The following is a 57,671-nucleotide window of genomic DNA, read 5'->3' as shown; positions in this document are numbered from 1 at the left end:
ATCTCGGCGACAAAGGTGCCCACGCCCTGCATACGCACCAGAAAACCTTCGCTGGTCAGTTCGCGCAACGCCCGGTTGATGGTCATACGGCTGACGCCCAGCTCGTTCACCAACTCGCTTTCCGACGGTACACGTTGATTGGCCTTCCAGTGACCTTCACGGATCTGGCTGATGATCGCCTGTTTAACGCGCTGGTAAATCGGCGCAGGCTCATCACCCATGGCCGCGGCCAATTGTGCTATTGCCGTTTGCTCAACCATATCCTGTTCCTTTTCCTGATAGTGCCCAGAGTTTACTGTCTCAGGCGGTAAATGTATATACATCCCGCAGTGCAACCAGCCCACTGCTTGTGCAGCATTTGCCTTATTACAGTGCAAAGCGCCACGCGACCTGGATATCAATCCGCATCACTACGCTGTTCACAGAATGTGATCAATCTGGCACAGCGCTTGCTACTTGTATAGACAAGAATAGACACTTATGCTTCACTCGCATTATTCATGGCATCGCCGACAAAACTTCCACAAGCCAATGTTGTCCGTGATTGCCGCTTTACTTGTATAGACAGGAGTAGACTATGTCAGGTTCGGTTCAGAATATTCGCCTCGTTCCCGGTGAAGTGGACCTCGCCACACTGCGCGCGATTTACCAGGGTGGCGTCGCATTAACGCTGGCTGATGAAGCGCGGGCCGCGATCGGTAGCGCCAGTGCCACGGTAGATGCCATCGTCGCCTCGGGCAACGTGGTGTACGGCATCAACACCGGCTTTGGCAAACTGGCACAGACGCAAATCCCGGCGGATCGTCTTGCCGAACTACAACGTAACCTGGTGCTGTCGCACAGCGTCGGCCTGGGTGAACTGCTGCCTGATAATGTTACCCGTCTGGTGGTTGCCACCAAGATCATCAGCCTGGCACGCGGCCATTCCGGCGTCCGCATCGCCCTGATCGAAGCGCTGCTGGCGCTGTTTAATGCCGGTGTGATGCCGTGTATCCCGGAAAAAGGTTCAGTGGGTGCCTCTGGTGACCTGGCCCCGCTGGCGCACCTGTCGCTGATGCTGCTGGGTGAAGGTCAGGTGCGTGTTGATGGCGTGCTGATCCCGGCGACCGAAGGTCTGGCGCGTGTCGGCCTGACGCCGTTTGTGCTGGGTCCCAAAGAAGGACTGGCGCTGCTGAACGGTACCCAGGTTTCCACCGCGCTGGCATTGCGTGGCCTGTTTGAAGGGGAAAACCTGTTTGCCGCCGGATTGATGGCCGGTGCGCTGTCGCTGGAAGCCATCAAAGGTTCGATCAAACCTTTCGATGCCCGTATCCACCAGGCTCGCGGTCAGCAGGGACAAATCAGTGTCGCCGCCGCCGTAAGCGCGCTGCTGGAAGGCAGTGAAATTCTCAGCTCACACGCCAATTGTGGCCGGGTGCAGGACCCCTACTCCATTCGCTGCGTCCCGCAGGTTATGGGGGCATGCCTGGATAACCTGAGCCACGCCGCGCGCGTCTTGCAGATTGAAGCCAACGCCGCCTCGGATAACCCATTGGTGTTCAGCGACAGCGGCGATGTGATTTCCGGCGGTAACTTCCATGCCGAACCGGTGGCATTTGCCGCTGATATCATCGCGCTGGCAGTGGCCGAAGTAGGTGCGATTTCCGAACGTCGCCTCGCATTGCTGCTGGATACCGGTTTATCCGGCCTGCCGCCGTTCCTGGTACGCGATGGCGGCGTCAACTCGGGCTTTATGATCGCCCAGGTGACCGCAGCGGCGCTGGCATCGGAAAACAAATCGCTGGCCCATCCGGGTAGCGTTGACAGCCTGCCGACCTCCGCCAATCAGGAAGACCATGTTTCGATGGCGACCTATGCTGCGCGCCGTCTCGGCAGCATGTGCTTCAACACCGCCGCCGTGGTGGGGATTGAAGCGATGGCTGCCGCGCAGGGCATTGATTTCCATCGCCCTCTGCAAAGTTCCACCCTTATCGAGCAGGAGATGAGCCGTATTCGCGCGCAAGTCGCCTTCCTCGATCAGGACCGTTTACTGGCGCCGGATATTGACACCATGCGCCTGTGGGCCAGCAGCAATGCCTGGCCGGAAGCCCTTTCTGCGCTGCTGCCGAGCATGCGCACCACCAATGTTGAATAAAGGAACTGATGATGAGCGAAACTCTGACCCAGGCAGTTGCCCGTGAAATCCGAGCCCCACAGGGGAGTGAACTGCACTGCGCCAACTGGCTGATTGAAGCGGCTTACCGCATGATCCAGAACAACCTTGATCCTGATGTGGCGGAACGCCCGGAAGATCTGGTGGTGTACGGCGGCATCGGTAAAGCAGCGCGCAACTGGGAATGCTTTGAGCAGATTCTGCGTTCGCTGCGCGCGTTACAGCCGGAAGAAACCCTGCTGATCCAGTCGGGTAAACCGGTTGGCGTGTTCCGTACCCATGCTGACGCGCCGCGCGTGCTGCTGGCTAACTCCAACCTGGTACCGCACTGGGCCACCTGGGATCATTTCCATGAGCTGGATAAAGCCGGCCTGATGATGTATGGCCAGATGACCGCCGGTTCGTGGATCTACATCGGTGCTCAGGGCATCGTGCAGGGCACCTACGAAACCTTCGTCGAAGCGGGCCGTCAGCATTACGATAACGACCTGAGCGGCCGCTGGATCCTGACCGCCGGTCTGGGTGGCATGGGCGGCGCACAACCGCTGGCTGGCGTGCTGGCCGGTGCCTGTGTGCTGGCAATTGAATGCCAGGAATCACGCATCGATTTCCGTCTGCGTACCCGTTATGTCGACCACAAAGCCTATACCCTCGATGAAGCGTTGCAGCTGATCGACGAAGCCACCAAAGCGAAAAAAGCCATTTCAGTTGGCCTGCTGGGCAATGCGGCGGAAATCTTACCAGAGCTGGTAAAACGCGCCAAAGCGGGCGGCATGAAACCGGATATCGTGACCGACCAGACCTCCGCGCACGATCCAGTCAACGGCTACCTGCCGATTGGCTGGGATGTGGACCGCTGGCAGGCCGAGCGTGCCAGCAACCCGAAAGCAGTAGAAAAAGCGGCGCGCGCCTCAATGGCAACCCATGTCCAGGCGATGCTCGACTTCTGCCATATGGGTATCCCGACCGTCGATTACGGCAACAATATCCGTCAGGTTGCGCTGGATGAAGGGGTGAAAAACGCCTTTGATTTTCCTGGCTTTGTTCCGGCCTATATCCGTCCGTTGTTCTGCGAAGGCAAAGGCCCGTTCCGCTGGGTGGCGCTGTCGGGCGATCCGGAAGATATCTATAAAACCGACGCCAAACTGAAAGAACTGTTCCCACACCACAAAACGTTGCACCGCTGGCTGGATATGGCGCAGGAGCGCATCGCGTTCCAGGGTTTACCGGCACGTATCTGCTGGCTGGGACTGGGCGAGCGCCATAAAGCTGCGCTGGCGTTCAACGAGATGGTGCGCAATGGCGAGCTGAAAGCACCGATTGTGATTGGCCGTGACCACCTCGATTGTGGCTCCGTTGCCTCACCGAACCGTGAAACGGAAGCGATGAAAGATGGCTCGGATGCAGTGTCCGACTGGCCACTGCTCAACGCCCTGCTGAACACCGCAGGCGGCGCGACCTGGGTCAGCCTGCATCACGGCGGCGGCGTCGGTATGGGCTTCTCACAACATGCCGGGGTGGTGATTGTCTGCGACGGCAGCGCCGAAGCCGATGTGCGTCTGGCCCGCGTGTTGTGGAACGATCCGGCCACTGGCGTCATGCGTCATGCGGATGCGGGTTACGAGCAGGCACAGGCTTGTGCGAAAGAGCATGGGCTAAATCTGCCGATGATGAAATAACCTGGCTGGCGGGCGTCAGGCCCGCCATTTTTTTGCCTGTCTTTGCGCAATTTATCACTCCACAAGACTCGGCAAAATTTGCGTGGTTCAGGCATTGATCTGCTGTAAGTCTTTCTCGCTCAGACCGGTGAATTTCATGATGGTTTTAATATCTACGTTCTCCCGCAGCATACGCTGCGCCACCTGCAATTTACCTTCCTGAAGCCTCTCCTGAAAACCTTCCAGAAAGCCTTCCATAAACCCTTCTTTAAACCCTTGCAGATAAGATTCCTGCCGCCACTGTTGTTCGATCGTCATAATCTGTTCCTTGAGTTGCGGTTTGGCTTGCATCAGTATTTTAACGACAAGTTCAACCACCATAGTGATGAGAGTGTCCGGACGTTATCACAGCAGTTATCTCACTGATATCTAAGGCGTGAAAATATCAGAGAGAGTTAAGAACTTCATAATATAGTGATAAAACAATCAGATTTAACCCCAGGTTGAGCAAGCACAACAAAGGGGTCCCTGGGGATAAAATTTATCTCGCAGTGGATAAAACCTACTTATTCCATTTGGATATAGTCTATAGCCAAATTATCCCGTTTCGCGATAGACGCTCTCCGCGCTTGCCACTACAGTGGGAACATAATTTCTTGCGGTACCTGCCCACGGACGTACTGCTGATAATGGAGAATCCTGCCCTATGACCCTGCCTGCCACTTTGCTGGAAAACGCCCTGCACTGGCGTCGCCAGCTCCATCAACATCCTGAACTGGGTTACCAGGAACAACGTACCAGCGAATTGGTGGCGCAGGTGTTGAAGGATGCCGGTTTGCAGGTGTTTCGAGGGCTGGCGGGCACCGGGGTGATTGGTACGTTGGAAAATGGCCCCGGACCGGTGATTGGCCTGCGCGCCGATATGGATGCGCTGCCGATCACCGAAAAAGGCCATCCAGAGTGGAAATCCAGCCAGCCGGGCGTGATGCACGCCTGTGGTCATGATGGTCACACCGCCGTGTTACTGGCGACAGCCTGTCACCTGGCGGCCACACGTCAGTTCAGCGGCACGGTGCATTTTATCTTTCAGCCCGCCGAGGAGAACCTCGGTGGTGCCCGAAAAATGGTGGAAGAAGGCCTGTTCCAGCGCTTCCCGATGGATGCCGTCTACGCCATGCATAACTGGCCTGGCCTGCCGGTTGGTTCGCTGGCGGTCAATGCCGGTGCCATGATGGCATCGCTCGATTCGTTTGAAATCACTCTGCACGGCAAGAGCTGCCATGCGGCAATGCCGGAAAGCGGTGCCGATCCCATCGTCGTGGCCGCAGAATTGATTCTGGCGCTGCAAACCATTCCGTCACGCCGCCTGTCACCGCTGGCATCGGCGGTGGTCAGCGTGACGCAAATCCACGGCGGCGAAGCGATTAACGTCATTCCCGAGCAAATTGTGTTACGCGGCACGGTACGTTGTCTGCAAACCGATGTGCGTAATCGGGTACGTGGCCTGATTGAGGATTTTGTCAGTACGCTGCCGCGCCCGTTTGGCGTCAGCGGCGAGATTCACTGGTATCCAGGTTATCCGGTCACCGCTAACCATGAACAACCGGCTGAACAGGTGCGTCAGGCGGCGGTAAGCTTACTCGGTGAGCAGCAGGTGCACTGGCAGGTGAATCCGTCGATGGCATCGGAAGATTTCGCCTGTATGCTGGAAGCCTGCCCCGGTGCCTACTTCTGGCTGGGTGCCGATGGTGCGACACCCTCTGCACCGCTGCACAACGCCTGTTACGACTTCAATGATGAACTGCTGCCCATCGGCATCACCTTCTGGCAGCAGTTGGTGGAGAGTACGCTGGCGAAAGCCTGATCTTCAGATACCGGCCTGGTTGAGGCGCTGTTCAGCGTCAGCCAGGCTGGCGTTTTCCCCGCTGGCGACCAGGCAGCAGGCCAGTTGCAAACGCAGCGCCTGCGGAACCGCACGTTCCCCCGCCAGCACCGCACGGATCCAGGTGGCGGTATCCAGCGCATTTTTTGACTCCGGCAACGCGACCTCCCATTCCGGTTGACGCGCAACCCACTCTTCAGCCTCGGCATTTGCTCCCTGAATATAGCTGATGGCAGGGCAGCGCTGCGGATTGGCATAGACTTCGCCTTCAGTCCCGTTCAGCAGCAACGCGGGCGCATCGATATCCTGAAAAAATTTGCCAACACGCGGCACATATTCCGGGTGCGATACGCTGGCAAGCCGCAGCGCAGCCCGCTCGGCAAACGGCGTTGCCAGTTTCGCCAGGGTGTGTGCGCTATTGCGCACCCCCATACGCCAGCGCAGCGATAGCTGTTTCGCCATCGGCGTGCACAGATGATCGATGGTGATAAACGCCAGCTCGCCGTTATCCAACAGCGCCTGCGCTTGTTGCGCACTGGTGGCCGGGTTGATATCCAGCGCCGCCAGCACCGCTTCACTGGTTACGCGCGTTGGGTCATCACTGACGCCGTGCATCAACACCGGAAAGCCAAGTTTGACCAACAGCAACGCCAGCAACGGCGTCAGGTTGCCCTGACGGCGCGCGCCGTTATAGCTGGGAATGACGATCGGCATCGGGCGGTCAGCAGGTGCTTGCAGGCGCATCATCTGCTGCTGCATCGCCTGATAAAAGCCACGCATCTCCGCCTCACCTTCTCCCTTGATGCGTAACGCGATCAGCACACCGCCCAGTTCAAGATCCGGCACTTCTCCGGCCAGTATCGCGCTATACAACGCCACGGCGCTGTCGAAATCGATATCGCGCGCGTGATTTTTCCCGCGCCCGATTTCTTTGATAATTTTATTCAGTTCCATCAGGAGTTTCCGCTTCCAGAGTGCGCCGCATCTCGGCGGCCAAAGAGGTGTTGTGCTGCTGTGCTAAACCGTCGGCCACCTGCTGGCGATCCGTCAGACTGCGGTTTTGATTGAGTTTCCACTTGCCTTCGCGCTGGGTCACGCGAATCTCCACCCCGACAATCGCTTTGATCATACTGTCGATGTAAGTGGCCGGGGCATCGCTCACCGCCCACGGCTGCGGCATCCCCTGTTCCTGCTGCGCGGTAAGCCGCTCGACCTGCGCCCGCAGCCAGTCAGCATTATCATGGCGGATCAGTGGACCACGGCAGTGAAGCGTCAGGTAGTTCCAGGTCGGCACCGCTTTGCCGCTGCGCGCTTTTTCTTCATACCACGCCGGGGTGATATAACCCTGTTCCCCCTGGAACACCACCAGCACCGGCATGCCATCCTCCAGCGCTTTCAGATGCGGATTGGCGCGGGACAAATGCCCCTGCAACACCCACTCCCCCTGAGCATCGACCTGCAATAAAAACGGCAACGGCGTTGCCTGCGGGCCATCGTTCCCGTTGGAGATCAACAGCCCCAGCGGATGGCGCTGCACCAGCTGGCGCTGCGCTTCAGCATCCGGCTGGTTAAACGCCCGTGGCGTATACAACATGCTCAACTCCTTCTGCTTGCGCGCCTTCTGCGTGGCGCTGCACTGGATGTGGCCTCGGGCATCGGCGGTTGTTCAATCGGGAACACCGGCAATGCGGCCAGCAGACGGCTGCCATACGGCTTGCTGATCAGACGTCGATCGTAAATAACGATCTCGCCAAAGCATTGGTGACTGCGAATCAGACGGCCTACCTGCTGGATCAAGGTAAATGAGGCGCTGGGTAAACTCTGCACTTCAAACGGGTAGCGTCTGAGGCTCTTCAGCCACTCCCCTTCGGTCAAAATTACCGGACTGTCCACCGGGGGAAAAGCAATTTTATGGATATGTACCTGCGACAGCAGATCGCCTTTCAAATCCAGCCCTTCGGCAAAGGATTGCAGGCCAACCAGAATGCTGGTTTTGCCCTGCTCCACGCGGTGGCGATGCAGCTCCACCAGCCGATAACGTGGCTGGTCGCCCTGCACCAGCATCGACAGGCGTAAGTCGGTGACGTGGGTGAGAAACTGCTGCATGGCACGGCCACTGGCGAATAACACCAGCACCCCTTTATGTTTCTCTTCCGCCATTTGCGCACGGAAAAAGCGCGCCATCTCGGCGATATGTTCCACCTCACTGCTCATCAACGGTTCATACTGCATCTGAGGGATCACCAGCTTGCCCTGGTCGATATGCTGGAAAGGCGAGTCAAGCGCCACAAAGCGGTCACCCGCCTTCTCATTCAGCCCTGACATTTCCTGTAGCCGGTTAAAGCTATTCAGCGAGCGTAGCGTGGCGGAGGTCACCACCACATGGGGGATTTTACGCCACAGTAGTTTCTCCAGCTGATCGCTAACGCGTATCCCGGCACAGTGAAACAGCAGATGCGTCTGGCCGTCGCGCAATTCACGCGTCACCCATTTGGACACCGGTGCATTTGAGGCTTTCTCCATAGCCGCCAGTCGCCACAGCTTGCTGATGGATTCAAACCAGCCAAAGTGGCGATTGAGCTGCAAAATCGCTTTATGCAGCCGCATGATGTCGGCTTTACCGGTTTGATCGCCCAGCTCATTCAATAACCCTTCCGCCAGACCACGCAGCGCATCGCTGAGTTTGAACAAGCGGGCGCACAGCGTCAGCAGTTCTTCCGGCAGTTCCCCCAGCACAAAACGAAACTCACCTGGCTGGTTATGGTCGGGCAGCAGCGGATTCAGGGCGTTGCATAACGTCTGCAACAGCTCGCGCATCTCATCGCAATGGCCTTTCAGCCGCTCCGGATTGGTCAGCGGTGGCGGGGATTTGGGGCGGAACTGCGCCATGATGGTTTCCACCAGGCGCACAAACAGATCCAGTTGCAGGCTGCTCCAGCCAGGGGTGATCTCTGCGCTCATCTCCAGCGCATCACGCGCGACTTCCGGCAAATGGTGGCCTTCATCCAGCACCAGCATCAGATGTTTCGCAGGCGGCAGTACCGACTCGTTTTCCATCGCCGCCATCACCAGCGCATGGTTCGCCACCACCACATCCGCCTGCTCGATCTCACGTCGCGCCACAAAGAACGGGCATTCACGATACCAGCGACAATGATGGCCCAGGCAGTTGGCTTTGTCGGTGGAGAGGCGCTGCCACAGGCTGTCATTGATCGCGACATCCGTGTGATCACGCAGCCCATCCCACTGGTAACGACTGAGCTGCTTTTCCAGTCCGGCGCATAACTTTTGCTCCTCTTTGGAGCCGGTTACCGCCTCTTCATCAAGATACAGCAGCAAATCCCCTTGCTGATCTTCGCTGGCCGCCAGCGCGGCGAGGTTGCGCGGGCAAACGTAGCGCCCACGCCCGAATGCAGCGGTAAAGGTCAGGTCGGGAATGATTTTTTTCAGCAGCGGCAGGTCTTTGCTGAAGATTTGATCCTGCAACGCCACGTTGGCGGTGCTGATCACCAGTCGCTTCTCCTCGGCACGACTGACGGCAATGCCGGGGATCAGATATGACAGGGTTTTACCCACCCCGGTGGGCGCTTCAATCGCCAGGTGACGGCCTTCGTCACCGGCCAGGCTTTTCGCCACTTCGGCGATCATCTGGCGCTGTGGCGCACGCGGAATAAAGTCAGGAACCTGCTGTTGCAGCGCCTTATACCATTGCGCAATCTGGCTTTTTATCGCTGCTGTCAGGGCCATTGTCTTAACTGTTTTCGGGAAAATGGCCTGTATTTTTACACAGTATCGCCACAGCGTCAGCTTTCGCTGCTATTTTTTCGCGCTGGATTCAGAATATCTCGCATCGCACGGATCAACGTTTCGCGCGCCCGGCCACGGCGAAAAGCAAAGGAGAACGGCGCGCGGAAGTGGAAATCTTGCGGCAGCAGACGACAGAGCGCCCCCTGTTGTTCCCAGCTACGTGCGTAATGCTCCGGCAGATAACCAATAAACCGCCCGCTAAGGATCAGCGTCAACTGCGCTTCGATACTCTCCACCGATGCATTCGTCTGACGGAAACCACGTTTGTTCAGTTCCTGCTGGTTCCAGTAGCGTCGCGTCACCATCCCGGTTTGCTGCACGGTGCGCACATCCGGCGTCCCCTGCGCCAGCGCATGCTGCGGGCTGCAATACAACCAATGCTGTTCGTCGTACAGCGGAATCGTCACCAGATTGCTGGCGCGCAGCGGGAAGTGACCAATCGCCAGGTCGAGGCGATCTTCCAGTAGCTGTTGTTGCAGTTCATTGGGATCGCGCACGCTGAGGTTGAAAAATACCGCCGGAAAACGCTGATTAAAGCGGGCGATAGCGGCAGGTAAATCCAGCGTGCTGTCGGTGACGGTGGCATCCACCACCCCGAGGGAAAAGGCACCGCCCTGCGCGCTTTTCAGCGTCTCCACCTGCGCCTGCCAGTCTGCCAGCGTGCTCAGCATCTGTTGGCTGTAACGATAAAACTCTTCCCCTTTGCTGGTCAGGGTAAAGCCACCGCGCCCACGCTGACACAGAATAAACCCCAGTTGGGTTTCCAGTTCGCTCATATAGGCGCTGATCGCCGGCGTGGTCATGTTCAGCGCCTGCTGGGCGCGTGAATAGCCCTGGTTTTCCACCACGCTGGCGAACACCTGGAGCAGTTTAAGATTGGGTAACGGTTGCATAATATTGTGACGTAGCGGTGCGATTTATCGCGCCGCTACGTCAGTGCCCCCTTTTCCTTCAGTGATTGCTGGTTAAAGTTAAGTAATCTCTGAAGTGATTATCTGCTGTCAAGGATTTTTCCCGCTCGCGCATCGGGTCATGATGTCAGCCTGTTCAGTTAAGGAGCCGGTCATGACCCATTTTCCCCAACCGCAGGGCGGCAATGAAATGCCGCGTTTCGCCGGACGCGGCACCATGATGCGTTTACCGGCCAGTGAGTCCCCCGCCGATCTGGATGTGGCGTTTATCGGTATCCCGCTGGATATCGGCACTTCGCAACGCAGCGGTACCCGTTACGGGCCACGCGCCATCCGCGCCGATTCGGTGATGATCCGCCCTTACAATATGGCAACCGGTGCCGCCCCTTTTGACTCGCTGCGCGTGGGCGATCTTGGCGATGTGCCGATCAATACTTACAGCCTGCTGAAGTCGGTCGATATCATTGAAGACTTTTACAGCGCGCTAAACCCGTGGCCGCTGATTCCGCTGACGCTGGGCGGCGACCACACCCTGACGCTGCCGATTCTGCGTGCGCTGGCAAAAAAACACGGTCCGATGGGGCTAATTCACGTTGATGCCCATACCGACACCAATGACGAGATGTTTGGTGAGAAGATTGCCCACGGCACCACCTTCCGTCGCGCGGTGGAAGAGGGTTTGCTGGATTGCCAACGCGTGGTACAGATTGGTCAACGTGCGCAGGGTTACGCAGCGGATGATTTTCAGTGGGGTGTCGATCAGGGTTTCCATCTGATCCCTGCCGAGCAGTGCTGGCATCGTTCGCTGACACCGTTAATGGCGGAGGTGCGTGAACGTATCGGCAGCGGCCCGGTTTATCTTTCTTACGATATCGACAGTTTCGATCCCGCCTGGGCGCCCGGCACCGGTACGCCGGAGGTGGGCGGCCTGACCTCAATGCAGGGACTGGAGATCGTGCGCGGTTGCCGTGGGTTAAACCTGGTCGGCGGCGATTTGGTTGAGGTTTCGCCTCCCTATGATTTGAGCGGCATGACCTCCCAACTGGCGGCCAATATCCTTTATGAGATGCTGTGCGTGTTGCCTGGCGTCCGTTATACAGAGAAGAAACAATGACACAAATGAATCTGGTGTTCCCGGCCCGCGTGTTACGCGGCGCGGGGGTGATTAATCAATTGGGTGAAATCTGTGCCAGCCTCGGACAACGCGCGCTGCTGATCGGCGGTCATCAGGCGCTGCAAGCGGTGGAAGCGCAGGTACGCGCCCAATTGCTGGCGGCGGATGTGACGCTGCTGGCGCAGGAGTGGTTTGGTGGCGAGACGTCGCTCAACCAGATCAACCGACTGGCAGCCATCGCCACCGAGTTGCAAGCAGAGGTGATTATCGGTGTTGGCGGCGGTAAATCGCTGGATACCTGTAAAGCCGTGGCGGCGCAGCTCGGCCTGCCGGTGGTGACCATCCCCACCATCGCCGCAACCTGTTCGGCGGTGACGCCGCTGAGTATCCGCTACGACGATAACGGTAACTTCTTTGATATCTTCCCACTGCCACAGGCTCCGGCAGCGGTGGTGATCGACAGCACGCTGCTGGCAAAAGCCCCGCCCCGCTGGCTGGCTGCCGGGCTGGGCGATACGCTGGCGAAATGGTACGAGTTCCGTGCCGTCAGCAGCCGCCATCCGGCCAAAGAAGGCAACGCGCTGTCATCCCTGGCGCACAGCAAAATTTGTTATGACGTGATTGCCGAACATGGCCCGGCCTCCTATGCCGCCGTGCTGCGCGGTGAGAGCAGCTCCGCACTGGATCAGGTACTGGATGCCATCTTTACCTGGGCGGGTTTAACCTCGCTGATGAGCAACGGAGCACACGCAGCGGCATCTCATGCTATCTACGAAGGCTTTACCTTCTGCGATAAGACGCGAGAGTTTGGTCATGGCCTGCTGGTCGGCTTCGGCAATCTGTGTCTGCTGGCGCTGGAACAGCGCAGCGATGACGAAGTGCTGGCAGAAATGCGTCTGGCACGCGATTGCGGTGTACCGCTGACGTTGACTGAAATTGCCGATCTGGACACAGCCGAGCTGGCGCTGATTGTACGTGAATCGGTGCATGCGCCGGATATGGCGAATATGGCGGAAACGGTGACGGATGAGCGCTTGCTGGCAGCAATCGCACGCGTTGAGAAACTGGCAACACAGTAACCGCGCGATAAATCGCGCCGCTACGAGATGTACCAATATGTGTAGCGGCGCGATTCATCGCGCAACGTTAATGTTGTTTGACTGCCAGTAACGCCGCAATCTGACTGACATCGCTAATGTCATCCAACGCCATGCACACCGTTTCCAACTGCACCACCTGCGCTTCTGGCAGGACGCGCGCCGCGAGGCTACGGTATTTCGCCAGCAGTGCCTCCAGGCTCAGCGGATTGGCGGGTGCTCCGGACGGCACCGCCACATGTTGCTGCCACTGCTCACCTTGCACCGTCTCCAGCCGCACCCAGGGTTCAGCGTCGCGGTTCTGTTCAGGATCGATCACCAGCTCCACCCGCGCCATCAAGGCTTCGGCATCAGGATGCTGGCGTTTTGCCTCATCATAGCTGGCCAGGTCTGCCGCGCCATACAACGCGCGCGCCGTCAGCGCATAAGGCAAACTCATCTGCGCCGCCGCCAGGCTGGCGACATCACGGGTGCCACACATCTCCAGCAGGAAGGGGTTTAGCCCCACCACAATGCGCGCGATATCTGCGGTCGCCAGCGCTTGTTGCTGCAACAGCATACCCAGCGCATCAATTGCCGAATGGGTGCCACGACAGGCGGCATAGGGTTTGATCGAACAGCGCGCCAGCTTCCACACCACGCCGAGATCGGCCACCAGCGCCTCGGGCTGCTGAGTGTCCAGCGCCAGGGTTTGCAGGAAACCACCCCAGCGCGGCTCGAAGACCGCCGCAGGACCGCTGATACCACGTTGCGCCAGCAGTGCTGCCTGTACCCCACCTTCTGCCGCACGCGCTGCGTGCAGTTTTTTGGTATGCGAACCGTCGTGAATAAAGCCCCACAATCCCCCACTGAAACTGGCCGCAATACCCAGCGCCGAAGCGCTTTGTGCCGGGGTGAGTTGCAACAGCGAACACACCGCTGCCGCCGCGCCAAACACGCCACAGCTGGCGGTGGAGTGCCAGCCCGCACCGTTATGCGCCGAATAACCGCCGCAAGCCTCCAGCACCCGACGCCCAATGTCATAACCGATCACCATTGCGGTCAGCAGCGCCTGGCCACTCACTGGCTGCGGGGCCAGCGACAGTACTGCCAGCAACGCCGGGATCACCACCGCACCGGAATGGTCACAGCCCCCGGTATCGTCCAGCTCATACATATGCGCCGCCACGCCATTCAGCCACGCTGCCTGACGGGCATTGACCTGTTGCGCGCTGCCCCACACCTGCGCCTGAGCATAACCGCCCTCGGCCTCGACCAACGTCTGGCACTCACGCCAGATCGGGCTATCGCTACCCGCCAGCGAAGCGCCAAGGGTATCAAGGAAGTGACGTTTAGCCTGCTCCACCAGCGCCACAGGCAACTGGTCAAAACGGGTTTCAGCAATAAAACTCGCCAGCTGATTAAGCATTGTTCTCTCCGATGATGCGGGTGAAAACTTCAGCCGGATGATCCGCGCCGTTGTCGGGTTGGCTCTGCCAATGCGCTGCCACCTGCTGCGCCGTAGCGATCCATACGTTGTGTTGTTGCAGCGTATCGAGCAGCGATCGCAGCAGACCAATGCGTCCGGCCGTGCCGATAATCTCCGGGTGCAAACGCAGCAGATAACACAGGCCAAAACGATGGAAACCGCGGAAATCCTGGGTCAGGTTGTCGAGGGTTTCGCCATAGGGGGCAATACGCGACTGTCCCGGTGGAATCGCCGGACTGAGGTTAAAGGCAAAATAGGGTTCATCTTCCAGCGTGTAGTGCATCGGCAGTTCCACCAACCGGGTGCCGGGGTGGAAATAGGGCAGATCGTCTCCGCGCCAGCTGGAGGACCAGCGAATTCCCTGCTCAATCAACGCCTGGGCCAGCCCCGGTTTCCACTGCCCTGCCGGGGTACGAAACCCCTGAATCGGTTGGCCGGTTAGCTGCGCCAGTTTGTCGCAACCCCGCGTGATGCTGGCAATTTGTTGTTCCAGGGTCAGCGTGGAGAAATCCTCATGACGGTCGCCGCTACAGGCGATTTCATGGCCATCGACGATGATACGTTGCACCAGCTCCGGCTGCTCCTCCGCCACAATCGCTGGCAGACACCAACTGGCTTTGAGCTGTTTTTCCGCCAGCAAACTCAACAGACGATCGACGCCGCGCAGCGTGCCATAGCGCCATACCGACAGGGTTTTGTCGCGCCCTGCCACCGCCGGTGCCTGGGTGAGAATGCCATGAATATCGTTAAAATCGATGGTGATAATCGCCGCCGACTGGAAGCCCAGCGGCCAGCGGGAAGATTCAGTCATGCTGCTGCTCCTGCAAGTACCAGTGCGCCACCGCATCGCAACGCGCAAACCACACATCATCGCGCGCTGTCATATGTTCAAACAGCTGTTCCAGCAGCAGCAACCGCCCTGGCTGACCGGAGATTTTCGGATGGAACAGGGTGGTCAGGCATAAGCCCTCATCCATCGCGCCATCAAATTCGCGCTGCCAGTTGTCGCGGGTGTGGGCATAGCTGGCAATACGATCGCCGCCTTTCGGGAAGTCCGGCTGGCGCGTATAGGCCAGCGAGGCGTAATCATCCATCTCCCATTTGCCGGGGATTTCCACCAGCGGCGTATGTCCGGCTACCGGGATGCTGTAGGGACGATCGTCGCCGCGCATACTGCTGGAGTAGATCACCCCAGCGTCACGCAGGATCTGCGGCGTTTCTGCATGCCAGTCACCTGACGGCGTGCGAAAGCCACAAGCGGTAATGCCGAGATATTGTTTAAAGATCGCCGCCGATTTTGCCATCACCGCCCGTTGTTCTTCCGGCGAAATCGCCCAGAAAGATTCGTGGCGATAGCCGTGATAAGCCACTTCGTGGCCCTGCTCAATAATCGCCTGGCACTGCTGCGGCCACTGCTCCACCACCCACGCGGGAACAAAGAAGGTGGCGGGCAGTTGAAACGCCCGCAGCAGATCGAGCAAACGCCCGAGCGCGCGGTACGGCCCGTAAGCGCCAAAAGTGAAATACTCCGGCGTCGACCACAGGCTGCCATTCAACATGGCATCGCCGGTGGGACCATCAAGGTCAAACGCCAGCGCCATACAGCCGCGCTTGCCCTGTGGCCAGCGCACTGCGCCCGGTTGTTGCATCAGCCGCCTCCTGTTAGCCCTGGTTTACCGTGGCTTTTGCCACACCGTTGTCGCCCAGACCCCATTTGCTGAGGATCTTCTGGTAAGTGCCGGCGGCAATCATCGCATCCAGCGCGCCCTGCACAGCGGTGGTCAGATCCGATGCATCTTTACCGATCGCCATGCCGGTGTACTGGAAGGAGAAGGCTTTATCGAGCGGCTTAAAGGTGCCCTTTTCCAGGTTCATGATGTACGGCAGGGTTTCGCTGCCCTGTACCGCACCATCCAGACGACGTTGACGCAACTGAGTGCGGGCATCCGCCGTCCCTTCCGCCCCGACCACAATGATGGCGGGCTTACCGGCGGCTTCGCAGTGGGCTTTGCTCCAGTTAGCAATTTCCTGCGGGAAGGTGGTGCGACGGCTGGTGCCTACGCGCTTGCCGCACAAATCCATCGCGCTGTTGATGTCGCTGCGCGCGGATAAGGTGTAGAACTGCGGGCCGGTTTTGAAGTAGTCGATAAAGTTAACCACCTTCTGCCGTTCTTTGGTGTCGGTCATACCGGACATCACCATATCAACGCGTTTGGTCACCACGGCGTTGACCATCTGTTCGAACGCGATCTCCTGCCAGTTGATCTTCACGCCCAGCTTCTGACCAATCGCCATGCCGAGATCGTAATCGACGCCGGTCAACTGGTTGCTGGCCGGATCTTTAAAATCCATCGGCGGATAGTTCGGCATGATCGCCACGGTCAAACCTTTCTCTTTGATCGACGCTGGCACAGCGATATCGGCCCAGGCCGACGATTGCAGCAACAGCGCGGCACTTACGGCGCTCAGTAACAGTTTTTTCATTCAAATCACCCCGGTCAGTTAAAGAAGAATCGCGTTGATAAAGTTTTTCATCCGTGGGTTTTGCGGGTTCAACAGAATGTCTTCCGGTGCGCCCTGCTCGATAATGCGTCCCTCGTCCATAAACACCACCTGGTTCGCCACTTCACGGGCAAAGCCCATTTCATGGGTAACGACCAGCATGGTGGTGCCTTCTTTTGCCAGTTGACGCATCACCGCCAGCACTTCGCCGACCATTTCCGGATCGAGTGCCGAGGTGGGTTCATCAAACAGCATTAATTTCGGTTTCATCGCCAGCGCACGGGCAATCGCCACACGCTGCTGTTGGCCACCGGACAGCGACTGTGGATAGTCGTGGGCTTTGTGCGCCAGTCCGACGCGATCCAGCAGCGCCATCGCCTCTTCGCTGGCTTCACGTTTCGGACGCAGCAGCACGCGGCACGGTCCTTCGATGATGTTTTCCAGCGCGGTTTTATGCGGGAACAGATTGAAGCGCTGAAAGACCATGCCGGTTTGCAGGCGCTGGCGGGCGATCTGCTTATCACTCAACGGGTAAAGTTTGTTGCCGTTGATACGGTAGCCCGCCAGTTCGTTATCGACCCAGATCCCCCCCTGGTCGATTTTCTCCAGTTGGTTGATACAGCGCAGAAAGGTGCTTTTACCGGAGCCGGATGGCCCGAGAATGCACATCACCTCGCCGTAATTCACCTCAAGGCTGACATCCTTCAAGGCGTGGAACTGGTCGAAATATTTGTTCACCTTGACGGCGCGCACGATGTTTCTCATCTCTCTCACTCCTTAGTGACGACGGCGATGGCCGCGTGAGAAGTAGCGTTCCAGCTGGCTCTGACCAAACGACAGCACCGTCACCACAATCAGGTACCAGATACCGGCCACAAACAGCAGTTCCATCACGCGCGCGTTGGCGAAGTAGATGTTCTGGGTGTTGTAGAGCAGTTCCGAGTACTGGATCATGCTCGCCAGACTGGTGGTCTTGATCATGCTGATAAATTCGTTGCCTACCGGCGGCAGGATGACGCGCATCGCCTGCGGCAAAATAATGCGCTGCAACGCCTGCAAACGCGGCATACCGATGGCTTTCGCCGCCTCATACTGACCGGTATCCACCGACAGCAGACCGGCACGTACCACTTCGGAGGTGTACGCCCCCTGGTTGATGCTCAGGCCGAGCAGTGCCGCGAGGAACGGTGTCATGACGGTGACGGTTTGTACGCTGAACACACCGGGAATGCTGATGGTGGGAAACACCAACGCCAGGTTGAACCACAACAGCAGTTGCAGAATCAGCGGCGTGCCACGGAAGATCCAGGCGTAACCAACCGCGATGTAGTGCAGCACCGGGTTGGGCGACATGTACATGATGGCGGTGATTACCCCGAACAACACGCCGAAGCCCATCGCCAGCACGGACATAATCAGGGTGTTGACCACCCCGTCGAGAATCGCTTTGGCGGTAAAGAACTGGCCGACAAACGACCATTCGATATTGCCGTGCGCAAAGGCGTTAACCAGCAATGCCAGCAGGATCAGGATGACCGCCGAGGCGGTGATACGGCCATAATAACGGCGCGGCACCACCTGATAACGATCGAGATCGTAATGCGGTTGGCTACTGACGTTGTTGGTTGCGGTGGTGGTCGATTGCGACATCAGCGTCTCCTCAGGCGCGCGGGCCAGCGTAGTCGTCAGCCCACTGTTGCTGGGCCTGCATCAGGGTTTGCAGACGCGCCAGTTGCTCGCGTACCCGCACCGGTGCCGTGCCGCCGTAACCGTTACGGACTGCCAGCGCGGATTCGAGCGTCAGTGCGCCACGGACTTCGGCGGTCAGACGGCTATCGACCCCCTGTAACTGCGCATCGCTCAGATCGGACAGGCCACAACCTTGCTGCTCGCACAGCTGTACCAGTTGACCGGTGATTTCGTGTGCTTCACGGAACGGCACGCCGCGCATCGCCAGCCAGTCGGCCACTTCCGTCGCCAGGGTGAAACCATCCGGGGCCTGCTCGCGCATCACCTCGGTGTTGAATTTCAGCGTCGCCATCATGCCGGCCATCGCAGGCAGCACCAGCAACAGGGTATCGACGGCGTCAATCACGTTGCGTTTGTCGTCGCTCAGGTCGCGGTTGTAAGACAGCGGCATCGCTTTCATGGTGGTGAGCAGCGCCGTCAGGTTGCCGACCAGGCGGCCCGAACGGCCACGCGTCAACTCGGCGATATCCGGGTTCTTCTTCTGCGGCATGATCGAGCTACCGGTGGCGTAGCTGTCGTGCAGCTCAACCCAGCGGAACTGACGCGAGGCCCACATGCACACCTCTTCACACAGGCGCGACAGGTTGATGCCAATCATGCTGGTGACAAACAGGAATTCGGCGGCGTAGTCACGGCTGGCAACCGCATCAATTGAGTTCTCGCACGGCGCGAGATAGGCCAGGTCGGCGGCGGCTAATTCTGGCTGACGCGCAATGGCGGAACCGGCCATTGCCGCCGCGCCGAGCGGGCAGCGCGCACTACGGCGATCCCAGTCCTGCATACGCTCGATATCGCGGGCGAAGGATTGCGCATGCGCCAGCAACTGATGACCAAACACAATCGGCTGCGCCTGTTGCAGATGGGTAAAGCCCGGCGCCACGCTTTCGGTGTGCTGTGCCGCCTGCTCGACCAACGCCTGTTGCAGCCCGAGCAGCGCGGTGACCACCTTACGGCCGTTATCGCGCAGGTAGAGGCGCAGGTCGTTGACGGTTTGATCGTTACGTGAACGACCGGCGCGTAGCTTGCCGCCCAGCGTCCCTAAGCGTTCGGTCAGTGCGCGCTCAACAAAGGTATGCACATCTTCATCCGCCGCGATGGGATGCAACTGACCGGCGCGGAACTCAGCATCCAACTCATCAATTGCCGCCAGCATGGTGCTCAGTTCCGCGTCGCTCAGCAGTTCACCACGCGCCAGTTCACGGGCGTGGGCACGGCAGCCAGCAAAATCGTAAGGAGCCAGGGCAAAGTAGTAATCCGGGCTACGCGACAGAGCGGTTAAACTGGCCGCCGGTGCGGCTTTAAAACGCGCACCCCATAACAGTTCTGCTTTCTCAGACATGCAATTTCCCCTTACCAATAATCAATAGCGAGATAAATTAGGCACCAGCGATAATAAAAACTTATTTTATTGCTACGCTGGTAAACGCGGCACATTTCAGGTTCACTACACTTTCACCGCAATAATTCCGGAGTTGAATAGCAAAGATGGAAAGTAAAGTTTCCCAGTCTGGAAACAATGCAATCAATCGCAGCGACAATGCGGTGCTGGCATTAAGTAATATCGATTTAAAATTGCTGCGCGTATTTAAATGCGTGGTAGAAGCCGGTGGATTAACTGCCGCCAGCCACGAGCTGAATATTGGTCTGGCAGCAATCAGTAAACAGGTTTCCGATCTGGAAATTCGCCTCGGCATGACGCTGTGCAGTCGTGGGCGCGAAGGCTTTGAACTGACGCAGTACGGTATCAACGTCTATCAGGCGACGCTGGAGTTGTTCGTCTCGCTTAATCTGTTCCGCGAGCGGCTGCACAACAGCCGCAACGAGCTGCTGGGCGACATCGCGATTTGCGTGGTAGATAACACCATCTCCGACCCGCACTCCCCGGTCACCAGCGCGGTGCAACAGCTGCACCAAAATGCACCAAAGGTACAAATCCGTCTGCAAACGGCACAATTAGATGATATTGAACGCGGTATTAGCGAAGGGCGTTTTCATTGCGGCATTGCGCCGGTTTATGAAATGAAAAGTGATTTCGATTACTTCCCGTTATATAAAGAATATTCGAAATTATATTGCTCTGCTGGTCATCCACTTTATTCCGACAGCGCCGACCATAAAATATCGCTGGCATTATTACGCGAACAAAAAGTCATAAATCATTTATATGTTACGCCGCGCGATGCACGACGACTTATTCCATTACAGGACAGCGGCGTACAGGCTGTTCAGGTTGAATCCGTCGCCATGCTGATTCTGACCGGGCATTTTATTGGCTATTTACCCGAACACTACGCGGCGGCGTTTATTGCACGCGGCCAGTTGTGTGAATTGGGGGATGAATCGATTCGTATGGAGAATCCGTTCTGCCTGATGATGAAGAAGGGCCGCAAAATAAATCCGATTATTAAGCTGTTTATGCAGGCGCTGGCGATCCCGGAAGCGGAAGCGGCGCACTGATTTGGTGCACGCCCGCGCGATAAATCGCGCCGCTACCGATGTTCGCACCTGACGTAGCGGCGCGATTTATCGCGCGGGTTTTGGCTGACATTGAACAGCGTGATATGTACAAAAATCAATCCAATACTTTCCCCAGACACTGCGCCGCCGTATTACCCACATAATGTCCAAAGGGTGCAATTGGCTGATACGCCTGGCGGGCATAAAACCTTAACGCGCATTGATTCACCTTGCGCGTCTCCAGCCACATCGCCTGATAGCCTTGCGCCCGCGCCTGCTGCTCCAGATACTGCAAAATCGCTGCGCCAATGCCCTGCCCGGCGTTTAACGCATACATGCGTTTCAGCTCCGCCACCCCCGGTTGCAGCGGGCGAAACGCGCCACAGCCCACCGGCCTGCGTTGCTCATCACGCGCGATCACGAAACAGCTGCCCGGCTGCTGCATTGCGTCGGGATCAAAGCTGGCACGCCCGCTGCTACCGGTCAACTGTGCCAGGGTAGCTGACAGACGATCCAGCAACCATTCAGCGTCCGGCTGCTGAATCGACTCCGGCGTCACCACGATCATGCAGGCAGCCGCAAGGTTTTAAACATCACCGTTGTGGCGTCCAGCACCCCGGCGGTGGATTCGGCATAGTGGGGAATGGAGCCGGCAATTTTCCAGTCGAGCGACAGGTAGAGATCGGTCGCCACATCGCCGCTGCGCGTGTCCAGCACCAGCAAGGTTTTGCCGTTCTCTGCCGCCAACTGTTCCGCCTGCTGCATCAACCGACGTCCAATCCCCATGCGACGCGCGCGCGGGTGCACCAGCAGCTTACTGATCTCTGCGCGGTGGCGACCGTTCGGCATGGCGCTGTACCCCACCATGACCGTCGCCACGATCTTTCCGTGCAGGCGTGCCACCAGCAGTTGATTGTCGCCGCTGGCAAGGCTGAAGATTTTGTCCTGCCAGAAACGTTCCATCACCGCACGATCGTTGGCATCGATAAACCCGACGCTGGCCCCCTCCGCCACACATCCCTGCAACACATCACATAACGCCCCCACCAGAGGCTGCGCCTGGCTGGCGCTAAGCTGTTCGATCTCAATCATGGTTTGCACACCACCAGAATGTAACGTGCACCACCCTGCGGGTGCGCGGTAAAGGAGGATTTGCCGGTCAGATGGAAACGCAGGCAGTCACCCGCCTGCAAAGTCCAGCTTTGCGCATCCATGCTGATGGTCAGCTCGCCGGACTGTAACCAGATATGCTGCTCCAGCCCCTGAATCGGCGGCGCGTCATAATCAATACGCGAACCGGGTTGTAACACCCCTTCCACCATTTCTGCTCTAAAATGAGTGGCAGGCGGCGAAACGTTGCGGCGCTGAAAGCCGCTCAGTTCATCGACCCACACCGGCTGCTGTTCGGGTTTAAGTAACAACAGCGCGTCGTCTTCGACCTCACTCAGCAGGCGCGACATGGTGAGGCCATAGGCGACACAAAGTCGATTGAGTAATGCTGCCGTTGGACTGGTCTCGGCGCGCTCAATGCGCGACAATGTGGCCCGACTGATGCCGGTGGCCATCGCCAGTTCGTCCAGTGACCAGCCGCGTTGCAGGCGCAATTCAGCTAAACGAGCGGCCAGCCGATCTTCGGTATCCGGTTCAGACATCATCACCTCTCAATTATGGGAAATAATCTCATAATTGAGATAAAACCTGAAAACACCATCTCCGTCAAGTTGTACAAGGAAAAATATGTTGTACAACTTATTCGCCGCGGTTAAGGTGTGGCGATGCAGGTCAGTATATTGAGGAAGATATGGCCTTATACAGTATCGGCGACGTTGCCGAACGCTGTGGAATCAATCCGGTAACACTTCGCGCATGGCAGCGACGTTACGGTCTGTTAAAGCCCCAGCGCACCGAAGGTGGTCACCGTCAGTTTGACGACGAAGATGTTCAGCGCATTGAAGAGATCAAGCGCTGGATAGAAAGTGGCGTGCCCGTTGGCAAGGTCAAGGCCCTGCTGGAAGGGGAAAGCGTCAATGTGCACGACGGCTGGAATACGTTGCAGGAAGAACTGATGAGCGTACTGCGCCATGTCAGACCTTCAAAGTTGCGTGCCAAGATCGCCACGGTCGGACGTGAGCATCCGGTGGATGCGCTGATTGATCATGTGATTGTGCCGGTTCGCCAGCGTCTCGGATTAGATCAAAACACCGCACGCGCCATGTGCAGCCTGCTTGATGGCGCGTTAATAGATTACGTGGCGTTTTGCCTGACCGGATCGCGTAAAAAAGCCGGCAAAGATGCACTGATGATTGGCTGGGGCGTTGACGATCGCACCCGCATCTGGCTGGAAGCCTGGCGTCTCTCGCAACAGGGATGGCGTATGGATGTGCTGGCGGAACCGCTGGAACTGCCGCGCCCGGAGTTATTCCCCGGTCAGAATCTGTTTGTCTGGACCGGCAAAAAGCTCACCCGTCGTCAGCATGAACAACTGGAGCACTGGCAGGCCCAGGGCTTTAACGTTCACCTCCACGACCCCAACGCGTAAAAACGCACACATCGGCCTTTGCCTCGGCTGATGTGCGCGTTATCATGCCGCCCTCAATGACATTTCTCAGGTTTTGACATGAACTGGCAAAAAATCTTCATCTCTACCCTGTTTGCCGTGATGGCACTGGGCGGCATGGGCGGCCTGATGCTGGTAGGCTACAGCCTTATTCTGCACGCCAACTAAGCCAGCGCTGCACGCGTTCAAGCAGACGATCGCACACCAACGCCAGCAGCGCCACCAGCAGTGCCCCCTGAATGACATAGGCGGTGTTAAAGCCGCTCAGGCCAATAATCACCGGCGATCCCAGACTCTCCGCGCCGACGGTTGAGGCGATTGCTGCGGTGCCGATATTGATCATCACCGAGGTGCGCACCCCGGCCATAATGACCGGTGCCGCCAGCGCCAGTTCGATCTGCCATAAACGCCGCCACGGCCCCATGCCCAGACCGGTGGCAATCTCGCGATTGCTGGCCGGTACGCTATCAAGACCAGCCAACGTACCCTGCAAAATCGGCAGCAAACCATACAGAAACAACGCCATCACCGCCGGGGTCGCGCCAAACCCCATCACCGGCACCGCAATCGCCAGCACCGCCACCGGCGGAAAGGTCTGCCCGGCGGCAGCGAGGGTTTCCAGCAGCGGCCGAAACGCCCTCCCCTTACGCCGGGTGGCAAACACCGCACAACTCACTCCAACGACAATCGCCAGTACGCTGGCGCTGACCACCAGCCACAGATGCGCCAGCGCCAGCCGCCAAAAACTATCCTGTTGATATAAAGGCCGCTCCAGTTGTGGAAACCAGTGGGCAAACAGCGGCGCGCTGTGCGGCAGTCCCCACAGCAGCAGCAGAAACAACGCCAGCAGCCAGTACAGCGGATCTTTCAGCCAGCTCATCAACTCGCCTCGCGCTGACGCAACAAATCGCTGAAGTGCAGCACACCGAGCGGTTGCTGGTGTTGATCCACCACCGGCAGCTTGTCAGTGCGCCGGGCGATAAACTGCGACAATGCCTCACGCAGGGTTAACCCGGCGGCGATCGGTTCGGCCTCCAGCCACTCACCGCGGCGGACCGCGCTCCCTGCCCGTCCCAGAGCCAGCAAGCGTACGCCGAGTTCGCTGTGACCAAAAAATTCACGCGCAAAATCGCTGGCGGGTTGCGTCAGCAATTCAATCGGTTTGCCCTGCTGAACAATTTCGCCGCCATCCATTAACACCAACTGGTCGGCCAGGGTCAGCGCCTCATCGATATCATGGGTCACCAACACGATGGTGCGCCCGGACAGGCGGTGAATGCGCAGCATCTCCTGTTGCAGCGCCTGACGGTTGACCGGATCGAGCGCGCCAAAGGGTTCGTCCATCAGCAGCAACTCAGGGTCCGCCGCCAGCGCCCGCGCCACGCCCACACGCTGCTGTTGACCGCCGGAAAGCTGATGCGGATAACGTGTCGCCAACTCGCTGTCCAGATTGAGCAGCGTCAATAGCTCCGCCACGCGCTCACGAATACGCGCCTGTGACCAGCCCAGTAGCGATGGCACGGTGGCAATATTTTTCGCGACGTTCCAGTGCGGAAATAGCCCGATGGACTGAATCGCATAACCAATGCGACGACGCAAGGCACGGGCATCCATCCGTTCAATGGCTTCTCCGGCAAAGCGGATCTCCCCGCTGTCATGCTCCACCAGCCGATTAATCATTTTCAGGGTGGTGGATTTACCGGAACCCGAAGTACCAATCAGCACCGTGAAACTGCCTTTCTCAATATGCAGCGACAAATTGCGCACCGCTGCTTTGCCGTTGAAAACTTTATTTACCTGATGAAATTCAATCATATTGTCTCTCCAGCAGCGCAGCCAGTAGGCGCAGCAGCGCATCGGCGATCACCGCCAGCGCCACCACCGGGATCACCCCGAGCAGCACCAGATCCAGTGCACTACTTAATAATCCCTGAAACAAAATGGCCCCGAATCCACCGGCACCAATCAACGCCGCCACCACCGCCAGCCCCAGCGTCTGAACCACCACCACGCGCAAACCGGAGAGCCATACCGGGAGCGCCAGCGGCAGTTCGGCAAAACAGAACTGCTGCCAACGGCTCATCCCCATGCCACGCGCGGTTTCCCGTACCTCCGCAGGCACCTGCTGCAAACCGGCCACCACACTACGCACCAGCGGCAGCAACGCGTACAACACCAGCGCTATCAGCGCCGGAGCCATACCGATGCCCGCAATCCCCCAACTCGCCAGCAACGGAAACGTTGCTGCCAGCCCGGCCAGGGGGGCAATTAACAGGCCAAACAACGCTACCGAGGGGACGGTCTGGATCAGGTTTAATACGCTGAAAGCGGTTTGCTGCCAGCGCGTACGCCGGGCAATTACAATGCCGAGCGGCAGACCGATCAGTATGGCTGGCAACAAGGTCCCGCCGAGCAGTGTCAGATGCTGGATTAACGCGGCATCAAATACCGTGCTGCGATTGGCATACTCTTTCAACAGGGAAAGCGGGTTAAGATGGCCGCTCAGTAACAGGGCGAGCGGGAGCAACCACATTTGCAGGTTGAGTAAGATGCGCCACGTTGTCTGGCGATGGCGCTGACGAATCGCCTCTGCCGCCAGCAGCAACGTCAGCGCCGCAGCACTCCAGAAACCGCTGCCAAACGCGGTACGCGCCAGCCGGCTGCCGCTTTGCGCCAGCAGTGTCGCCTGATGCCCACTCAACCAGACCAGCAGCACAAACAGGCATTCGCAGCCGAGCAACAGCAGCAACGCGCTGCGCCGGGTTGGCAAGAAGACCAACAGCCACAACGCCAGCAACGGCAGCAGCAGATATCCGCCCAAGGGTATCTGCCACAGCATCAGCGGCTGACCTGAAACCAGCCGGTTCGCCGCATAGGTCAGCATTGGCAGCGCGGCTAGCGCCACGCTGATCAACACCACCAGTACCAGCAAAACCGGCTGCGGTCGCCTGAATAATCGTGCCACCCGTTACAGCAACTTATTCTGCTGTAACCACTGCTGCGCCACCTGGCTGGCATCCTGGCCATCCACCGCAATCTGCGCATTGAGTTGTTGCAGCGTCTTCTCATCAAGTTTGCTGAACACCGGCTGCAACCACTTGCCAATGTCAGGATACTGCTTCAGCACCACGTCGCGGATCACCGGGGTCGGTGCGTAAATCGGTTGTACGCCTTTGGGATCGGTTAAGGTTTGTAGCCCAAGCGCCGCCACCGGGCCGTCGGTGCCGTAAGCCATCGCCGCATTCACCCCGGAAGTCTGCTGGGCGGCGGCTTTGATGGTGACCGCCGTATCACCGCCCGCCAGCGACAGCAACTGTGATTGATCGAGTTTGAAATCGTAGGCTTTTTCAAACGCCGGTAACGCATCGCTGCGTTCGATAAATTCTGCCGAGGCCGCCAGTTTGAAGGTGCCACCTTTTTTCAGGTACTGGCTGAGATCCGCCAGCGAGGTGAGATTGTTTTTCTCGGCGATATCGCTGCGTACCGCGATGGTCCAGGTATTGTTAGCTGGCGCTGGGGTGAGCCACACCAGATGGTTTTTCTCCGCGTCCAGGGTTTTCACTTTCTCATAACCCTGCTGTGCATTCTTCCACGCCGGGTCTTTCTCATCATTGAAGAAAAACGCCCCGTTGCCGGTGTATTCAGGATAGATATCCAGCGCGCCGGCGGTGATGGCACCGCGCACCACCTGCGTGGTACCGAGCTGAATTTTATTCACCGTCGGCACTCCATGTTTATTCAGCACTTGCAGGATGATATTGCCGAGCAGCGAACCTTCGGTATCAATCTTCGACCCCACCCGCACCGGGTCGGCGGCCTGTGCTGCGGTGGCGCTCATTGCTAATGCGATCAGTCCCAGTAAACCCTGCTTAATCATGGCGTTCGCCCTCAGTATTGTTATCGTGTGGTGAGTTACAAGCGTAGCCTGGCGAACCGGGATGGGCGCGGTCAAGCAGCGGTTAGGGTTTCACTTCGGTCAATTTCTGCTAGCCATTTCAAATCAGTTATAACCATTTCATTGCTCATATAACCAAATGGAATTTTTCAGCCGCCAACTGAGGATTATTCTCATAGGCCCAAATTTACAAAAATACAGACAACAACATCATGTCCGACTTAACTTCTCCCGCCCATGTGGCGCTGGCAGGGAATCAACCTCAGGGTGAGACACAATGGATCCGCAGTGCGTCCGATGTATCAAACCTGATTAATAACAGCGAGCAGTCGCGCAGTAACGCACGCATCGTCATCGCTATCGCACTGGGCGGGGTGTTTCTCGATGCCTATGACCTGGGTGCGCTGGCGTTTGGTATCAAAGATGTGGCCCGCGAGTTCCAGCTGACACCGACCGGCACCGGTATGGTGGCAGCGGCGATCACCTTTGGCGCTATCGTTGGCGCGCTGATTGGCGGCTATCTGACGGATAAAATTGGCCGCTACCGGGTGTTTATGGCCGATATGTTCTTCTTTGTGGTGGCAGCGCTGGCCTGTGCCTTTGCCCCCAACGAATATGTGCTTGGCGGTGCGCGCTTTGTGATGGGGTTGGGCGTCGGGATCGATCTACCGGTGGCGATGGCCTTCCTTGCCGAGTTTTCTAAACTGCGCGGTCAGGGTAATAAAGCCGCCAGCGTGGCGATGTGGTGCCCCACCTGGTACGCGGCCATCAGTATCTCCTACCTGCTGGTGCTGCTGCTGTATGCGGTGTTGCCGGAAAGCCATACCGACTGGTTGTGGCGCTTGATTCTCGGCTTTGGTGCGGTCCCGGCGATCGTGATTATCGCCATCCGCAGCCGTTATATGAGCGAGTCTCCGGTGTGGGCCGCTAACCAGGGCAACCTGCACGGCGCGGCAGAGATTTTGCGCCGTTCGTACAATATCAATGCCCGGGTGGCAGACGATGCCGATCTGAGCCAACAACCCCGCGTACGTAAAGCCAGCTGGCGTAACTATGGCGCGCTGTTGCAGGGTGTTTATCGCCGCCGCACCATTCTGGCGACCGTCACCTCCATCGCCTCTTCCTTTGCGTATAACGCCGTGGCTTTTGGTCTGCCGGTGATTATCTCCAGCTTCTTTGCGCAGTCGATGCTGACCACCATTCTGGTGTCGCTGGCGCTGAACCTGCTGTTTGCTTTTGTTGGCGGTTTGCTGGCGGTACGGCTGGTGCCTCGTCTCGGTGCGTGGAAAATGTCGGTGACCGGCTACACCTGTCAGTGCGTGGCGCTGCTGGGGCTGGCGCTAATTGGTCGTCCTGAAGGGGGCGAACAGGCGGCGGTGGCGATTGCCATGCTGGCGTTGTTCCTGTTCGGCCAGGGCTTCGGTCCCGGTTCACATACCATGACCTTTGCGTCGCTGAGCTATCCGACCTCGCTGCGCGGCGTGGGCGTTGGTTTTAACCAGACGCTGATGCGTGGCAGTTCTACCGTGTCGCTGTTTGTGTTCCCGCTGCTGGTCGCCGCGTTCGGCACCGGAGTGTTCTGGGTGATTTTCCTCGCACCGCTGGCTGGTCTGCTGGCGCTGCTGGCGATTCGCTGGGAGCCATCGGGTTACGATGTCGATGCCGAGGATTTTAACGCCCGGTAATCATTTGTGGCGGCGCGTTTTATCGCGCCGCCACATTCAGGAGAAGTTCTCCAGCACCGACAGGAAGGAGTAACGATCGCCCTGCCCTTCAGTCAGTCTGACCCGTCCCTCAATGTCGGCCAGATGGTGATCCATCAATTGCTGCGCACGCGAAAGGTCCTTTTCTTTCAGCGCCGCGACGATCATGCGGTGATGGTCTGCCCCACAATCATCTTTATGATTCTCTTCATATAACGCCATCACCAGCGACAGTCGGGCTACGATTTTAGATAACATTTCTGTCAGCACGGCATTACCCGCCATCTCCGCCAGAACGATGTGAAACTTACCTGACAGCACCGTTTTTGATTTCTCGTCGCCATGCTGATGAATATGCTCTTCTTCATCCGCCAGTTTTTCCAGCGCGTTAAGTTCTGCGATGGTTGCCCGCTCGACGATCAACGCCAGCAAGATCGCCTCTAATTTACGCCGCGCTTCAAAAAGACTTTTCGCTTCATCTATGCTGGGTTCAGCCACGAAGGTGCCGCGGTTGCGCTTTCTTTCCAGCAAATGATCACTTTCCAGCACGCCAAGTGCGCCCCGCACCACTGTTCTGCTCACGCCAAAATGTTCAGCGATGGCTTCTTCCAGGATCTTGCTACCTGGCTTTAGCGCCCCTTCCCCGATGGCCGTGGCCAGCGTGATACGAATTCGCTCTGAGACATCATCATGGCTGTCAGCGCTACTGGCAGCCTTACTGGTTGCTGGCGTCACTCGACTGCGTGTCTTTTTCATTATCCTCTCCCTACTTCATCCAACACGTCGACTGCAACTATCATAACAGCCCGTAAAACGGCTTATCTATCTTTGTGATAATATTCTTGCGTAACTTATCGTGTTAACACGATACCCTTTTCGGCACAGATGTTGCGAATATGGCTGGCAGATTGTTCAATAAATCCTAACGCCTGTGCAAAACCATAATGCTGGTGCTCATAACTGGGGTAGCCATAATTGGCACTTTCATAGCTCGCCCAATCGGGAATTTCCCCTGCTGTGACCCGCTTCTCATAAGCGTTTAACATGGCAAAATAGGCTTCCAGCTCCTCCCCGGTCAGATCAGGGTGGCCAACGCGCCACAGAGGGTCATCAATCTGGATACACTGACGCGGATTGGCCGCACGACGTTTATCGTCAGATGACTGGGCAATCTCCAGCGACAGATGCAGTTGCGGGTTTACCTCAGCCAGCAGCGGCAGGATGGCGGCAAAATCGACAATCCCCATGCCACAGGGACGGGGCTGAAAATCCAGACCGCCAGGCGCGCGCCCAATATAGGCATCTTTAATATGGGTCTGCCGCACCCAGGGGGCCAGACGACGGGCAGCAAAGACGGGATGCTCTCCGCGTTGCAACATATTCGCGGTATCCAGTACAACGCCAACGCACTCCTCACCCACAGATTCAATCAGTCGCAAAATTTCAAATGAGGTGATTTCATCGTGGGTTTCAATATTCATATGCACACCATTGGCGCGTGCGACAGGTGCCAGCTTGCGCAACACCTTTTCCATAGCCAGCAATTGTTCATCCCAGGTCACGTCGGTGCGGAAGCGATCCACCGCCAGACGCCCTGGATAGGCTGGTTTGAAGTTACCCGGAGAAACCCACAACTCGCAGCAACCTATCTCCGCCCCCGCCTCTATCATTCGCGTCAAACCGGCGATGATATCGCCGTTGCCAATGTCACGCAGCTCAGGAGATTCAGCGCTACAGTAAGGGTTGATTTTACCAAGTCCCCCTTCCAGATACAGACCCAGTTCATCTGCTTTCGCACGGATATCACGTAACCGCCCTTTGTCCAGATCGGGACTCATATCCAGTAATGTGCTGAAAAAAATCCCGCTCAAACCCAGTGCTTTTGCATGTTCAAGACTCGCTAAGGGACCACGTTTTTTTGCTTCAGGCAGTTTTAAACCGTCGATACCTAATTTCATGTCGTACTCCTTTTTGGGATGGTGTGTCGATACAGCACCTGCAAGCAGCATGCCATCGGCCTGGAAAATAATTTTAATTCATTGATAAACAACAAAATAAATTTAATAATTTTTTGTATAAAGTTAATTATTAAGTTAGTGAGAAACAATATTCAATAAAATTAATATTGTAGATAGAGGATTTTCAGTCAACCAATCCCGATCGCAGCCTGAAAACCCCCATTTTTCCCTCCCCCGTTGCCCCATTACCGGTGGTTCTGCACCATTCTGATGATAAGGACGCACCAATTTAGTGAAAAATAATTCCGAATTTACTTAATGAAATTCAGTATCACTAATTTTCGCACAAACTTTCGCACATATTTTAAAAGATAATTATCATTACAATTCCATTAGTTATGATAAATAAACCCAACGACCTGTGATCCTGGCATACCGCTTGCAACTCCTTTTCCATGTGAATTTTTCGTTTCATCTCGCGACTCAGAACCAGGGAAGCACTATGGCAGATATGCAGAACTCGTCCGAACGTAAGCGCTTGAACGTTCAGGGCCTTACTCACAGCTACGGTGGCAACAACGCAATCAGCGATGTCTCTTTCACGATTGAACCCGGTGAAATAGTGGCACTGCTGGGGCCAAGCGGCTGTGGTAAATCCACCGTGTTAAGGGCAATTGCCGGACTTATTCAGCCTAAAGCTGGAAAAATTGAACTGGGCAATCAGGATCTGGCCCTGGTCTCGGCCAGGGCGCGGGGTATCGGCATGGTTTTCCAGAACTACGCTCTGTTTCCCCATCTCACTGTCGCCGAAAACATCGCCTATCCGCTCGCTTGTCAGCAAGTTTCGCGTGCTGAACGTAAACAGCGTGTTGAAGAGATGCTGGCAATGGTGCGCCTCAGCGAATATGGCAATCGTCTGCCGCGTGAGCTTTCCGGTGGTCAGCAGCAACGCGTTGCAGTTGCCCGGGCCATAGCAGGTCGCCCTTCTCTGCTGTTGCTGGATGAGCCTTTTGGAGCACTGGATCGCGCGCTGCGTTTTGATTTACAGGTGGAATTGTTACACCTGCAAAAAACGCTGGGGATCACCACGCTAATCGTGACGCACGATCAGGAGGAGGCGCAGAGCCTCGCCAATCGTTTGGTGTTGATGAACAAAGGCCATGTTGAGCAGATCGACACACCGATGGCAGTTTATGATCAGCCCAAATCACTGTTCGTAAACACCTTTATTGGCCAAACCAACCAGTTAGCTGGCACCGTACTGCGCTTTGATAACGACACCACGTTGATCGGCCTATCTGGTGACAAAACGCTGCGTCTGCCTCGCCGTCTGAATTTTACCACCGGCTCGAAAGTCACCATCACATTCCGTCCTGAAGAAGTACGTTTGTCAGCGCAGCCTGGAGAACAGTGTCAGCCAGCAAGGCTGACGGTTTCCGTCCCACTGGGGCCCGTGCTGGTGCACGACCTGATGCTTGATTGTGGTACTACGCTGCGGGCTTCTGAGGTCAGAGTCCCCGGAACCCGCATCCCCCTTCCCGGATCGCAGCTTTTTGCTGAGATCGATACGACACGCTGTCATGCCTTTCCGGCTGAACCGCAAACCCTGAGTGATTAAATAGAGGTGAACATCATGAAAAACTTTGAGATTAGTCGTCGTCGGTTCGGTCAATTGTTGGCAGGAGCAGCCGCAACCTCCTTGCTACCGGTGTCACTACGTGCGCTGGCGGCAGAGAAAGAAACCGCAATTGCTGCCACCTTTCCGGGGAACTGGGAAGATGCCTATCGCAACATACTGACCCCGATCATGAAAAAAGAGGGGTATGGCCTGACCATTGCCCCTGCGTTGGCACAAGACCAGTTGGCAAAAGTGATGGCCAGCCCCGGTAATCCCCCTTATGACGCGCTGTTAATGTCGCCAGGGCAAATGACCATTGCCATTCAGAATGACATTATCCAGAAAATCGATCCCTCCAGATTGAAAAACTGGCATCTCCTCGATCCGAGTTTTCAGGGTGAATATGGCCCAACGGTTACGGTAGAAGTCAACGGCATCGCCTATAACCCGGACCTTGTGCCACGTCCGAAGGGTTATAAAGATCTGTTCGAAAACCCCGCCTACAAAGGCCTGGTCTCCTGGACTGGTTTTGCCTCCAACACCGCGGTCATGGCTTACACCGAAATCGCCAAAATCTATGGCTCCGGGCCAGATGACATGGCGGCCGTGTTTAAGTTGTTCAAGGATCATCCTGAGCAGTTAAAGAGCATTGTTGATAGCACCAATCATCAAATGACCTTGTTCCAGCAGGGGGAGATCGCGGTATTCATGTGCAGTACCAGCAACGTGGCACGCCTGAAGAGTCTGGGGATGAACTGCGAGTTCGTCCATCCGGAAACGGGATCTCCAGCGGCACCGGTCAATATTCATCTGACGAAGGGCACCAAAAATGCCGATGCCGTCTACGCCTATATGGATGCGGCCATCTCCCAGGCTGCACAGGATCAATTCAAATTGCCACCGGCTGAAATGTTCCCGACCAACAGCGATGTTGCGCTGACACCGGCAATCTCCGCCTATGTCACGCGCGATCAGCTTAAGACTCTGGTCTACCCCGACTGGAACAGCATCAACAAAAATCGTGATGCCTGGATTCGCGAATTTGACACCATTGTTGCCGGATAAGGTGATGTGATGAAACAGAGCGGCTTTCCTTACGTTGTCCCCATGCTATTGCTCTCCGTGGTGTTCTTCGCAACGCCGCTCGCGGTTTTGGTCGGATTTAGTTTCATCACTAAAGGTGGTGTCACCCTGGATCACTACGCCCGTTTTTTCGGTGATGAATTCAACTTTCGTGTGTTGATTAACACCGCGAGATTGGGACTGGAAACAGTTATCGGCACCACCCTGCTGGGCGTACCTATCGCGTTGCTTTACTGGCATAGCGGGCGAACCTTACGTCAGGTGATCATTTTCCTGACGCTAATCCCGATGCTGACCAGTAACGTAGTGAGAACGTTCGCCTGGATTGTCATTTTGGGACGTCAGGGACCAATCAGCGAAGCATTAATGGCGCTTGGCATTACCGGAATGCCGACCAGCCTGATGTTTACGGAGCTCGGTCTGGTCATGGCAATGTGTCAGATTGATCTGCCGCTGATCATTTTGCCGCTGATCGCCATTCTGACCCGCACCCAATACTCACTCACCGAAGCGGCACAAGTCTCAGGAGCTGGCCCCTGGCGCATTTTGATCACCCTGATGCTGCCACTGATGTTACCAGGCCTGTTGGCAGGCTGGATCCTGGTATTCGCCAGTACCAGCAGCTCGTTCGTCACCCAGGCCGTGATTGGTGGTGCACGTAATGTGTACGTGCCACAGCTGATTTATCGCGAAGTCGGTACGCTGTTCGACTGGCCTCTCGCTTCCGCCATTGCCGTGGTATTGCTGCTTTCGACTGGCTGTCTGCTGGTGGCACTCACCATGATTTCACGTCACAGGAGATTGAACGGTCATGCTTAATCGACGCGAAAATCCCGTTCCGGCCCTGCTGTACAAAGTCTTTGTGTATGGCTTTGGCACGCTGTGCCTGATTTACCTGGTCGCACCGATTGTGATTGCTCTGATGATGTCCTTCACCGCCGGGCAAACACTGAAATATCCACCGGAAGGATTTTCATTGCGCTGGTATGAAGCGCTGCTCGACCCGGTGCGCTCGGGTACTGAACACATAGCGGCATGGAACTCACTGAAAATCGCCGGATTGGCGGTATTGGGATCGCTGCTGTTTGCCGTGCCCGCCAGCATTGGTATGACGCGGATGAAACGTAAAACCGTGAACAGCATCGAGCCATTACTGCTTGCTCCGCTGGTGTTACCCAGCCTGGTCTATGGGCTGGCAGCATTGATCGTCGCCAACTTTATTGGTTTCCAGCCATCGCTGTGGTTGACCGTTACCGGGCATATCGTGGTGTTTGGCCCGTTGATGTATCGCGCCGCGTCTGTTGTGGCCCAGGGACTTAACCCCTCTCTGGCGGAAGCATCAACCACTATGGGGGCCAGTTGGTTTATGACGCTTCGTCGTGTCACGTTGCCACTGTTGATGCCCGGCATTCTGGCTGGTGCGTTTCTGGTGTTTATTCAGTCACTGGATAACGTCACGGTTTCGCTGTTTCTTGCAGATGCTTCAACCACGGTGTTGCCGCTGCGAATGTTTGCTCTGATTGAAGAGTCACTCGATGTCCGTGTGGCCGCTATCTCAGGGATTCTCATCGCCGTCACCTTGCTCGGTTTGCTGGTTGCACGCCGTGTGCTGGCTCCACGCCCACAAAATTAATGACTTAATCAAGTACAAGGATTCACCTATGAACACTCATGCGACTCAGCCCGCTGGCTATCGCATTGGCTCTCTGCTTGCCGATTTCCAGCCAGATTTTACGTTTTCAGCCCCGTTACCATTGCCGGAGGAGGAGTTTGCCGAACGTCTGCGCAAAATTCGCCGCCAGGCTGTTGAAGCCGGACACGATGCGCTGATCGTCCACGCCGGGAGCGTGGGCTGGTTCCACGCCTCAAATGCGTATCTGCGTTATATCTGTGACTGGATGCGAGAAGGTGTGCTCATTATCCCGACTGATAGTGATAAACCGCTGACGCTACTCTCCTTTTTTACCCAGTCGGTATTGTTGCCACCGGGTGGTGAGCCGTTGCTGGTGGATGAAATCTGGCAGATTGGTCCGATTGGTCGTGAATATGCAGATCGTCCCGGTGACTCGGTAATCAAAACGGCCGAGAAATGTGCGGAGATCCTCACACGGTTAGGGTTAGTGAACGCGCAAATTGGCAGTATCGGCGATCGTACCTCCCTCACTTTCTGGGCGGCCCTGGCGTCGCTGATGCCGCGCAATAAATTTATTGCCGACAACCCAATTCTGGACCGCATGCAGAAAGTCCGTTCACCCCGTGAAATTGAGATGTTCCGGGCCGCAGCACAGTTGATCAGTATTGGCACGCAGGCGGCATATCATGTGACAAAACCGGGTGTCACTGACCATGAGATCTTCGCGGCGTTTACGGCAGCACAGATGGCGTTTGGTGGTGAGACCGGGGATGGCTACCAGATTGGTATCAACGAATTTGGTACCCACTGCGGTAAGCCTTATGGTCATGTGGTGCGTGCCGGTGATCTGATCAATTTGTACATTTCCAATGTCACCTGGCGGGGTTACACCGCGCAGACCGCGCGCATGATTGCCGTGGGTGATATCACTCCGCACCAGGAGAAGGTGCTGACAGCCTGTACCGACGGTGTGAAACGTGCGGAGCGTTTAATTAAGCCCGGCGCACTGATGCGGGATATCAACAACGCTGCCTTCGAACCGATGATCGAACAGGGCATGCTGACGTCAGCCGAAGCTCGCACCATGCCCTACAACTGGTCACCCATGCCTGACGGTGGCGCACGTCTGATCCCCCAACAGTATGTTCGCGATATCGACTGGGAAGCCCAGGGGCGCAAGCTGATGCATGTCTACCCTGCCACCTATGGACCACACAATCCCAATCTGGGTCACTCCATCGGTATGGCTGGCGCGCAAAACAGCTTCAACATCTCCTCTCATAACTACGATCGCCTGGAAGAAGGGATGGTATTTGTGCTCCATAGCCAATGGCTGGAACCGCTGGCGGCAGGCTGCAACATTGGCGATTGTTATGTTGTCACCAAAGACGGTTTTGAAAATCTTAGCCATCACACCCCCCTTGAAACACATCGTATTGACAGCGGAGCCTGAGATGAGCCAGCCAACATCACATACTTTTTTTGACTTTGCGTCATTAACCGAACGTGAGCGTTACAAGATTTTGATTGGCACGGTAATTCCGCGCCCGGTTGCCCTGGTGACCACGGTCAGCCGCGACGGTGTTCCCAATGCCGGCCCGTTCAGCTTTTTCAATGTACTGACTCACGACCCGGCGATTGTCGCTATCGGTGTGGAGAACTATGCCGATATGCGTTTCAAAGACACCGCACGCAATATCCGTGAAACGGGCGAGTTTACGGTGCATATCGTCGATGATGCCCTGGTGGATCAGATGGAGATCTGTGCCATTAAATTTGGTCCCGAGGTCAATGAACTGGAGGAGGCCGGTCTGGAAACCGTGCCGGGCCAATACGTGCACAGCCCGCGCATTCTCGCTGCCCCTGCGGCACTGGAGTGCCGCCGTCATACCACCTTACAGGTTGGCCCGGCGAGAGAAATCATTCTGGGTGAGGTGGTCGGGGTATATGTGCGCAGTGATGCGGTCAACCCGGAAAATCTGCACATAGACCAACAACTGATGGATGCGGTGGGGCGTATGGGGGGAAATACCTATTGCCGCACACGCGATCAATTCGATATTAAAACGCTCACTAAAGAGCAATGGGAGGAACGCCAGACGATTAAATAAACGCAAACTAAAACACCATTCCTGATTTTTATCTTTTTTCACCATATATCCCCCCAACGAGGGGTAATAAATAATTAATTCAGACAGGGTAAAAACGTAATGATGAAACGCTCACTTTTAGCGGCAGCTATGCTGCCGCTACTGGCTGCCTTATGCCCGGTTCAGGCTGCGGAAATATATAATAAAGACGGCAACAAGCTGGACCTGAATGGCAAAATAAAAGTTTCCCATATGTTTTCTGATGACAGTAATAATGATGGTGATGCGTCGTCAAATCTTCAGGGCGGTTTTACCGGGGAGACAAAAATTTCGGATAAATTGACGGGTTATGGCAGCTGGTCATATCAATTCAGCCTGCATAATTCTGAAGGCGGTAGCGATGCTCAAAATGGTAATGCTACTCGCCTTGGCTACGCCGGTTTGAAATATGGTGAATTGGGTTCTATCGATTATGGCCGCAATTTCGGTTTGGTTTATGACGTGATGAGCAACACCGATATGCTGCCTTTCTTCGGTAGCGACTCTGATTACAATGATGTCTTCCTCGTGGGCCGCTCGACCGGCTTGCTCACCTGGCGTAACACAGGTTTCTTTGGTCTGGTGGACGGTCTGAACGTGGCCGCACAATACGAAGGTAAAAATGACCGAACTGGCAGTACCGATCAAATTATCCGCGCTAATGGTGATGGATTTGCACTTTCCGCCTCTTATGCTTTCGATTTTGGCCTAAGCTTTGTGGGTGCTTTTGCCAGCCTTGACCGTACAGATGCGCAAAATAACTTAAGCCGTGGTCATGGTGATAAAGCCCAACATTGGGCCGCTTCGGTAAAATATGATGCGAATCAGATTTACCTCGCGGCCGCGTATGATGAAACGCTGAATGCCACCCCGATCAGCGGGGGATTTGCGAATAAAGCACAAAATTTTGAAGCCGTTGCACAATATCAATTCCTGAGTGGATTCCGCCCTTCAATTGCTTACATCTCTTCGAAAGGGAAAGATATTGAAAACATCGGTGACGCCGATATTATTAAGTACACAGCCATTGGTGCTTATTATTATTTCAACGTCAATATGTCTTTATTCGCTGAGTACCGTATTAATATGCTTAAAGATAATAACCCACTCGGACTGGCGACTGACGATGTGATGGCGCTGGGTCTGGTTTATCAATTCTGATATGACAACGCCTCAGCAATGAGGCGTTTTTTTACACGGTGAGCTGAAACGCATCCAACGTGGCAGGAATGCGGGCAAAGGTGAACAGAAACCACGGCGTGAACTGTTCCGGGTGCTGCGCAATCTCCTGCTGAATCTGCGCCACCGACCGATAGCACCAGGCATCGGCCTCTTCCGGGTTCAGTTCCGGTTGTTCATCGCTGATGGCAAAAAACACATGACCGTATTCATGTTCCGTCAGGCCATTGCTGAGCGGCAGGTTGTAGCTCAGCTCGAATACCGGCGTCAGCGTCAGCGACAGCCCCATCTCTTCACGCAGGCGACGTTCAGCGGCAGCCTGGGTGGATTCCTGCGGATAAGGATGACCACAACAGGTGTTACTCCACAAACCGCCGCAGTGGTATTTACCACTGGCACGACGTTGCAGCAGCAGTTCATGCCGCGAGTTAAACACGTAAACCGTTACCGCACGGTGCAGTAATCCCTTTTCATGAACTTCCAGCTTTTCCATCTTGCCAGTGGGACGATCGAGGTGGTCGACGAGGATAACTTCTATGGCGGACATGACAACTCCTTCAGAAAAATCTCAACCATTGTACACAATCACCGCGCCGGGGGCCGGAAAAATTGCGTACATTCCGTGCGTTTGCGTAACGGAAAATTAATTTTAGCAGCTGGATTTTGAAGCAGCATAAAAAACGGGGAATAGTTAATAAGAAAGGAGAAACGGTGGCGCACTCGGCACCACCGTGGAAAAGCGCTTAAAGTTTAAAGCTTTGCACCACTAACTCCAGCTGAACGCTCTGCTCCTCCATCGCGCGCGCGGCAGCAGAAACCTGTTCCACCAGCGCGGCATTCTGTTGGGTGCTGCCGTCAAGCTGGGTGATAGCCACGTTCACCTGATCGATGCCGAGGCTTTGCTCACGGCTGGCAGACATAATCTCCCCCATCAGCGTGGTGACGCTGCTGACGCCGTGCATCAATTCATCCATAGTTTGTCCGGCTTGCTCCACCAACTGGCTGCCAGCATCAATATTGGTGACCGACTCCTCAATCAGCTTCTTGATCTCTCGCGCCGAGTTGGCCGAGCGCTGGGCGAGGTTACGCACTTCCGACGCCACCACCGCAAAACCGCGCCCCTGCTCGCCCGCGCGCGCGGCTTCTACCGCCGCGTTCAAGGCCAGGATATTGGTCTGGAAAGCAATGCTGTCGATGACGCTGATGATATCCACCACTTTGCGCGATGAATGATGGATTTCGCCCATAGTGCTGACCACCTGACGCACCACCTCGGTGCCACGCGCCGCCACCTGCGAAGCGCCATCAGCCAGTTGATTGGCATGAGTGGCGTTATCCGCGTTCTGACGCACCGTACCGGTCAGTTGCTCCATAGAAGCCGCCGTTTCAACAATCGAGCTGGCCTGTGATTCGGTACGCGCCGACAGATCAGCGTTGCCGCTGGCGATCTCCCGCGAGGCAGCGGTAATCGCCAGCGCGCTGTCACCCACCTGACGCATCAGCCCCTGAAGGTAAGCAATAAACTGGTTGAAGCTCTGCGCCACGGCGTTAAATTCCGGGCTGTTGCTGGCAGGCAGACGCTGGGTCAAATCCGCACCGCCGGTTGATAACGCTTCAATGTTACGGTTGAGCTGGCTTAAGCGCTTCATCATGGCACGCACAAAGCCGAGCAAGACCAGCAGTAGGATCACCGCCAGCGGGATCTGCACCAGGCCCAATCGGGTCAGCATGCTATGGGTTTGCGCATCCAACAGGCTGGAGGGCACGTCGCTGGCGAGATACCACGGACTGCCGGGAATGGCTTGCAGGAACAGCGTATGCTCGCCATCTTCCGTATCATAGCTCGCCTGTGTCGGCTGACTGCCCGCCTGCGCCAGCAACGTTTTCAGCGTTGGAGCCAGCGGCAGTTGGGTATCGGACAGGTTTTCCAGTTTCGCCGCAGCATCAACCAGCGCGGCGTTACCGACCACTTTGCCATCGGCTTCGACGATCAAGACGCGACCATGAATCGCCTCTCCCATCTGTTTCGCCAGTTGGTTGAAGAATCCCAGGGTCACGTCGATGGTCGCCACGCCCCAGGCGGTACTATTACGGTAAATCGCCATCGCGCAGTTGGTACGCGGTTGCGGGCTGGCCGCATCCTGATAGGCCTTCGCCCAGGCGCACTGGCCTTTCGCGGCCGCCATACCGTCTTTGTACCAGGGTTGCTCCCAGTATTTGTCGGCAGCGTCAGAGTTCCAGTAAGTATTCACCTGTAACTGGTTGCTGGCGTTGCGCGCAAAGAATGAACTGTCTTTCTCTTTAGCCGGATCGCGACGGTTCGGCAGGGGCCAGATACCGCCGCCAAATACGTTGCTGTCCTGATATTGGTTAACCAGCGCAGGCAGCAAGGTATCGATGCTGGCGCTATCCATTACCCCGGCAGCTTCGGTAATAGCACGCTGCTGCGCCTGAACGCGGTTCATCTGTTCGACGATACGTCCGGCCAGGCCATCGACTTCGTAACGCACCAGGCGGCTCTCATTGTTGCTGAGTTGGGGTGCAATAAACTGATTGATCACCAGCACGGTGACCAGCATCAGCACGGCGAAAAATGCGATGAGGGTCGCGGTGAAACGGGATTGTGTGGTTTTTAACATGAGAGTGCCCTTACCCTGGAGTGGCGAGATGCCTGATCCGGGTTAACGGCGTGTTAAGAAGGAACTTGAGGTGCGCACGATCACAAAGCAATAAAATAATTGATGAAGGTGATGATGTAGCGGCGCGATGTGTTTGGCGCGTATAGCAAAACCTGCGCAATAAATCGCGCCGCTACGATTCAGGCAACCGGAGGCTCCACCACTTCTTGCCTTGGACGAAAAATATGGTTGTTGCCATCAGCCAGCAGACGCTGCAACAACTGCTGTCCACCGCGTTCATCGGCCTGCGCAAACTGGCGTTCCGCCTCGGTGATTGGCGTTGACCACAGCAAATTCACCCGGTCGCCCCCACGCTTTGGCAGCCGGAACTGCGCCGCTTCCGGGGCCAGGCCATTCGCCAGCAGGAAACTTTCAAACCCCACCGGTGCCACTTCTGACGCCAGCGTATGCCCCTCACCCAGCCAGGTAAGGCGCGCCCACGGCAGATGGGCAAACTCCGCCAGTGCGCTGGCCATCTGCACTGCATTGGCTTCGTTCATCACTTCGCCATCCACTGCCATCGCCAGTTCGATGCGGCGATACTGCGGGGCCAGCTCATCAAACAGATAATCGACCTGCGGCATCGGTCGGATCCCCATGCCGAGGGTGAGGAAGTACCACACGCCCTGATGCCAGTGCTGCGAAATCGCCATCGGCGGCCAGTTGCCCTGGTCGATGGCGTAATACTTCACCGATTCACCGAACTGTGCCTGGTAGCACTGCATCAACTCACGCTGCACCACTTCCCATAAATGTCCGTCATGCCAGTCACGCCAGAAATGGCGTTGCTGTTCGGCACGCGCGTAATAGTCATTGGTTGAGGCCGATCCGAGCGGTGCCGTCAGGCGATTCTTTTTGATACACCCGGCCGAGAAGCTCACCTGTTTGTCCTGGTACAGGCTCCAGCCAGGGATCACCGCCAGCAACTGACCGTAGTACCACAGCGCCGCACCATCATCGCTCGGCTCCCAGAGTATCTGTAACCCGGCCGGATCGAGCGGCGGTTCCGCTTCCAGCGTGCGGCAAAATTCGGCACTGAGTAACGGCGCGATACCCTGCTCCAGTGCATCGCTGTCTTCACGCGCCGGTGCGGGCAGCAGGTTGCGTAACCAGCAACCGCGTACCGCATACTGGCTGCGGAACAGGTCGTTTGGCCAGATATAAAAATAGGCCGTGCGCGCGTCCTGCTCGACGATGGCCGTAAGTGTATTTTGCTGATTCGGCACCTCAGCAATCAGAGGTTGGTGTGTCATAACGCCTCGACAATGCCTGGAGGGATCCATTTTCCCCGAGAATAGAGCAGGATCGACACTCGTGCCATGTGGCACAAGGGTAAAACTCTCAAAGTGCGCAGGAGAAAGATGAGGATTACTGAAGTTTCATGCCGTATGCGTCGGCAAGCTTCAAATAAATTCGCGATTCTTTTGCCGTTGCGCATGCTATTGTCGCGCCATTCGCATCGAAGGAGTTGACGCAATGGTGCTGCAAAATGTGGATTTTAACCTGCGAGATGTGGTGATTTTCGCCCTGCTGGTGTGGCTGTTTATTCGCTACAGCTGGGTGATGTCGGCACTGACGTTGCTGGTGGCGGGCATCGCCCTGCTGATTCTGTTACCGGTTGATATTTATTACTGCCTGTTACCTTTGGCGCTGATGGGGCTTGGGCTTGGCATGCTGATCCACCATTACCAGTTACGGCAGCTGACGCTGCGTCGGGAAGCCAAAACACCGCGCACCTACACCAAGGCCAGGGACGAGTTACACCTGTAACCCTTATCGGCCCATGCGTTTCATCGCCCGGGCATAAGCACCACGCTGAATTGACCAGCGCAACAAACCAGCAATCAGATGTATTTGCCCATCCACCAACCGTTGCTGCAACGGATTGATGGGCAAGGCTGCCAGTTGTTGCGCCCAGTCTGGCAACAAGCCAATCCCTGCTTTCATCATGATATGCATCACCGGTTTCGCCTGCCAGCTGGGAGCCGGGGCGTTCATCAACAGCTGCGTGACCTCCCGGGTACGTGCATCGCAAACCAGCTGTGGACGTATTGCCTGCAAATAGTTTTCCACCGCCGCAACGCTTTTCGGCACCTGCTCTGCCCCTAGCGATTCCGCGATCAGCGCCGCTTCCTGATAGTAGCGATCCCTTTCCATCAGGCTCAGGTGAGGATTTTTATAGCGCAGATGCGCCGCGAGAAAACGGCTGGTTTCCGCCACATGCACCCAGGTCAGCAGATGCGGATCGCTGGCCGCATAGGGTTGCCCCGCATTGTCGACGCCGGTGACACGCAGATGGATGCGTTTAACCCGCTCGATCAAGGTGTGTGCATCCTGCTGATTGCCGAAGGTGGTGACCGCGATAAATTGGCTGGTACGCCGTAGCCGTCCCAGCATGTCATCGCGGAAGTTGGAGTGATCCCATACGCCCGCCAGCGCCGCCGGATGCAGCATCTGCAACAACAAGGCGCTGATACCGCCACACATCATGGCGGCGAAATCGCCATGTACACGCCAGATGACGCTGTCGGGGCCAAACAGCCCAGGATCGCCAGGGGGTTGCGAGATGTCGAATTCGTTGAGTGACAGGCCATTCAGGCGGAAGACTTGTTGTTCGATGCGTTTGCGGATGTTCATGATTTTCGGGTAATTGCCCGGTCAACCTCAAGGCTGACCGGGTTGCTAACATTTCTGTGAATTGTAGCGGCACGTTATATCATGCCATTTGGCATCTGCTGCCATTGCTACGTTTGCACGATAAATCGCGCCGCTGCGTTGGGTTTAGAGATAATCAAATGATGCGTCCTGAGTGCGCACCGAATCCAGCCCAATCATCACATTGATCTTACCCGGCTCGGCCACATGCTGCATTTTCTGATTCCAGAATTTGAGCGCATCGACGTCAATCTCAAAGTTCACCGTCTGGGACTCGCCCGCTTTCAGCATGATGCGCTTAAAGCCGCGCAGCTCCTGCACCGGACGGCTGATGCTGGCAACCGGATCGTTCAGGTACATCTGCACCACCGTTGCGCCATCGCGCTTGCCGGTGTTGGTGACCTTGACGCTGGCTGCCACCGTGCCATTACGGGGCATAAATTTCGCTGACATCTTCACCGGCGAAACGCTAAAGGTGGTGTAGCTCTGACCATAACCAAACGGATAAAGCGGTCCGTTGATGGCATCGTAGTAGTGCGACGTGTACTTGTTCGGCTTCTCGAAGTTGTACGGACGACCGGTTGGCAAATGGTTGTAGTAAATCGGGATCTGCCCTACCGAACGAGGGAAGGATACCGGCAGCTTGCCTGACGGGTTGTAGTCGCCGAACAGCACATCAGCGATAGCGTTACCACCTTCGGTACCGCTGAACCAGGTTTCCAGCATCGCATCTGCGATCTGATCTTCATGCACCACATTCAGTGGGCGACCATTCATCAGCACAATCACCAACGGTTTGCCGGTGGCTTTCAGCGCCGTCAGCAACTTCTGTTGGCTTTCCGGGATGGTCAGTTCGCTGCGACTGGAGGCCTCATGCGCCATTCCCTGCGCTTCGCCCACCGCCGCCACGATGACATCGGCTTTCTTCGCATTGGCAACGGCTTCATCAATCATCTGCTGCGGTGAACGTGCATCAACAGTGACTGCCTGTTCATACAAATTGAGGAATTTCTGGATGCCTTGGTTATCGGTGATATTCGCGCCTTTGGTGTACAGCAGCGTGCCCTTACCGGCCATCGCCGCGCGCATCCCCTGATACAGGGTGATGGACTGCTTCGCCACCCCGGCGGCTGACCAACTGCCCATAATGTCGCGTTGGCTATCGGCCAGAGGGCCAACCAGCGCCACGGTGGCGTTCTTTTTCAGCGGTAAGGTTTCGCGCCAGTTTTTCAGCAGCACGATGCTCTTACGCGCCACATCACGCGCTTCGGCACGATGCAGACGGCTCTCCGCGTTGGTGTCCTGCGGATCGCTGCCTTTTGGCCCCAGATGACTGTAAGGATCGTTAAACAGCCCCATATCATATTTGACGTTCAACACATGGCGCGCAGCATCATCAATTTCCGCCATGCTCACCGCACCGCTTTTCACCAGCCCCGGCAGGTATTTGCTGTAGTACTCGTCGCTCATACTCATATCGATGCCGGATTTCAGCGCAATACGCACCGCATCGCGGGGATCGCTGGCGACCCCGTGTTTCATCAGCTCTTTAATCGCACCATGATCGCTGATGGTGATGCCTTTGAATTTCCACTCATCACGCAACAGATCTTTCAACAGCCAGCTATCGGCGGTGGCCGGTGTGCCGTTTATCGAGTTGAGCGCCACCATCACGCCACCGCTGCCAGCATCCAGCGAGGCTTTGTACGGCGGCATATAATCCTGGAACATTCGCTGTGGGCTCATATCGACGGTGTTGTAATCACGTCCCCCTTCCACCGCACCGTACAACGCAAAATGCTTCACGCTGGTCATGATGGAGTAACGATCCGCCGGACTTTTGCCCTGCATCGCTTTCACCAGGGTGCTGCCCATTTGTGAGGTGAGGAAGGTATCTTCACCAAAGCCTTCCGACACACGTCCCCAGCGCGGTTCGCGGCTGACGTCCACCATCGGCGCCCAGGTCATGTTCAAACCGTCGTCTGCCGCTTCATAAGCGGAAACGCGCCCCACTTCGGCGACCGCGTCCAGATCCCAACTGGCCGCCATGCCGAGTGGGATCGGAAACACGGTGCGCTGGCCGTGCACCACGTCATAAGCAAAGAACAAAGGAATTTTCAGGCGGCTAAGTTGCATCACCTGATCCTGCATGGCGCGAATGTCCGGGCGCGTCACGGTATTAAAAATTGCCCCAACCTGTCCGTGTTGAATCATGTCACGGATGGCTTCCTTTGGGTTATCCGGCCCGACGCTGATCAGACGCAGCTGACCAATTTTCTCATCCAGCGTCATCTTGCTAAGCAGTTGGTTTACAAAGGCATCACGCGCTTGTTCGGTCATCGGATGGTTGCCAAACATCTCATCCGCCAGCGCGGGTTGCATGGCAAGGGATACAGCGAGGCTTACAGAGCAAATCCATTTCATCAGGTCGGGTTCTCTTAAGTGACTGCACAATATAAAAATAACCGGCAAAGTGTGCCATAAGTTGAGGATAGCAGGTAGCCGACGATGTCACATCGCGGCCGCTTCGTGCAACGCGTGCTACAGTTGTTTCGCTACCGTTTATGACAAGGATAAGCCAATGAAAAACGCCTCCTCTGACTCTGCCCTGTTGGGTGAACTGCGCCGCCTCGTCGGTCCTGCGCAACTGCTGACGGATGCCGAACACACCGCCCGTTATCGTAAAGGCTTTCGCTCCGGTGAAGGCGAAGCGCTGGCGGTGGTGTTTCCCGGCTCGCTGCTCGAATTGTGGCGCGTGTTGCAGGCGCTGGTCACGGCCGATGCCATCATTCTGATGCAGGCTGCCAACACCGGGCTGACGGAAGGCTCCACCCCACAGGGGAATGATTATGATCGCCCGGTGGTGATCATCAGCACGCTACGGCTGGATAAACTGCAACTGATTGATGGCGGTAAACAGATTCTGGCGTTCCCGGGCAGCACGCTTTACCAGTTAGAAAAAGCCCTCAAACCGTTGGGACGTGAACCCCATTCGGTGATCGGTTCGTCCTGTATTGGCGCATCGGTGATGGGCGGTATTTGCAACAACTCCGGCGGGTCGCTGATTAAGCGCGGCCCGGCCTATAGCGAGATGGCGCTCTACGCGCAAATTGATGCGGATGGCAAGCTGCGGCTGGTCAACCACCTTGGTATCGAACTGGGCCATTCGCCGGAAGAGATACTGGGACGACTGGATGATGATCGCTGGCAACAAAGCGATGTGATCTGGGATGATCGTCATGCCTCAGATCATGAATACGCCGAGCGTGTACGCGATATCCACGCCGCGACCCCGGCGCGTTTCAATGCCGATGCCCGCCGCCTGTTCGAAGCCTCCGGTTGTGCCGGTAAGCTGGCGGTGTTTGCCGTGCGCCTGGATACCTTTGTCAGTGAACCGCAGCAGCAGGTGTTTTATATCGGCAGCAACGATCCGGCGGAATTGGCTGAGATCCGCCGACATATTCTGGCGAACTTTACCCACTTACCGGTGGCGGGTGAGTATATGCATCGTGCTATTTTTGATATCGCTGAGGTGTATGGCAAAGATACCTTCCTGATGATCGACCGGCTGGGCACCGACAAAATGCCGTTGTTTTTCACTCTTAAGGGTAGGTTCGATGCCTGGCTGGCGAAGCGCAAATGGGTCAAACCACATTTAACCGATCGCCTGTTGCAGCGGCTGAGCGGATGGTTCCCGGCCCATCTGCCGAAACGCCTGAAGCAGTACCGCGACAAATATGAACATCATCTGATGCTGAAAATGTCCGGTGACGGTGTGGCGGAAGCGCAGGAGTATCTGCACGCCTTTTTCCGCGAAGGTGGCGGTGAGTTTTTTGCCTGTGACGCCAAAGAGGGTGCTCACGCGTTTTTGCACCGATTTGCGGCTGCCGGGGCCGCCGTGCGTTATCACGCCATTCATGCTGATGAAGTCGAGGATATTCTGGCGCTGGATATCGCGCTGCGCCGCAACGACAACGACTGGTTTGAACGGCTACCGCCGGAATTCGACCAGGATCTGAGCCATCGGCTCTACTACGGTCACTTTTTCTGCCATGTATTCCATCAGGACTACATCGTGAAGAAAGGGGTGGATGTCCATGCGCTGAAAGAGAAGATGCTGGCGATTCTTAGCCAACGTGGCGCGGAGTACCCGGCAGAGCACAATGTTGGCCATTTGTACGCCGCGAAGTCGCAACTTCAGGCGTTTTATCGTCGGTTAGATCCCACCAACAGTTTTAATCCGGGAATTGGCAAAACCAGTAAGCAGAAAGGATGGGCGGTGAAGGTTTAATGATACGTAGCGGCGCGATTAATCGCGCCGCTACGTTAGTGCGATCTTTATGGTAATTGCTGGCTGTCGTCCGTCAGCCCCTGCTGGGCGCGACGTTCGATAATCATGGTCTGCGGCGTCGACAACACGATGCCTTCTTTACGCAACCGCGTCAGGATATCAAACAGCAAATCGCTTTTGGCGCTTGAAATCTGGCGCTGGCTGGCAACGTTGCCGGTCACGCTGAGAACAATGCCAGCCGGTGTCAGATCCTTGAATGAGACGGACGGCGCAGGCATTTCGAGGATACGTTCGTTCTCCTCATACACTTCCAGCAGGATCTCGCGCACGCGTACCGGATCGATATTAAGTGGGAAGGTCAGCAAAATCGTCACCACCCCTTGCGCATTGCCCATGGTCGCGTTTCGCACGTTCTGCGAGATCAGCTGCGAGTTCGGCACAATTACGGTGGATTTATCGCTGAGCTGGATCTCCGTGGCGCGCACGTTGATACGGCGGATATCCCCTTCGATGCCGCTGATGCTCACCAGATCGCCAACTTTAACCGGGCGCTCGGTGAGCAGGATCAGACCGGAGATAAAGTTCTTTACGATCTCCTGTAAACCAAAACCGATACCAACCGACAGGGCGCTGACGATCCACGCCAGTTTGTTCCACTGCAAGCCCATGATCGACAGCGTCAGCAGGATAATCAGCACGTAACCAATGTTGCTGAACAGCGTCACCAGCGACACGCGCATCCCCGCGTCCATGGTGGTTTTCGGCAGGAACTCTTTATCCAGCCAGCGGCGCACCGAGCGCAGCACATAAATCCCCACCACCAGGCAGATAATGGCGTTGACCATATGCGCCGGAACAATATTCAGCGACTCCAGCCCTTTGCCGCCCCAGAATTCAATCACCTTCTGGATCAGGCCAATCGGTGTGGTCGAGGCAAAAGTGCCGTTCAGCAGCGCCAGGGCAACGATACCGATCAACAAGGTTTTGCCCAGCGCACCTAACAACGTGGCAGCCTGTTGCAGGTGGCGCTCATCAATATTCAGTGAACTCTGGATGCGTCTCCCGCTGCGGGTTTGTATTGAGAACAGGCTTTCACAACCGTCCGTCACCAGCTGGCTGAGGAAATAGAACGAACCGAACAGAATGCCACACCAAATCACTTCATAACTGAGGAAGCGCGCCAGCGAGATGTAACCGATCACCAACGAAATCAGAATGGCAAGCGCCGTCAGCGTCAGGCCCATTTGGATCAGACCGACCAACGTTGAACGCGCTTCCGGTGGATTGCCCTTCTGCGCCATTCGGCGACGCACCCGGTTGGTACGCATGCTGATCGCCAACCCGGTGCTACCAATCAGAAGTGCCGTCAGGCCGTTCGCCATAATGGTGGTATTCAGGCTGGTGCCGACGCTGTAGTTAAAGGACTCCACCGTCTGGAAGATAAACACCAGCGCGGCGGTGATCGGCGGAAAAGGCTTCAACGCCAGCGCCACTTCATTGGAAATGGCCGGCAGACGCCAGCTCGGGCGACGGGTGGAGAGGAACGCGCGTCCCAGGCCCGCAATCAGGCCGCAGTAAACGCTAAGTTGCACCAGGCGCAGGATAAAGTCCTGCACATCGGACGACACCTCATCGCGGCGGGCAAAGGCCAGCGCAAAGAAATTGAAGGTCAGGACCACGGCTGCGAGGGTGGTGAGGGCAATCGCCGAAGCGAGGAAGCTGCGGCGCAGTCGTCCTTCCGGCATTTTGTGAATGCTGACCCAGGCGAGAAACTCCTCACCGTAGCGGCGGCCCAGCGTCATCACCAGCATCGCGGCGATCAACCAGCCAATGGTGCCAAAGCGCCAGCCCGGTTCCCATGACAGCGCGGCGGTGTCCTGCAATTCACTCAGGAAGTCACTGATCTTCTCGCCATCGAGATCCTGGGTGCTGGCCAGCGGTGCCCAGAAGCGTGGGCCAAGGATACTGCCGGCATTCAGCGCCAACTGGCTTTTCAACTGATCGCGACGCAGGTTGACGATTTGCGACGACAGCGTCAGCGCGCCGTTTTTAATCCCTTCGGCTTGCTTGATTTGATCGTCCAGCTTGGTTTTCTGGTTCTCCAGCGAGCTACGCTTGCGCGCCACTTCCAGCGTTTCGGTCATGCCGCTGTCAGGTTTAGGTGCCGGTCCGAGCACTGCCAACTGTGCATCCAGCTGCTGACGCTGCGGCACTAATGCCTGGCCGAGGGTATCGGCATTGCCCGACAGTTCCAGCGCCATTTCATTCAGCTGGCTCAGCTTGCTTTCATTATTTTCTCCCGACACCTGACTTTTAATCTTGTCGAGAATCTTCTGCATTTTCGGCAGTTCCACCGATGCATTGACTTTGGGTGCCGCATCTTCGCCCTGCGGAGCCGGGGCATTATTGTCTGCCGCCTGGCTGAATGCCGGGGCCAGCAGCGCCAACATCAGCAAAAAAGGAGCAAAAAGAGTTCGAAACGTAAACATAAGAGTGAGATTCCAGCGCATTAACCGTCCACAGACGCGTCTTAGTGACCCTAAGTGGCGGCTAGTGTAGGCCTTTGGCAACGGCGAAACTATAGGAATGAGGGTGTAAAACATTGGTGCTAACGATAAGGCTTTTTGCAGATGCCGCCCCGCTGGCCGCATCTGCAACATCAATATTATTCGACGTTCTGTCCCTGAGCGCCGGTGCTCGCTGTTTGCGAGGCTTTCTGCTTTTTGTACGCCAGTGCCGCCGCCGGGACCGGCGCCGCTTTGCCAGTTTCCAGCCAGTCACGCAGACGGTTAGCATCCGCAAAGTGGGTGTATTTACCGAACGCATCCAGCACCACCAGCGCCACCGGACGGTTGTTAATCACCGTGCGCATCACCAGGCAGTGACCAGCCTCATCGGTGTAACCGGTCTTGGTCAGCTGGATACGCCAGTCGTTTTTGTATACCAGATGGTTGGTGTTACGGAACGGTAAGGCGTAGTTCGGATGTTTAAACACCGCCGTGTCTTCTTTGGTGGTGCTTAACTCACCAATCAACGGATACTGACGGGTGGCTTTCACCAGCTTGATCAGGTCTTCCGCGTTGGAGACGTTATGAATCGACAGCCCGGTCGGCTCCACATAATGGGTGTGGGTCATGCCCAGCGCCCGCGCCTTGGCATTCATGGCGCGAATAAAGGCGTCATAACCGCCCGGATAGTGATGGGCCAGGCTGGCAGCCGCGCGGTTTTCCGAAGACATCAGCGCCAGCAGCAACATATTCCGGCGACTGATTTCACTGTTGAGCTTCACGCGGGAGAACACGCCGCGCATTTCCGGGGTATGGCTGATATCCACCGACAGCATTTCATCCAGCGGCAGCTTCGCATCCAGCACCACCATCGCCGTCATCAGCTTGGTGAGCGAGGCGATCGGGCGCACTCGATCGGGATGGCTGGAGAACAGCACTTTGCCATTATCCAGGTCGACAATCATCGCACTGCCGGACGCAATTTGTGGCTGCGCGACAGGAGCCAGATTGGACAGTGCAGCAGCAGGTGCCGCCTGAACAGGTGTAGTCACTGCCGGTGCGCCGATCATCAGTGCCAGCGACAGTAAAGAAATACGCATTTTTACAGACATCGTGTCAAAAAAATCCGGTAAGGAGTTTTGTGCTGTGCTATCGCACAGGCCGCGCGCATCAAGCCAGACGGGATGCGGGCTGGCGACAGCATGATACGTGGTTCTCTACGAAATATCCTGGAGAGATTGTTTCCGGGCGTTAAAAACCCAAGGCAGGCAGATGCACGGAAATAATTCGCGCCACAATGTGTGGCGCGAATAAGTCCATCAGAACCGGTTGCAACTAGAACAACTTCGGTCCATAGCCCCACAGAATTACCGTCAGCGCCAGCAGCACCTCAAACACCAGCACACCAATCGCCAGCGTCGAGCCGGAAAAGCGCAGACTCTCTTCTTTATCGATATTGAGGAACACCGGAATACCGACAAACAGCAGATAACCGGTGTAGACCAGTGCCAGCGTACCCACCAGCAGGCACAGCCACACCAGAGGATAGAGCGCGACCAATCCGCTAATAAACAGCGGCGTCGCCACATAACCGGCAAACACGGTACAACGTTGAATGCTGGGACGCTGCGGATAGTTACGCGCCATCCAGTGAATAACGCGGCCCATCACGGCCACGCCACCTAAGATGATGAGATAAAACAGAATGCCTAGCCCGATACCGGTCAGCATGTTGAGTTGGACAAATTGCCCTTCGCCCAGATTCCAGCCCAACTGTGTGGTGCCGATAAAGGCGCAGATCACCGGGATCGCCGCCATCAGCAGAACATGGTGGGTGTAATGGTGCGAAACGCTCTCGTTTTCCTGCTTGATATCGCGCATTTCTTGGTTAGGATGCGCGAGAAGTCCCCAGACATGATTCATAAAATCACTCCTCTGATGCGACGGGCTGCCCCGAAACGCAACGCCTCGCAGCGCGGGCAGCTTCACTTCAAGTATAATCGGCGCGGCGGTTTTTGCGGCAAGCGGCACAAAAAATCGCCGTCAGGTGTAAACTGTTACCAGGTTTGCTTACAACAGGGAGGAGGATTTTGCATCTTGATATCAACGGATTAATTAGCCAGTACGGCTACCTGGCACTGCTGATTGGCTGTATCGCCGAAGGGGAAACCTTCACCCTGTTGGGGGGTGTGGCGGCGCACGAGGGATTGCTGCACTTCGGCGGCGTGGTGCTGGCAGCGATGGCGGGCGGGATTATTGGCGACCAGTTGCTGTTCTGGCTGGGACGGCGTTTCGGCACCCGCATTCTGCGCCGTTTTCGCAAGCATCAGGATACCATCCGCAAGGCAAACCACCTGATCCAACGCCATCCCAGCCTGTTTGTCATTGGCGTTCGTTTCATGTACGGCTTTCGCATCGTCGGGCCAATTATCATCGGCACCAGTCGCCTGAAACCCCTGCGTTTTTTCCTGCTGAATGTGATTGGTGCCGCGCTCTGGGCGCTGATCTTTGTCACCCTGGGGTATTTTGCCGGTGAGATCGTCGCCCCCTGGCTGCACCAGCTTGATCAACATTTAAAACATTTGCTGTGGCTGGTGGCGGCGGTGGGATTTGCCATCCTGCTACGTTTTATTATCCGTCGCTGGAACCGCCGCCGCGCCAATTAGCCGTGGTGATATCCCTTAAACTGCGGATTTGCCAGCATAAACCCACCATCGACAATAAAGGATTGCCCGGTGGTGTAGGTCGCCCATTCTGAGCACAACCAGGCCACCAGGCTGGCGACCTCACGCGTATCGCCCGGTCGCCCGATGGGGATTTCCGGCATCCGCGTGCTGCGCGCATCCTCGTTACGCAGATTATTCATCGGCGTGGCAATCGCTCCCGGCGCCACGGCATTGACCAGGATTTGATGCGGTAACAGGCTGAGCGCCATCGATTTGGTTAACCCGCCTAACGCATGTTTTGCCGCGGTATAGGCCGCCGCATCGGGCAGCGGCGTATGTTCATGCACCGAGGTGATATTGATAATTCGCCCGCCGTTGCCTTGATCCACCATGTGGCGTGCGGCGATCTGGCCGCAAACGAAAGCACCGTCCACATCGACATTAAACACCTTGCGCCAGTCCTCAAAGCTGAGTTCGAGAAAATCCGCTTTGGTCATCACGCCGGCATTGTTGACCAGTACATCAATTCTCCCCAATGACGCAATCAACTGCGCCAACTGTTGACCTCCAGCCTGCGGGTCGGAGAGATCCAGTTGCCGCACCTGCGCCTGCTGGCCCCGGCTCTCCACCAGTCGCGCCGTTTCGTGCGCCCCCTCTTCGTCTGAACGCCAGGTGATGCCGAGGGTATATCCCGCCTCTGCCAGCATCAGCGCACAACTGCGCCCGATACCCGAGTCGGACGCGGTGACCACCGCCACTTTCTGTTTGACCAGCGCCATAACCTTCTCCTGTGTGTAGGGTGTCTCCACAGTATAGAAGTTATCGTTCTGTGCCCCGCCGCGGCCGCACATACCGTTTCGGCTATAGTTAACAACGGACTGGCGTAACGGAGGCAGGATGAGCGCAATCAAACGCAAGATTGAGGATCATGGGGTGATTGGCGATTTACGCACCTGCGCGCTGATCGCCAGTGACGGTACCATCGATTATCTGTGCTGGCCCGAGCTCGACAGCCCCTCGGTGTTTAGCGCCCTGCTCGACAGCGACGAAGCCGGGCTGTTCTCACTGGCCCCGCAATGGAAGAATGCGCGCCAGCAGCAACTTTACCTGCCTGATACCAATATTCTGCAAACCCGCTGGCTGGGCGAAGAAGGGGTCGCGGAAATCACCGATTACATGCCGATTTGCGATGAAAGCGGCAAGCTGCCACGCCTGGTACGCCGGGTGAAGATGGTGCGCGGTTCTGCGCGTTTTAACCTGCTCTGCGCCCCTCGCCATGATTATGCGCGCGCTGAAACGTACACCGAAGCGCGGCCTGGCGGCATCGCCTTTCATGCCGAGGGCCAGCCCTCGTTACGTCTCAGCGCCAGCGTGGTGATGACGCGGGAAAATCATAGCGCCACCGCCAATTTCACTTTGCAGGCGGGCGAGCATGCCGAATTTGTGTTTGGCAGCGACGACGATCCCCATCTGGACACACTGGCGACTGAACGCTGTTTTCGCGACACCCTGCACTACTGGCGGCGCTGGAGCCGACACAGTTCTTACCGGGGGCGCTGGCAGGAGATGGTGACGCGATCGGCGCTGGCACTGAAACTGCTGACCTCCCATCAACACGGCTCGATTGCCGCCGCCGCCACTTTTGGCCTGCCGGAGGAGCTGGGCGGGGAGCGCAACTGGGACTATCGCGCCTCGTGGATTCGTGACGCCTCGTTCAGCATGTATGCGCTGATGCGCCTCGGTTATGTGGAAGAAGCGAAAAGTTTTACCCATTGGGTGGGACGCTGTGTTGAGCACAGCCACGATGACACGCCGCATTTGCAGGTGATGTATCGTCTGGATAGCAGCACCGAGCTGCATGAAACCGAACTGCTTAACCTTTCCGGCTACGCCAATTCCCGCCCGGTGCGCATTGGCAATGACGCCTGGCGGCAGACGCAACTTGATATTTACGGTGAGCTGATGGACGCCATCTATCTTGCCAACAAATATGGCGAGGCGATCTCCCAACGCGGCTGGAAGCACGTTGCCAACATGATCGATTACGTATGCGATAACTGGCAGCAGCCCGATGCCGGAATTTGGGAGATGCGTGGCGAGCCGCAACACTTTCTCCATTCGCGCCTGATGTGCTGGGTGGCGCTGGATCGCGCCCTGCGCCTCGGCCTGAAACGTTCATTACCGATGCCCTATGAACGCTGGGATCGAGTGCGTAGCGCCATCCGCGATGATATCTGGCAAAACTTCTGGAACCCGGAGCTGGGGCACTTTACCGCGACACGCAATGGCCGCTTTCTCGATGCCTCGATGCTGTTGATGCCGCTGGTGCGTTTTGTCGGTGCCACCGATCCAGACTGGCTGGCGACGCTGGACGCGATCAAAACCCATCTGGTGAGTGACGGCCTGGTACGTCGCTACAACATCAACGAAACCCCTGCCGATGCGCTGAAAGGCGGTGAAGGATCATTTGCTGCCTGTTCGTTCTGGTATGTTGAGTGCCTGGCACGCGCCGGTCGGGTGCATGAGGCGCACTTCGAATTTGAAAAATTGTTGAGTTACGCCAATCCGCTGGGGCTGTATGCCGAAGAATTTACCCCGCATGGTCATGCGTTGGGTAATATGCCCCAGGCGCTGACCCATCTGGCGTTAATCAGTGCGGCGTTCTTTCTGAACCGCAAGCTGAGTGGTGAAGTCACCCTGTGGCAACCCTGAAATCAGGCCCGTGGCAATCTGAATAAACGGCTTATTACAGCTATTTACGTAAAGTATGTTCAACCTGTTAAAATCGTGATTCCCATCACCGCTTCAATGCACATATAATGCGCAGCGGGTCACTAAGACCAAGATGGATTCGACACACTGACAAGCCTGAAATACGGCTATAACGACTTGTAAAAACATGAAAAAGAGCATTCGCGCGTTCGCTTCACTCGCCCTCGTACTGGCGGCGTTCAGCCAGTCGGCCTTTGCGGTGGTTTATCCGCTACCGCCCGCTAACAGTCGTCTGATTGGCGAAAATATTCAGGTTACCGTACCTGAAGACAGCAAACTTCCGCTGGAAGCCTTTGCCGCTCAGTTCCAGATGGGCCTCAGCAACATGCTGGAAGCCAATCCGGGCGTTGACGTCTATCTGCCGAAAGCAGGCACCAACCTGGTGATCCCACAGCAGCTGATTCTGCCTGACGCTCCGCGTGAAGGCATTGTGATCAACAGCGCTGAAATGCGTCTTTACTACTACCCGAAAGGCACCAAAACCGTAGTGGTGCTGCCGATTGGTATCGGCGAGCTGGGTAAAGATACCCCGATCAACTGGACCACCAGCGTTCAGCGTAAGAAAGATGGCCCGACCTGGACCCCGACCAAAGCGATGCACGCTGAATACGCGGCACGCGGCGAATCCATCCCGGAAGTATTCCCGGCTGGCCCGGATAACCCGATGGGCCTGTACGCACTGTACATTGGTCGTCTGTATGCCATTCACGGCACCAACGCCAACTTCGGTATCGGTCTGCGCGTAAGTCATGGTTGCGTGCGTCTGCGTGCTGACGACATCAAATGGTTGTTCAAAAACGTGCCGGTTGGTACGCGCGTCCAGTTTATCGATCAGCCGGTGAAAGCCACTGTTGAGCCGGACGGTTCACGCTACGTGGAAGTTCACAACCCGCTGTCCACCACCGAAGAGCAATTCAACTCACGCGAAATCGTACCGATTACGCTGACGGCGGCGGTGACCAAAGTGATTGCGGATGCCAGCACCAACCAGGATGCGGTCAACAACGCTATCCAGGCGCGTACGGGTATGCCAACCAAAATCAATGGCCCGGCGGGTGAAGCTATGCCTGCGCCAATCCCGGTACAGGAAACCCCGAACGCAATGCCAAAAGAAGAGCCGATGACCCCACAGGGTGCCAACATCCCGGCTCCGGCAGCAGCCAACAGCACCACGGCGAATAACAACTCGTAATCCCTGCGTGGATCATGAGAAAAAGCCAGCCCTCGGGCTGGCTTTTTGTTGCCTGACATAAAACATTGCGCGATAAATCGCGCCGCTTGTATCTTGAAGTTGTAACTGGTTAGCTACCCGTTACACGAAACGGAGGCAGCTTGTCGCGCCGCTTAAGACCCGATCTTGTGCCGTAGCTTAAAGCCCTCCGTTTCTCCTTTCACGCCAGCATCTACTCTGAACGGTAACCAGAAGCTCTGACTTCGTATGTACAAGGCAAGATGGCGTGATGGTTCATGTGAAAGGGAGCTGTCTTATGATTTATCTCGGTATTGATGTCAGTAAAAACAAACTCGACCTCTGCCTGTTGCCCGGCAAC

General features: G+C 56.5%; 52 protein-coding genes (1 of these 52 cut by a window edge). 21 read left to right on the top strand and 31 right to left on the bottom strand.

Annotation, left to right across the window (positions count from 1 at the left end):
• Positions 1 to 260 carry the 5' end (the start) of a histidine utilization transcriptional repressor HutC gene (hutC, locus tag CTZ24_RS06355; RefSeq protein WP_013508421.1) on the bottom strand. Its footprint begins 496 nt before the window's first position, so 260 of the gene's 756 nt are visible here — the first part of the coding sequence; it begins with the start codon at positions 258 to 260; its stop codon lies beyond the left edge, outside the window.
• Positions 261 to 577: 317 nt separating this feature from the next.
• Here hutC and hutH point away from each other — a divergent pair, with 317 nt between their 5' ends.
• Complete coding sequence (gene hutH / locus CTZ24_RS06350) at positions 578 to 2,134, top strand: histidine ammonia-lyase (RefSeq protein WP_208725086.1); 1,557 nt, start codon at positions 578 to 580, stop codon at positions 2,132 to 2,134.
• Positions 2,135 to 2,145: 11 nt separating this feature from the next.
• On the top strand, positions 2,146 to 3,831 hold the full coding sequence (gene hutU, locus CTZ24_RS06345; RefSeq protein WP_021182520.1) for a urocanate hydratase: 1,686 nt from the start codon (positions 2,146 to 2,148) through the stop codon (positions 3,829 to 3,831).
• Between the two features lie 87 nt (positions 3,832 to 3,918).
• Here the strand turns inward: hutU and CTZ24_RS06340 are convergent, their stop codons facing one another.
• Entirely contained in the window at positions 3,919 to 4,128 is a 210-nt protein-coding gene (locus CTZ24_RS06340; RefSeq protein WP_208725085.1) for an Rpn/YhgA-type helix-turn-helix domain-containing protein, read from the bottom strand.
• A 388-nt stretch (positions 4,129 to 4,516) separates the two neighbouring features.
• Here CTZ24_RS06340 and CTZ24_RS06335 point away from each other — a divergent pair, with 388 nt between their 5' ends.
• Entirely contained in the window at positions 4,517 to 5,674 is a 1,158-nt protein-coding gene (locus CTZ24_RS06335) for a M20 aminoacylase family protein (RefSeq protein WP_208725084.1), read from the top strand.
• A 3-nt stretch (positions 5,675 to 5,677) separates the two neighbouring features.
• Here the strand turns inward: CTZ24_RS06335 and ybiB are convergent, their stop codons facing one another.
• From ybiB to CTZ24_RS06315, 4 genes are read right to left on the bottom strand one after another with little or no spacing between them, the layout of a single operon-like run.
• Complete coding sequence (gene ybiB / locus CTZ24_RS06330) at positions 5,678 to 6,646, bottom strand: DNA-binding protein YbiB (RefSeq protein WP_208725083.1); 969 nt, start codon at positions 6,644 to 6,646, stop codon at positions 5,678 to 5,680.
• Positions 6,633 to 7,286 carry an FMN-binding negative transcriptional regulator gene (locus tag CTZ24_RS06325; protein WP_208725082.1) on the bottom strand — a complete coding sequence of 218 codons (654 nt, stop codon included), beginning with the start codon at positions 7,284 to 7,286 and terminating at the stop codon, positions 6,633 to 6,635. Before CTZ24_RS06325 ends, ybiB begins: the two co-directional genes overlap by 14 nt.
• A gap of 2 nt (positions 7,287 to 7,288) precedes the next feature.
• Positions 7,289 to 9,439: an ATP-dependent DNA helicase DinG gene (dinG, locus tag CTZ24_RS06320; RefSeq protein ID WP_208725081.1), complete on the bottom strand. Its 2,151-nt coding sequence runs from the start codon at positions 9,437 to 9,439 to the stop codon at positions 7,289 to 7,291.
• A gap of 56 nt (positions 9,440 to 9,495) precedes the next feature.
• Positions 9,496 to 10,392, bottom strand: coding sequence for a LysR family transcriptional regulator (locus tag CTZ24_RS06315; protein WP_208725080.1), 897 nt, complete (start codon positions 10,390 to 10,392; stop codon positions 9,496 to 9,498).
• Between the two features lie 172 nt (positions 10,393 to 10,564).
• Between CTZ24_RS06315 and speB the strand changes: the two genes are divergently transcribed.
• Positions 10,565 to 11,524: an agmatinase gene (gene speB, locus CTZ24_RS06310; RefSeq protein WP_021182513.1), complete on the top strand. Its 960-nt coding sequence runs from the start codon at positions 10,565 to 10,567 to the stop codon at positions 11,522 to 11,524.
• The gene (locus CTZ24_RS06305) at positions 11,521 to 12,603 is read left to right on the top strand and encodes an iron-containing alcohol dehydrogenase family protein (RefSeq protein ID WP_208725079.1); all 1,083 of its coding nucleotides are present in this window, start codon (positions 11,521 to 11,523) and stop codon (positions 12,601 to 12,603) included. The genes speB and CTZ24_RS06305 overlap by 4 nt, the downstream gene beginning before the upstream one ends.
• A 67-nt stretch (positions 12,604 to 12,670) precedes the next feature.
• On the opposite strand, the gene CTZ24_RS06300 is transcribed toward CTZ24_RS06305, so the two are convergent.
• The 7 genes from CTZ24_RS06300 to argH are packed head-to-tail and all read right to left on the bottom strand — an operon-like array spanning position 12,671 to position 19,679.
• Positions 12,671 to 14,029, bottom strand: a complete 1,359-nt coding sequence (locus CTZ24_RS06300; protein ID WP_208725078.1) for an MmgE/PrpD family protein — start codon at positions 14,027 to 14,029, stop codon at positions 12,671 to 12,673.
• Positions 14,022 to 14,900: a polysaccharide deacetylase family protein gene (locus tag CTZ24_RS06295; protein WP_208725077.1), complete on the bottom strand. Its 879-nt coding sequence runs from the start codon at positions 14,898 to 14,900 to the stop codon at positions 14,022 to 14,024. Before CTZ24_RS06295 ends, CTZ24_RS06300 begins: the two co-directional genes overlap by 8 nt.
• Positions 14,893 to 15,738 carry a polysaccharide deacetylase family protein gene (locus CTZ24_RS06290; protein WP_208725076.1) on the bottom strand — a complete coding sequence of 282 codons (846 nt, stop codon included), beginning with the start codon at positions 15,736 to 15,738 and terminating at the stop codon, positions 14,893 to 14,895. Before CTZ24_RS06290 ends, CTZ24_RS06295 begins: the two co-directional genes overlap by 8 nt.
• Before the next feature lie 13 nt (positions 15,739 to 15,751).
• Entirely contained in the window at positions 15,752 to 16,573 is an 822-nt protein-coding gene (locus CTZ24_RS06285) for an ABC transporter substrate-binding protein (protein WP_208725075.1), read from the bottom strand.
• A gap of 18 nt (positions 16,574 to 16,591) precedes the next feature.
• On the bottom strand, positions 16,592 to 17,356 hold the full coding sequence (locus CTZ24_RS06280; RefSeq protein ID WP_021182507.1) for an amino acid ABC transporter ATP-binding protein: 765 nt from the start codon (positions 17,354 to 17,356) through the stop codon (positions 16,592 to 16,594).
• A gap of 12 nt (positions 17,357 to 17,368) precedes the next feature.
• The gene (locus CTZ24_RS06275; protein ID WP_021182506.1) at positions 17,369 to 18,241 is read right to left on the bottom strand and encodes an amino acid ABC transporter permease; all 873 of its coding nucleotides are present in this window, start codon (positions 18,239 to 18,241) and stop codon (positions 17,369 to 17,371) included.
• 10 nt (positions 18,242 to 18,251) lie between these two features.
• Positions 18,252 to 19,679: an argininosuccinate lyase gene (gene argH / locus CTZ24_RS06270; protein ID WP_208725074.1), complete on the bottom strand. Its 1,428-nt coding sequence runs from the start codon at positions 19,677 to 19,679 to the stop codon at positions 18,252 to 18,254.
• A gap of 146 nt (positions 19,680 to 19,825) precedes the next feature.
• Here argH and CTZ24_RS06265 point away from each other — a divergent pair, with 146 nt between their 5' ends.
• Positions 19,826 to 20,797 carry a LysR family transcriptional regulator gene (locus CTZ24_RS06265; RefSeq protein ID WP_208725073.1) on the top strand — a complete coding sequence of 324 codons (972 nt, stop codon included), beginning with the start codon at positions 19,826 to 19,828 and terminating at the stop codon, positions 20,795 to 20,797.
• 115 nt (positions 20,798 to 20,912) lie between these two features.
• Here CTZ24_RS06265 and CTZ24_RS06260 read toward each other — a convergent pair whose 3' ends face one another.
• From CTZ24_RS06260 to CTZ24_RS06250, 3 genes are read right to left on the bottom strand one after another with little or no spacing between them, the layout of a single operon-like run.
• Positions 20,913 to 21,365: a GNAT family N-acetyltransferase gene (locus tag CTZ24_RS06260; protein ID WP_208725072.1), complete on the bottom strand. Its 453-nt coding sequence runs from the start codon at positions 21,363 to 21,365 to the stop codon at positions 20,913 to 20,915.
• Complete coding sequence (locus CTZ24_RS06255; protein WP_208725071.1) at positions 21,362 to 21,889, bottom strand: GNAT family N-acetyltransferase; 528 nt, start codon at positions 21,887 to 21,889, stop codon at positions 21,362 to 21,364. The genes CTZ24_RS06260 and CTZ24_RS06255 overlap by 4 nt, the downstream gene beginning before the upstream one ends.
• Positions 21,886 to 22,449 carry a helix-turn-helix domain-containing protein gene (locus tag CTZ24_RS06250; protein ID WP_021182501.1) on the bottom strand — a complete coding sequence of 188 codons (564 nt, stop codon included), beginning with the start codon at positions 22,447 to 22,449 and terminating at the stop codon, positions 21,886 to 21,888. The genes CTZ24_RS06255 and CTZ24_RS06250 overlap by 4 nt, the downstream gene beginning before the upstream one ends.
• A 149-nt stretch (positions 22,450 to 22,598) precedes the next feature.
• Between CTZ24_RS06250 and CTZ24_RS06245 the strand changes: the two genes are divergently transcribed.
• Positions 22,599 to 23,336: a MerR family transcriptional regulator gene (locus CTZ24_RS06245; protein ID WP_021182500.1), complete on the top strand. Its 738-nt coding sequence runs from the start codon at positions 22,599 to 22,601 to the stop codon at positions 23,334 to 23,336.
• A gap of 78 nt (positions 23,337 to 23,414) precedes the next feature.
• Positions 23,415 to 23,522 (top strand): YohO family small membrane protein, encoded by a 108-nt coding sequence (locus CTZ24_RS26970; protein ID WP_013508398.1) that lies wholly within the window; start codon positions 23,415 to 23,417, stop codon positions 23,520 to 23,522.
• Here CTZ24_RS26970 and CTZ24_RS06240 read toward each other — a convergent pair.
• Genes CTZ24_RS06240 through osmF form a run of 4 tightly spaced genes read right to left on the bottom strand, consistent with a single transcriptional unit; the run spans position 23,503 to position 27,231 of the window.
• Complete coding sequence (locus tag CTZ24_RS06240) at positions 23,503 to 24,234, bottom strand: ABC transporter permease (RefSeq protein ID WP_208725070.1); 732 nt, start codon at positions 24,232 to 24,234, stop codon at positions 23,503 to 23,505. The genes CTZ24_RS26970 and CTZ24_RS06240 overlap by 20 nt on opposite strands.
• A complete protein-coding gene (locus CTZ24_RS06235) occupies positions 24,234 to 25,169 on the bottom strand; it encodes an ABC transporter ATP-binding protein (RefSeq protein ID WP_208725069.1) in 936 nt (311 codons plus the stop codon). The genes CTZ24_RS06240 and CTZ24_RS06235 overlap by 1 nt, the downstream gene beginning before the upstream one ends.
• Entirely contained in the window at positions 25,162 to 26,319 is a 1,158-nt protein-coding gene (locus CTZ24_RS06230) for an ABC transporter permease (protein ID WP_208725068.1), read from the bottom strand. Before CTZ24_RS06230 ends, CTZ24_RS06235 begins: the two co-directional genes overlap by 8 nt.
• A gap of 3 nt (positions 26,320 to 26,322) precedes the next feature.
• On the bottom strand, positions 26,323 to 27,231 hold the full coding sequence (osmF, locus tag CTZ24_RS06225; protein ID WP_208725067.1) for a glycine betaine ABC transporter substrate-binding protein OsmF: 909 nt from the start codon (positions 27,229 to 27,231) through the stop codon (positions 26,323 to 26,325).
• 230 nt (positions 27,232 to 27,461) lie between these two features.
• Between osmF and CTZ24_RS06220 the strand changes: the two genes are divergently transcribed.
• A complete protein-coding gene (locus tag CTZ24_RS06220) occupies positions 27,462 to 28,934 on the top strand; it encodes an MFS transporter (protein ID WP_021182495.1) in 1,473 nt (490 codons plus the stop codon).
• Between the two features lie 36 nt (positions 28,935 to 28,970).
• On the opposite strand, the gene CTZ24_RS06215 is transcribed toward CTZ24_RS06220, so the two are convergent.
• Both CTZ24_RS06215 and CTZ24_RS06210 read right to left on the bottom strand, forming a co-directional pair.
• Complete coding sequence (locus tag CTZ24_RS06215; RefSeq protein WP_021182494.1) at positions 28,971 to 29,708, bottom strand: GntR family transcriptional regulator; 738 nt, start codon at positions 29,706 to 29,708, stop codon at positions 28,971 to 28,973.
• Between the two features lie 95 nt (positions 29,709 to 29,803).
• A complete protein-coding gene (locus CTZ24_RS06210; RefSeq protein ID WP_208725066.1) occupies positions 29,804 to 30,910 on the bottom strand; it encodes a sugar phosphate isomerase/epimerase family protein in 1,107 nt (368 codons plus the stop codon).
• Positions 30,911 to 31,412: 502 nt separating this feature from the next.
• On the opposite strand from CTZ24_RS06210, the gene CTZ24_RS06205 reads away from it, so the two are divergent.
• The 7 genes from CTZ24_RS06205 (at position 31,413) to CTZ24_RS06175 (ending at position 38,534) form a co-directional block, all read left to right on the top strand.
• On the top strand, positions 31,413 to 32,528 hold the full coding sequence (locus CTZ24_RS06205; RefSeq protein ID WP_021182492.1) for an ABC transporter ATP-binding protein: 1,116 nt from the start codon (positions 31,413 to 31,415) through the stop codon (positions 32,526 to 32,528).
• Between the two features lie 15 nt (positions 32,529 to 32,543).
• Positions 32,544 to 33,593 (top strand): ABC transporter substrate-binding protein, encoded by a 1,050-nt coding sequence (locus CTZ24_RS06200; protein ID WP_021182491.1) that lies wholly within the window; start codon positions 32,544 to 32,546, stop codon positions 33,591 to 33,593.
• 9 nt (positions 33,594 to 33,602) lie between these two features.
• The gene (locus CTZ24_RS06195; RefSeq protein WP_021182490.1) at positions 33,603 to 34,430 is read left to right on the top strand and encodes an ABC transporter permease; all 828 of its coding nucleotides are present in this window, start codon (positions 33,603 to 33,605) and stop codon (positions 34,428 to 34,430) included.
• Positions 34,423 to 35,244: an ABC transporter permease gene (locus CTZ24_RS06190; protein WP_021182489.1), complete on the top strand. Its 822-nt coding sequence runs from the start codon at positions 34,423 to 34,425 to the stop codon at positions 35,242 to 35,244. Before CTZ24_RS06195 ends, CTZ24_RS06190 begins: the two co-directional genes overlap by 8 nt.
• A 28-nt stretch (positions 35,245 to 35,272) precedes the next feature.
• Entirely contained in the window at positions 35,273 to 36,697 is a 1,425-nt protein-coding gene (locus tag CTZ24_RS06185) for a M24 family metallopeptidase (RefSeq protein WP_208725065.1), read from the top strand.
• A gap of 1 nt (position 36,698) precedes the next feature.
• Positions 36,699 to 37,355 (top strand): flavin reductase family protein, encoded by a 657-nt coding sequence (locus CTZ24_RS06180; protein ID WP_208725064.1) that lies wholly within the window; start codon positions 36,699 to 36,701, stop codon positions 37,353 to 37,355.
• Between the two features lie 99 nt (positions 37,356 to 37,454).
• A complete protein-coding gene (locus CTZ24_RS06175) occupies positions 37,455 to 38,534 on the top strand; it encodes a porin (RefSeq protein ID WP_302474904.1) in 1,080 nt (359 codons plus the stop codon).
• A 31-nt stretch (positions 38,535 to 38,565) separates the two neighbouring features.
• On the opposite strand, the gene idi is transcribed toward CTZ24_RS06175, so the two are convergent.
• The 3 genes from idi to CTZ24_RS06160 form a co-directional block, all read right to left on the bottom strand.
• Entirely contained in the window at positions 38,566 to 39,099 is a 534-nt protein-coding gene (gene idi / locus CTZ24_RS06170) for an isopentenyl-diphosphate Delta-isomerase (RefSeq protein ID WP_021182485.1), read from the bottom strand.
• 196 nt (positions 39,100 to 39,295) lie between these two features.
• On the bottom strand, positions 39,296 to 41,191 hold the full coding sequence (locus tag CTZ24_RS06165) for a methyl-accepting chemotaxis protein (RefSeq protein ID WP_208725063.1): 1,896 nt from the start codon (positions 41,189 to 41,191) through the stop codon (positions 39,296 to 39,298).
• Positions 41,192 to 41,370: 179 nt separating this feature from the next.
• Positions 41,371 to 42,483, bottom strand: coding sequence for a suppressor of fused domain protein (locus CTZ24_RS06160; RefSeq protein ID WP_208725062.1), 1,113 nt, complete (start codon positions 42,481 to 42,483; stop codon positions 41,371 to 41,373).
• A 223-nt stretch (positions 42,484 to 42,706) separates the two neighbouring features.
• Here CTZ24_RS06160 and CTZ24_RS06155 point away from each other — a divergent pair, with 223 nt between their 5' ends.
• A complete protein-coding gene (locus tag CTZ24_RS06155; RefSeq protein ID WP_208725061.1) occupies positions 42,707 to 43,000 on the top strand; it encodes a hypothetical protein in 294 nt (97 codons plus the stop codon).
• Positions 43,001 to 43,003: 3 nt separating this feature from the next.
• Here the strand turns inward: CTZ24_RS06155 and CTZ24_RS06150 are convergent, their stop codons facing one another.
• Positions 43,004 to 43,870, bottom strand: a complete 867-nt coding sequence (locus CTZ24_RS06150; protein WP_208725502.1) for an oxygenase MpaB family protein — start codon at positions 43,868 to 43,870, stop codon at positions 43,004 to 43,006.
• 141 nt (positions 43,871 to 44,011) lie between these two features.
• On the bottom strand, positions 44,012 to 46,309 hold the full coding sequence (gene bglX / locus CTZ24_RS06145) for a beta-glucosidase BglX (RefSeq protein WP_208725060.1): 2,298 nt from the start codon (positions 46,307 to 46,309) through the stop codon (positions 44,012 to 44,014).
• Between the two features lie 157 nt (positions 46,310 to 46,466).
• On the opposite strand from bglX, the gene dld reads away from it, so the two are divergent.
• On the top strand, positions 46,467 to 48,176 hold the full coding sequence (dld, locus tag CTZ24_RS06140; protein WP_208725059.1) for a D-lactate dehydrogenase: 1,710 nt from the start codon (positions 46,467 to 46,469) through the stop codon (positions 48,174 to 48,176).
• A gap of 47 nt (positions 48,177 to 48,223) precedes the next feature.
• On the opposite strand, the gene CTZ24_RS06135 is transcribed toward dld, so the two are convergent.
• From CTZ24_RS06135 to CTZ24_RS06125, 3 genes are all read right to left on the bottom strand, one after another.
• The gene (locus CTZ24_RS06135) at positions 48,224 to 50,665 is read right to left on the bottom strand and encodes a DUF3772 domain-containing protein (RefSeq protein WP_208725058.1); all 2,442 of its coding nucleotides are present in this window, start codon (positions 50,663 to 50,665) and stop codon (positions 48,224 to 48,226) included.
• Positions 50,666 to 50,841: 176 nt separating this feature from the next.
• On the bottom strand, positions 50,842 to 51,795 hold the full coding sequence (gene pbpG / locus CTZ24_RS06130) for a D-alanyl-D-alanine endopeptidase (protein ID WP_021182477.1): 954 nt from the start codon (positions 51,793 to 51,795) through the stop codon (positions 50,842 to 50,844).
• Positions 51,796 to 52,018: 223 nt separating this feature from the next.
• Positions 52,019 to 52,606, bottom strand: coding sequence for a Yip1 family protein (locus tag CTZ24_RS06125; protein WP_036624497.1), 588 nt, complete (start codon positions 52,604 to 52,606; stop codon positions 52,019 to 52,021).
• A gap of 167 nt (positions 52,607 to 52,773) precedes the next feature.
• On the opposite strand from CTZ24_RS06125, the gene CTZ24_RS06120 reads away from it, so the two are divergent.
• Entirely contained in the window at positions 52,774 to 53,349 is a 576-nt protein-coding gene (locus CTZ24_RS06120) for a DedA family protein (RefSeq protein ID WP_021182475.1), read from the top strand.
• Here the strand turns inward: CTZ24_RS06120 and CTZ24_RS06115 are convergent.
• Positions 53,346 to 54,128 carry an SDR family oxidoreductase gene (locus CTZ24_RS06115; RefSeq protein WP_208725057.1) on the bottom strand — a complete coding sequence of 261 codons (783 nt, stop codon included), beginning with the start codon at positions 54,126 to 54,128 and terminating at the stop codon, positions 53,346 to 53,348. The genes CTZ24_RS06120 and CTZ24_RS06115 overlap by 4 nt on opposite strands.
• Before the next feature lie 118 nt (positions 54,129 to 54,246).
• Here CTZ24_RS06115 and CTZ24_RS06110 point away from each other — a divergent pair, with 118 nt between their 5' ends.
• Entirely contained in the window at positions 54,247 to 56,061 is a 1,815-nt protein-coding gene (locus CTZ24_RS06110) for a glycoside hydrolase family 15 protein (protein WP_208725056.1), read from the top strand.
• A 187-nt stretch (positions 56,062 to 56,248) separates the two neighbouring features.
• Positions 56,249 to 57,313, top strand: a complete 1,065-nt coding sequence (locus CTZ24_RS06105) for a L,D-transpeptidase family protein (protein WP_021182472.1) — start codon at positions 56,249 to 56,251, stop codon at positions 57,311 to 57,313.
• Positions 57,314 to 57,671: the final 358 nt, after the last annotated feature.

Source organism: Pantoea phytobeneficialis (genome assembly GCF_009728735.1).
Lineage (GTDB): Bacteria > Pseudomonadota > Gammaproteobacteria > Enterobacterales > Enterobacteriaceae > Pantoea > Pantoea phytobeneficialis.
The sequence above is the reverse complement of the archived record's forward strand: the minus strand, read 5'-3'. Positions and strand labels throughout refer to the sequence as shown.

Coding starts and splice junctions, on each gene's coding strand:
- hutH (WP_208725086.1), top strand. CDS start 578: ATGTCAGGTTCGGTTCAGAATATTCGCCTCGTTCCCGGTGAAGTGGAC.
- hutU (WP_021182520.1), top strand. CDS start 2,146: ATGAGCGAAACTCTGACCCAGGCAGTTGCCCGTGAAATCCGAGCCCCA.
- CTZ24_RS06340 (WP_208725085.1), bottom strand. CDS start 4,128: ATGACGATCGAACAACAGTGGCGGCAGGAATCTTATCTGCAAGGGTTT.
- CTZ24_RS06335 (WP_208725084.1), top strand. CDS start 4,517: ATGACCCTGCCTGCCACTTTGCTGGAAAACGCCCTGCACTGGCGTCGC.
- ybiB (WP_208725083.1), bottom strand. CDS start 6,646: ATGGAACTGAATAAAATTATCAAAGAAATCGGGCGCGGGAAAAATCAC.
- CTZ24_RS06325 (WP_208725082.1), bottom strand. CDS start 7,286: ATGTTGTATACGCCACGGGCGTTTAACCAGCCGGATGCTGAAGCGCAG.
- dinG (WP_208725081.1), bottom strand. CDS start 9,439: ATGGCCCTGACAGCAGCGATAAAAAGCCAGATTGCGCAATGGTATAAG.
- CTZ24_RS06315 (WP_208725080.1), bottom strand. CDS start 10,392: ATGCAACCGTTACCCAATCTTAAACTGCTCCAGGTGTTCGCCAGCGTG.
- speB (WP_021182513.1), top strand. CDS start 10,565: ATGACCCATTTTCCCCAACCGCAGGGCGGCAATGAAATGCCGCGTTTC.
- CTZ24_RS06305 (WP_208725079.1), top strand. CDS start 11,521: ATGACACAAATGAATCTGGTGTTCCCGGCCCGCGTGTTACGCGGCGCG.
- CTZ24_RS06300 (WP_208725078.1), bottom strand. CDS start 14,029: ATGCTTAATCAGCTGGCGAGTTTTATTGCTGAAACCCGTTTTGACCAG.
- CTZ24_RS06295 (WP_208725077.1), bottom strand. CDS start 14,900: ATGACTGAATCTTCCCGCTGGCCGCTGGGCTTCCAGTCGGCGGCGATT.
- CTZ24_RS06290 (WP_208725076.1), bottom strand. CDS start 15,738: ATGCAACAACCGGGCGCAGTGCGCTGGCCACAGGGCAAGCGCGGCTGT.
- CTZ24_RS06285 (WP_208725075.1), bottom strand. CDS start 16,573: ATGAAAAAACTGTTACTGAGCGCCGTAAGTGCCGCGCTGTTGCTGCAA.
- CTZ24_RS06280 (WP_021182507.1), bottom strand. CDS start 17,356: ATGAGAAACATCGTGCGCGCCGTCAAGGTGAACAAATATTTCGACCAG.
- CTZ24_RS06275 (WP_021182506.1), bottom strand. CDS start 18,241: ATGTCGCAATCGACCACCACCGCAACCAACAACGTCAGTAGCCAACCG.
- argH (WP_208725074.1), bottom strand. CDS start 19,679: ATGTCTGAGAAAGCAGAACTGTTATGGGGTGCGCGTTTTAAAGCCGCA.
- CTZ24_RS06265 (WP_208725073.1), top strand. CDS start 19,826: ATGGAAAGTAAAGTTTCCCAGTCTGGAAACAATGCAATCAATCGCAGC.
- CTZ24_RS06260 (WP_208725072.1), bottom strand. CDS start 21,365: ATGATCGTGGTGACGCCGGAGTCGATTCAGCAGCCGGACGCTGAATGG.
- CTZ24_RS06255 (WP_208725071.1), bottom strand. CDS start 21,889: ATGATTGAGATCGAACAGCTTAGCGCCAGCCAGGCGCAGCCTCTGGTG.
- CTZ24_RS06250 (WP_021182501.1), bottom strand. CDS start 22,449: ATGTCTGAACCGGATACCGAAGATCGGCTGGCCGCTCGTTTAGCTGAA.
- CTZ24_RS06245 (WP_021182500.1), top strand. CDS start 22,599: ATGGCCTTATACAGTATCGGCGACGTTGCCGAACGCTGTGGAATCAAT.
- CTZ24_RS26970 (WP_013508398.1), top strand. CDS start 23,415: ATGAACTGGCAAAAAATCTTCATCTCTACCCTGTTTGCCGTGATGGCA.
- CTZ24_RS06240 (WP_208725070.1), bottom strand. CDS start 24,234: ATGAGCTGGCTGAAAGATCCGCTGTACTGGCTGCTGGCGTTGTTTCTG.
- CTZ24_RS06235 (WP_208725069.1), bottom strand. CDS start 25,169: ATGATTGAATTTCATCAGGTAAATAAAGTTTTCAACGGCAAAGCAGCG.
- osmF (WP_208725067.1), bottom strand. CDS start 27,231: ATGATTAAGCAGGGTTTACTGGGACTGATCGCATTAGCAATGAGCGCC.
- CTZ24_RS06220 (WP_021182495.1), top strand. CDS start 27,462: ATGTCCGACTTAACTTCTCCCGCCCATGTGGCGCTGGCAGGGAATCAA.
- CTZ24_RS06215 (WP_021182494.1), bottom strand. CDS start 29,708: ATGAAAAAGACACGCAGTCGAGTGACGCCAGCAACCAGTAAGGCTGCC.
- CTZ24_RS06210 (WP_208725066.1), bottom strand. CDS start 30,910: ATGAAATTAGGTATCGACGGTTTAAAACTGCCTGAAGCAAAAAAACGT.
- CTZ24_RS06205 (WP_021182492.1), top strand. CDS start 31,413: ATGGCAGATATGCAGAACTCGTCCGAACGTAAGCGCTTGAACGTTCAG.
- CTZ24_RS06200 (WP_021182491.1), top strand. CDS start 32,544: ATGAAAAACTTTGAGATTAGTCGTCGTCGGTTCGGTCAATTGTTGGCA.
- CTZ24_RS06195 (WP_021182490.1), top strand. CDS start 33,603: ATGAAACAGAGCGGCTTTCCTTACGTTGTCCCCATGCTATTGCTCTCC.
- CTZ24_RS06190 (WP_021182489.1), top strand. CDS start 34,423: ATGCTTAATCGACGCGAAAATCCCGTTCCGGCCCTGCTGTACAAAGTC.
- CTZ24_RS06185 (WP_208725065.1), top strand. CDS start 35,273: ATGAACACTCATGCGACTCAGCCCGCTGGCTATCGCATTGGCTCTCTG.
- CTZ24_RS06180 (WP_208725064.1), top strand. CDS start 36,699: ATGAGCCAGCCAACATCACATACTTTTTTTGACTTTGCGTCATTAACC.
- CTZ24_RS06175 (WP_302474904.1), top strand. CDS start 37,455: ATGATGAAACGCTCACTTTTAGCGGCAGCTATGCTGCCGCTACTGGCT.
- idi (WP_021182485.1), bottom strand. CDS start 39,099: ATGTCCGCCATAGAAGTTATCCTCGTCGACCACCTCGATCGTCCCACT.
- CTZ24_RS06165 (WP_208725063.1), bottom strand. CDS start 41,191: ATGTTAAAAACCACACAATCCCGTTTCACCGCGACCCTCATCGCATTT.
- CTZ24_RS06160 (WP_208725062.1), bottom strand. CDS start 42,483: ATGACACACCAACCTCTGATTGCTGAGGTGCCGAATCAGCAAAATACA.
- CTZ24_RS06155 (WP_208725061.1), top strand. CDS start 42,707: ATGGTGCTGCAAAATGTGGATTTTAACCTGCGAGATGTGGTGATTTTC.
- bglX (WP_208725060.1), bottom strand. CDS start 46,309: ATGAAATGGATTTGCTCTGTAAGCCTCGCTGTATCCCTTGCCATGCAA.
- dld (WP_208725059.1), top strand. CDS start 46,467: ATGAAAAACGCCTCCTCTGACTCTGCCCTGTTGGGTGAACTGCGCCGC.
- CTZ24_RS06135 (WP_208725058.1), bottom strand. CDS start 50,665: ATGTTTACGTTTCGAACTCTTTTTGCTCCTTTTTTGCTGATGTTGGCG.
- pbpG (WP_021182477.1), bottom strand. CDS start 51,795: ATGTCTGTAAAAATGCGTATTTCTTTACTGTCGCTGGCACTGATGATC.
- CTZ24_RS06125 (WP_036624497.1), bottom strand. CDS start 52,606: ATGAATCATGTCTGGGGACTTCTCGCGCATCCTAACCAAGAAATGCGC.
- CTZ24_RS06115 (WP_208725057.1), bottom strand. CDS start 54,128: ATGGCGCTGGTCAAACAGAAAGTGGCGGTGGTCACCGCGTCCGACTCG.
- CTZ24_RS06110 (WP_208725056.1), top strand. CDS start 54,247: ATGAGCGCAATCAAACGCAAGATTGAGGATCATGGGGTGATTGGCGAT.
- CTZ24_RS06105 (WP_021182472.1), top strand. CDS start 56,249: ATGAAAAAGAGCATTCGCGCGTTCGCTTCACTCGCCCTCGTACTGGCG.